The following is a 56649-nucleotide window of genomic DNA, read 5'->3' on the forward strand; positions in this document are numbered from 1 at the left end:
CGCCCTGTCATCCGTCCCGGCGACGACAAGGATCTGGTGATCCAGGTCAAGGGCATCGACGACCTGATGACCTATCGCGCCAAGTGCTGCAATCCCATCCGTGGCGAGCCGATCGTGGGATATATCACGCTGGGGAAAGGCATTTCGGTCCATTCCAGGACCTGCCCCAACGTCCAAAACCTGATGTACGACGCGGAGCGGCGCATCGAGGTCGAATGGACTGGGCCGAAATATACCTTCTACCCAGTCCGGTTGACCCTGGTAACTACGGACCGCCAGGGGATGCTGGCTGAGATCACGGCCGTGATCAGCAGTGATCGCTCCAATATCCAGGACATTGAAGCCAGAACGGGGGATAACCAGGCTTCCATCGATGTCACCGTGGACATCGTTGACAAGGCGCACCTGGAAAAGATCGTGTCATCGCTACGAAAAATAGAGGGCGTCTACCGGGTTGAGCGCGTTCAAAAGAAATGAGGCGGGCGAGCTCAGGCCGCGCTGCCGGGGCAGAGTTCGGCGGCAGCCCGTTGAAGGACTTGTTGGGGAATTCTGGCAGGATGGATTTGCTGCTCAGGGACCGGAGTGATGTTCAGGCGGCCTTGGTCACCTTGCCGGCGCGAATACACGCCGTACAGACGCGAAGCGTCTTGCGGGCGCCGTTCACAACGGCGTGGACGCGCTGGAGATTGGGGTTCCACCTCCGGCGGGTGACGTTGTGAGCATGGCTCACGTTATTCCCGTAAGAAGGACTTTTGCCGCAAATTTCACATTGACGCGCCATCAAAAACTCCTCAAGAATGGACAATATCTCAAATATGCAAACTGTAATTCTATCAGATGTACACCGTCTTGCCTATCGCCTCCTGACTGCCCTCACTGGCCGCGGCCGCGAGCTTCGGGGCAAACTTGCAGGGCCATCACGCGCACGGGGCCGCCGGTCTCGGGCGTGGTTAGCTTGGCCGCTGGCGTTTACGGGCGCGATGCTATTGATGCCCGCGTGTAAATCCAAAAACGCGGTTTCGGCAGACGTCTGGGCGCAGGTTGACGGACACGACATCTTCCAGTCCCAGGTGGAAAAGATTTACAGAAGCCGCGCCGGCTCGACGGGCGAGGCCGGAGATCCTGAGGAGGCGCTCAGCTACAAGCTCAATATCCTGAACGAGCTTATCAACAATCAGATCCTGGTGGCGCACGCTGCCCGTTCCGGCATCACTGTGTCCGAGTCAGAAATCGACACCAAGATGGCCCAGCTAAAAAGCCCCTACTCGCAGGAGCAGTTTGAGCAGAAGCTGAAAGAACGCGGCATTTCCGAAGACGACCTCCGCGACGAGGTGCGCACCACTCTCACCGTCAATAAGCTGATCAACCGGGACATCAGCGCCCGGGTTTCGGTGAGCGACGCGGATATTTCCACGTTCTACCAGAACAACCGGGCATCGTTCGATGTCCCGGAAACCGAATATCACCTGGCCCAGATCCAGGTGACTCCGGGCTCGAACAGCGACGTGCACAACCTGAAAAACGACGACGCCAAGACGCCCCAGATGGCGGAGCGGAAAATCCAGGCGCTTTACGCCCAGCTTCGTTCGGGGCAGGACTTTGCCGCCGTCGCCCAGAACTATTCCGAGGACCCTGCAACCGCCATGAGCGGCGGCGACATGGGCTTTGTTCCGGAATCGTCGCTTGCAGCCAATCCCGCCCTCGACCAGGTTGTGAAAAGGCTCAAACCGGGCCAGATTTCCGGAATTATCACTTCCGAGGGAGGTTACCACATCATCAAGCTGCTGGGTGTTGAACAGGCCGGACAACATCCCCTGACAGACCCCAAGGTGCAGAGCCAGATCCGCAAGACCCTCCAGAATGAAAAGGAGCAATTGCTCAAGGCGGCTTACATTGAGACTCTGCGCGACGGCGCCAAGGTGAAAAACCTGTTGGCGGAGCAGATTGTGAAAGCAGCGCAGTAGAAAGCTGCCGGGGCGGCCACTATTCCAATCGCAGCAGCTTCGCTCCTGCCTCAATTCCGACGCCTTCCTTGACGTGCAATTCGGCGATGCGGCCGGGGCGCGGCGCCCGCAGTTCATTCTGCATCTTCATGGCTTCAATCACCACGAGCCCCTGGTCCTGGGCGACTTCTTCGCCGCGGCCCACGAGTACCCGAACAATTTTCCCAGGCATTGGCGCGAGCACTTCGAGCGGTCCATCGTGCGCAAGGGCCTGCCCGGCAAAGCGGCGCGTGCGCGGGTCGCGGACTTCAACATGGAAGTCGTACTCGGCGAGGGTGACAACCCATGCCTCAGCCTGGCCCGGGCGGCTGTCCGGCGCAGGCTGGACACGGACTTCATACGATTGACCACCAATCAGAATCGAATAGTGGCCGGGCCGGATTTCGGCCCAGTCGGCCTCGATCGCTTTCCCGTCGATGAGGTACTGCGGCATTTCCTGCCCGGCAGGTCCGCCGGGCCTGCTCTCCACGGTGAGCTTGTGCTGGCTGGTCCGTGAATCTTCCCGCAACTCGATTTCGAAATTCATGAGTAGCTGTCCCGCTGTTTTCAGCGGCCCGGCCAGCGGTCCAATTCCTCGCTGCGGCCTGCGGCTTTCCAAGCAGACGCGCGGCCGTTCGTCCGAGTTTCGCTGCGGAGATGCTGCCGCCTGCTTTTCATTTCAAGCGCCACCGCCAGAATGGCCACGCGCCCTAGTTCCGGGGGCGGGGGAGTCTTGAGCGTGCCCTCCGCCAGCATCCGGTCAATAAAGCCCGTGTCGAGTTGCCCCTCCACGAATTCCGCATGCGCCAGTAGTTGCCGGAAGAATTGCAGGTTCGTCTGGGGGCCGGCCACTTCATATTCGCTCAGTGCTCGCCGCATGCGCGTCACAGCCTGCCCGCGGTCGGTTCCCCACACCACCAGCTTGGCCAGCAGCGGATCGTATTCGAGCGGCACCCGCCAGCCTTCGTAAACACCGCTGTCACTGCGGACGCCCGGCCCGGACGGTATGGCCAGCCGCGTGATGAGCCCGGGAGAAGGGAAGAAGCCCCGTGCGGGATCTTCCGCATAGATGCGGACTTCGATAGCCGCCCCGCGAAGCTGCACGTCTTCCTGCCGCCACTCGAGGGGCTCGCCGGCTGCGATGTGGAACTGTTCCTTCACCAGGTCGATGCCCACAACCAGTTCGGTGACGGGGTGCTCCACCTGGAGGCGCGCATTCATTTCGAGGAAGTAAAAGTTGCGGTCCTGATCGACGAGGAATTCTGCAGTACCGGCGTTGGTGTAGCCGGCCAGCTTGCCGATGCGCACGGCCGTTTCGCCCATGCGGTCCCGCAAGGCGGGATCGAGCAGGGGTGAGGGGCATTCTTCCAACACTTTCTGATGACGTCGCTGCAAGGAACACTCGCGTTCGCCAAGGTAGATCAGGTTGCCATGCGCGTCGCCTAATAACTGAATCTCCACATGGCGCGGGCGTTCGATCCATTTTTCGAGGTAGACCGACGGATCGCCAAAGGCATTCTGCGCTTCCGAGCGAGCATTGCGCCACGCGGACTGGAGTTGCTCCTCCCTTGCCACCTTCCGCAGTCCCTTGCCGCCGCCTCCCGCTGCGGCCTTCAGCATCACTGGGAAGCTGATCTCACGTGCCACGCGAGCCACTTCCTCGAAGGTGTCGAGATTGGCATCCGTGCCGGGAACTACCGGCAATCCGGCGTTCATCACCAGGCGCCGGGCGGCCGTCTTGGATCCCATCAACTCCATGGCCTCGGGCGTGGGGCCGATAAAAACGATGCCGGCATCGCGGCAGGCGCGGGCGAAATCAGGATTTTCGGCCAGAAATCCGTAGCCGGGATGGATGGCCTCAGCGTCCGAGCGCCGGGCGGCATCAATGATGCGGTCAATGCGCAGGTAGCTCTCGACCGCGGGCGCGGGGCCGATTGGGAGTGCTTCGTCCGCGTAGCGCACGTGCAGCGCCTTGCGGTCCACTTCCGAATAAACCGCGACGCTGCGAATGCCCATCTCGCGGCAGGCGCGCATCACCCGCACCGCGATCTCACCACGATTGGCAATGAGGATCTTTTTGAACAAGCGTTCTCGCGTTTGTTGAAGCGGGGGTGCTCCCACCGCCAGGGTTTTCGGCGCATCCACTGAAAACATGATTATACACGTCCGGAGCGGTCGATAAAGCTCTCGTGCTCCCGGGGTTGTGGAATGTCATTCAATCAGTAAACGAGCGAGGGTTGTGGTTCGTAGTTTCATTTGGGGAGACGAACGGACAAATCGCGGCAGATCTTGCGGGCTAGAAAATCATCGACCTCTCGATGCCGGGGAACGGTGGATGTGAAGTTGTTTTTGGGGTTTACATATACAGAGTGTTTTGCGCCTTCCCGAAGCAGCTTGCAGCCTTGGCCAGTAAGGTGGCGCACCAGATCACGGCGTTTCAAGCGCCCCTAGACCTCAACCGTTATGGGTTCGCGGCGGGCGCCTGATAGCGGTGGTTCCGCTCTTAATTCGCGGTTGGCTTCGAGAATGATCTGCAGGGCCTCACGCAGATTTCCCCTGGCTTCAGCAAGAGTTTTCCCTTGTGTGTTAACACCGGGAATCTCTTCGATATAGGCAATGTACCAACGCCCTCTTTTCTTGATGACCGCCGTAAACTCCCGTTCCATAGACCATTACTCCGGATTGAGTATACCAGATCGTAGGCTGACGCTACAGCGGGATGTTGCCGTGTTTTTTGGGAGGCAGGGTGTCGCGCTTGTTTTCGAGCATGTGCAGGGCCTGAATTAATTGCGGACGGGTGTCGCGCGGAGCGATGACGGCGTCCACGTATCCGCGCTCGGCGGCGATGTAAGGATTGGCGAAGCGGTTGCGGTACTCCTCGGCTTTTTCCTTGCGCACCTGCTCCGGGTCTTTGGCGCGCTGCATCTCGCGCCGGTTGACGATGCTGACGGCGCCCTCCGGCCCCATGACAGCGATTTCGGCCGTGGGATACGCGAGATTTACATCCGTGCGGATGTGCTTGGACGACATCACACAATACGCCCCGCCGTAGGCCTTCCGCGTGATCACCGTGAGCTTGGGGACGGTTGCTTCGGCGAAGGCGAACAGGAGCTTTGCGCCGTGACGGATGATGCCGCCGAATTCCTGCTGGGTGCCGGGAAGGAATCCGGGCACGTCCTCGAAAGTAATCAGCGGAATGTTGAAGGCGTCGCAGAAGCGCACGAATCGGGCGCCTTTGACCGAGGCGTCGATGTCGAGGCATCCGGCGAGCACGGCGGGCTGGTTGGCTACGATGCCCACGCAGTAGCCGCCCAGTCGCGCAAATCCTACCACCAGGTTTTGAGCAAACCTCTCGTGGACTTCCAGGAAATAACCTTCATCCACTACGCGGCGGATAATGTCCTTGATGTCGTAGGGGCGGTCGGATTCGGCGGGAACCAGGCTGTCGAGTTCGGGATCGCGGCGGTCAGCGGGATCGTTCGATTCGGCGAAAGGAGGGTCCTCGCGGTTGTTTTGCGGCATGAAGGAGAGCAACTCGCGCACCAGAGCCAGGCATTCGGGATCGTCACGGGTCACGAAATGGGTCACACCGCTGGTGGAGCTGTGAGTGCGCGGCCCGCCGAGGTCTTCTTTGGTGACGTCCTCGTGCATCACGGTGCGGATGACATCGGGGCCGGTGACAAACATGTAGCTGGAATTTTCAACCATCAGGACGAAGTCGGTGATGGCAGGGGAGTAGACCGCTCCGCCCGCGCAGGGGCCCATGACGGCGGAAATCTGCGGCACCACGCCGGAAGCCAGGGTGTTGCGCAGAAAGATGTCAGCGTAACCCGCCAACGAGGCGACGCCTTCCTGGATGCGGGCGCCGCCGGAATCATTAAGGCCAATGAGCGGCGCTCCAACCTTCAGCGCCAGATCCATAATCTTGCAGATCTTGGCTGCGTTGGCTTCACTGAGCGAACCGCCGAAGACGGTGAAGTCTTGGGCAAAGGCGTAAGCAAGGCGCTTGTTGATCTGGCCGTAGCCGGTGACGACGCCATCGCCCGGAATGCGCTGCGCATCCATTCCGAAATCGCGGCAGTTATGCTCGACGAATTCGCCCATCTCCTCGAACGTTCCCTCGTCAAACAGAAGCTCCAGGCGTTCGCGGGCGGAAAGCTTGCCTTCGGCGTGCTGCCGGGCGCGGCGCTGTTCACCGCCACCGGCTTCGGCCTGAGCGCGCCGCCGATGAAGCTCTTCGAGTTTTTGTTTAAGGTTCACATTCTAACCATTGGAATTGCCGGCCCTTACTGATGCTCTCTGTTCGCCACCCTTCGGTTGAGAAACGAACAACCTCCATCGGCCGCGGAGTTCCTGCTGAAGCCTTTTTCGTCCTCGCACACTAACCCGCAAGCGATAGATGCCCTACGGCTCGACGACGGCGACCCCCCTTATTCCTGACCATACCTCGCACGCCGCGATGGAGTTGCTGGGATGCTTTGTTTCATACTTGACGCTGATGCCTTTGGCGATCAGGTGACGAGCTTCAGCGGCAACGGCGGGCATCGCCGAAATGTCCTGCATCACTTCGTAAGTCACGCCCGCCACATCATAGCGATAGACGAGCATCAGCGCCGAGTCATCGCCTGCCGGCTCAACCAGTCCTGTGACTTCTGCAGCAGCGATGCGGCCCGTCCGGCCCAGCCACAATCGGCGAAGCCGCTCGATTTCAGCAGGACTCTTTCTCCGGCGCAGCCTGACATAAGCGAATGCGCCGCAGCCGAACAGAACTACGACCACGGCGACAGCCGTTCCAATCTCAAGTGGCGACCCGAACCTCACTGCCGATTCGACCTCTTTCATCGCTGGAGTTTCCCGAACCAGCGAATACTTCGTCCCGCAATCCGTCGCGAGCGCGTGGCCGCTCCGAATTCCGGCGGAATTATACCATTTTGCGCCGAGTGGCGCGTCGCGTGCGATCACTGTGCGCCGGCCGAAGGCGTCGTGACGCTGGCAGGCTTTGATTTTTCGCTTTCGTTGCCTGCCAGATCGACGGCCGTAACGGCGTACTCGTAAACCTGGCCGGGCGCCACCGAGGCGTCATGGAACACCGGCGTGGGCGCAAGGTCCTTGCTGATGCGCTGGAACGGGCCACTGCCAGCGCTTCGGTAGACGTTGTAGCCGGCAAGGTCGTTGCCGGAGCTCGCGTTCCATAGCAAATCGACTGCCCCCGCGGTGTTCACCGCCGTAAGTCCCGTGGGAACGGGCGGCGGAAAAATGTCGCGCGGGGTGATGCTGACCGGCGCCGAGGGCTGGCTTTCGGCCGTCTCCTTGGCGACGCTGGTAACGGCGCTGACGCTGAAGTAATATTGCCTGCCGAACTGGAAGCTCCTGTCCTCGAATCGACTTGCGGGAGCCTGGCCCAACAACTTGAAAGAGCCGGGCTTGCCGGTGTCGCTCTGATAGACGCGATAGCCGGAAATGTGCGAGGGTGAAGCATCTGTGAGCGTCTCGGCCGGCGTGTCCCAGGTGAGCAGCAGCGCGTCCTGGGTGGGTTTCACCGCCAGGTTCGATACGGGCATAGTGGCATCGAGCAGAGTGGCGTGTGCAACGTTCGAAGGCGCGCTCTTGCGCGGGCGCCCGCGAAAACCGTGCGTCAGCCCGACCACCAAAAATGTGAAAGTGGAGCCGACCTCCTGCCTGACCTCCTGGGGCGAAAGCTCGAATGGGTAGTCGGCCTTGCCGCCGCGCACGTACGCGGGCAGTTGCTTCGCGGTGAGAGAAATCCACGGCTTGCCGCTGAGATCGGGTGTCGCGGACTGAGCGCCGGCGGGAGAGATGTTGCGAAAAACATCAAGCTGGACCGGCTTGCTGAGCAGTTCGCCGTCGGTAGCGAGGGTAGGCAAGGTGAAAGTAATGTGGAGCGTCGCGCCCACCTGAGTCAGGGCAAGGTCCTTGATTTGTTGCGGAATCTCGATGCGCGGAGGTTCTGGCGGCGCCTGCACGCCACAAGCTGCAACGAGAAAGGTCAACGCGGCGGGCAATAAACCGCGCAGAAGCCTGGCCCACCGGCGTGGCGGAAGCGGTCTGATTGTGCAAATTTCATTCGGGGCGGAGCAGCCGCCGAAGTGGGACGTTCGCAATTGAGCGCTCACAGAATATAGCGGCTGAGGTCCTGGTCCTTCACGATTTCGGCGAGCTGCTTTTTGACATAAGCGCCATCGATCCGCACCGTTTTCTTCTTCAGGTCAGGTCCCTCAAATGAAATCTCGTCCAGTAGCTTTTCCATGATGGTGTGCAGGCGCCGCGCGCCGATGTTTTCCGTCTGCTCGTTAACCCTGGCGGCATAATTAGCGATTTCGTCGAGAGCGTCGTCAGTGAAGGAAAGCTTGATTCCCTCGGTTTCAAGCAGCGCCACATACTGCTTGACCAGCGCGCTTTTCGGCTCCTTGAGGATGCGAACAAAATCATCCACGTTGAGCGACTGCAGCTCGACCCGGATGGGAAAGCGGCCCTGGAGCTCTGGGATCAGGTCTGAGGGCTTGCTGACGTGGAAGGCGCCGGCGGCAATAAAGAGTATGTGGTCTGTACGGACCATGCCGTAACGCGTGTTGACGGTGGTGCCCTCCACGATGGGCAGGATGTCGCGCTGCACACCCTCGCGGCTTACATCAGGACCGGCCCCGCGCTCTCGCCCGGCAATCTTGTCAATTTCATCCAGAAAGATAATGCCGGACTGCTCGGCGCGCTCCACTGCGGTGCGCGTTACCTGGTCCATATCGATCAGTTTGTTCTCCTCTTCCTGGACAAGATAATCCATCGCTTCAGAGACGGGCATGCGGCGCTTCTTGCTGCGCTGGCCAAACAGGCCGGGGAGCATGTCCTTGATGTTGATGTCCATCTCCTCAATGCCCTGCGAGGAGACGATTTCGAAGGCAGGGAAACTGCGTTCGCGTGTTTCGATTTCCACCTGGCGCTCGTCGAGCTTGCCTTCCCGGAGCTGGGCCCGAAGCTTTTCGCGCGTGCGCTTGAACTGCTCGAGCGCCGTCCGATAGCCGTCGTCGGGCTGCGTTTTGTCGGCATGGGGTGGCGCGGGCGCCGGCAGCAGAAGGTCCAGCAGGCGTTCTTCGGCGTTGGTCTCGGCTTTTTCCGCCACCTCCTCGATCTTTTCTTCGCGCACCATATCGATGGAAATTTCTACCAGGTCGCGGACCATGGACTCCACGTCGCGGCCGACGTAGCCAACTTCTGTAAACCGCGACGCCTCCACTTTGATGAACGGTGAATTGGCCAGGCGGGCCAGGCGGCGGGCAATTTCCGTTTTGCCCACGCCCGTGGGCCCGATCATGATGATGTTCTTGGGCAGGATTTCTTCCGCCAGCTCGGCCGAAAGCTTCTGCCGCCGCATGCGGTTGCGCAGGGCAATGGCCACGGCGCGCTTGGCCTCCCGCTGTCCGATCACGTGCTTGTCGAGTTCGGTAACAATCTGGCGCGGCGTCAGTTCGTCCAGCATGGTGGCTGTTTCGATGTTCTCAGGTAAATAGAAAACCATTCCAGATTCCTCAAAGGCCGGGAGCGTTATAGCTCCTCGACGCTGCTTTGCTCATTCGTATAAATGCAGGTCTGCCCTGCGATCTGCATCGCTTCCTCGACGATTTCACGGGCGGTCATTTTGGTGTGCTTGGCGAGGGCGCGCGCCGCGGAAATCGCGTAAGGTGCGCCGGAACCAATGGCTACGATGCCATCATCGGGCTCGATGACATCGCCGTTGCCGCTCACCAGATAGGTGGCTTTCTTATCCGCAACCAGCAGCAGGGCTTCCAGGTGGCGCAGCGCGCGATCGGTCCTCCACTCCTTGGCCAGCTCTACGACGGCCCGGCTGAGGTTCCCGTGAAATTCTTCGAGTTTCTGCTCAAACCGTCCGAAAAGTGAGAGCGCGTCTGCGGTACTGCCGGCAAACCCGGCCACCACCTTGTCGTTATACAGGCGGCGGATTTTTCTGGCTTTGTGCTTGATGATGCTCTCGCCCATCGTGACCTGGCCGTCGCCAGCCATCACCAGGCTGCCATTCCGTCGGACGCAAAGGATTGTGGTTGATCTGATGAACCGTTGGCGCGCCAAATGTCCTCCGCCCGTCATTATAGCAGAAGGGGCTGGGTATCACTGGGACGGCTGGAAATAGTTCGCGGGGACACTCACGTTATAGCTGGCACGGTTCCTGTAGGCAGCGCCGATCCGCTCATCGTTCAGGGTCCGGACGATGTTCATGGGCGTCATGATGCCGTCGAAGCGCTGGTAGTCGCTGTAGTCATCGACGTATTCATCCCGGTCCTGAGTACGAGGGTTCTCGAGACTATAGGTGACGCGCAGCGGCAGGTAGTTGTCCTTGCGAAGATACAGCCGGAGCTGGACATTCTGGGCGTCCGTGATGTCGATTACGTAGGCGGGCTGGTTGGCGACGAAATCGACCCCGTGGTCAAGGACCAGCACTCCGTTCTCTTTGATGATGGAGCGCAGAAGATTATCCAGGCTGTAATGGTTGGAGAGTTTCCATTGCCGGACCTGGTCAGGAAGTTGATGAGTGAGGCCGTACTGGTCCAATTCCCAGCCGTCATCACCATTGTTGATCAGGGTCACGGGCTTGCCCTTGCCATAAGTGAAGCGGCGCTTGTCGGGTGGCGCGTAGATGCTTTTGAAAGGCTGGACCCCGGCCATCTCGCCGTTGGAGAAGCCGAACACCCGCCCCGAGGTTGATATGTTCTTAAAGTTCAGGAATGCCGGACCTCCCAGCGCCTGGATCGCCTGGTCGAGCAGTTGCTGGGCCTTGGGACTGATACGCGAAGGCAACGCTGTTGACGGCGCGGCCGCCGGGGCCTGCTGAGAGCGTAATCCTCTGGCGGCGGTTAAAAAAGCGAACGCGCCCAAGCCAGCCAAGGCAAGGGTTCCGAGCACTGCTTTCCTTTTATCATCCACAGAGGACGCTCCCTCCATTGATATTGATGATTTCTCCGGTCAAATAGGTTGACATGTTCGAGGCCAGAAAAAGGATCGGCATGGCGACTTCCTCGGGCCTGCCGAATCGGCGAAGCGGAATCGAGCTAATCGCCTTTCGCTTCTCCGAGGCGTTGCGCAGGACCGGCTCTGCCATGTCCGTAATGACCCAGCCGGGCGCCACAGCGTTCACCAGAATGTTGTGCGGGGCCAGTTCAGTGGAAAGGCTCTTCACCAGGCTGATCAGGCCGCCCTTGGCCGCTGCGTAATGCGTGTGAAAGGCTTCGCCGCGCTGCCCGGCGGTGGAAGAGACCGCAATGATGCGTCCCCGCCTGTGCCGAACCATGTGTGGGACAGCGCACCGGATGACCGCATAAACGCCCTTCAGATTCACGGCGACCATTCTGTCCCAGTCTCGCTCCGTGATCTGGTCGATGCGCTGTGGCTCGGCATTCCAGATGCCGGCGTTCGCCACCAGGATGTCGATCCGCCGGTAGCGGCGGATTACTGAATCGACCAGCTTTCGCACGTCTCCCTGTTTTGAAACGTCGGCGCGGATAGCCGACGCGGAGCCTGGCGTTTTGCTGCACGACTTCTCGATTCCCTGCGCAGCCTTCGTTGCCCGCTGATAGCTGAATACCACGTTACACCCGGCTTCGGCAAAAAGCTTGACGGTCGCCGCACCAATTCCGCGCGAACCTCCCGTCACTACCGCAACCTGGTTTTCAAGGCTGATTGTCATGATCGGTGGTCCTCGCCACGCGAGGCCTCGCATTGGTCCTAAGGTCTCTGTTTCTGGTCCAGCCCCGAAACAATCACGTCCCGCACGTGGTTTGACAGTTCACTCACGTCGTGGACCGAGAGGCCGGCGGTTGAGATGGCTTTGTGAATCACCACCCGCACGCGGCCAGGCCGGATGTGGAGCGAGTCCGGTGCCAGGACTTCGCGCGAACCGTTCACCGTGATGGGAACGATGGGGACGCCGGAAAGGATGGCCAGGTAGAACGTTCCGCTCTTGAAGGGAAGCATTTCACAGGTCCGACTTCGGCTTCCTTCGGGAAAGACCACCACAGGACGGCCTTCCTTGATCCTTTGGGCGGCCTGGTCAAATCCTTTCAACGCCTCGCGTGGGCGGCCGCGGTCAACCGGGATGTGTCCGGAACGGCGCAAGTGCCAGCCGAGAAATGGGACGCTGAAAAGCCCTCGCTTGGCCAGAAAGCGGAACTGTACCGGAAGGCTGACGAACAGGATGGGAATATCCATGGCGCTGGGGTGGTTGGAGCAGAAGATAACCGTTTGGTTGGGGTCAAAGTTCGCAATGCCTTCTATGCTGAGTCGTATTCTGCTGGTCTTGAGAATCAGCCATGACCATGCGCGGGCGCACCCGTGCTGCCAACGGCCGTGGGCGTCAAAGAATGACCCGCAAATGGAGAAAGTTCCGCAAACTGCGGTGTAGAGATAGATCAGGAGATCGGTGAAAAGCAGCGAGCGGGCATAATCCAGAAAATTCCAAATGCGCGCCATGCTGGATGGCTGGCGAATGGGCGTCGGCAGGGTGGGATTCATGTTAGATCAGCAGAGCTCCGAGAACACTTCCGGCTCCGCCATCGCATCGGGCGCGAGTCGCCCTTCCAAAATCGCCTTCTTGACAGCGCCCACCAGAAACAGTGATCCAGCCACCAGCACGACGTCTTCGGGCAGGGAACAGGAGACGGACTGCTCGAGGGCGCGCACCGGATCAGGTTCGACAAAAGTCTGCGGGGGTAAGGCCACTGCCGCCTCGAGGACCGCTTCTGGCGCGGCGGCACGGTCAAGACCGGGCCGCGTGAGATAAACGGCCTGGGCGAGGGGAAAAAGGATGCTGCTGATTTCGCCGATGGCTTTGTCGCGCATGCTGGCGTAGACAAGGCGGAGCGTTCGTCCACTAAGATGCCGTCGAACAAATTCGGCCACTTCGCGCGCCCCGGCGGGATTGTGAGCGCCGTCCAGCAGGATAAGCGGGCGCCGCCGGATGACCTCCAGCCTGCCCGGCCAGGCCGCGGCCCGCAGGCCGTTGCGGATGGCTTCCAGCGGGACCCGGAAACCCGCGCGGGCCAGTTGCCGCGCCGCTGCTGCCGCCGTAACAGCATTTTTCACCTGGAACATCCCGGCCATCTGGAGCGAGACCCTGGGAAGATTGAGGCCATCCATTTTCAGGTCGAATCCATAGCAACCATCCGAATGGAAAACGTTGACCGCGGACACCATGCTCCCGGTTTCGATCAACTCAACTCCCGCGTCCCGGCACTTCTGCCGGATGACCTCGCGCACTTCTGGATGCTCGCACCCCGAGACCACTGGTCTACCCGGCTTGATGACGCCCGCCTTTTCCGTGGCAATGGCGGTGAGCGTGTTTCCCAGGAATTCCTGGTGATCGAGATCGACGTTGGTGACGACGGCGACGGATGCGTCGGTCACGTTAGTAGCGTCAAGGCGGCCGCCCATTCCAACCTCCAGGACAGCAAAATCCACCCCGGCCCGCGCGAAGTGCTGGAAGGCGACGGCGGTCAGGTATTCAAAGAAGCTGGGGCGCTGGGGAAGCACAGCGGCCTCAACCAGCTTTTCCACCGCGTCGTGGACCGTAGTGAAGGCAGCTGCGAATTCGCTATCCGAAATTTCCTGCCCGCTGACGCGAATTCGCTCATTGACGCGAATGAGATGCGGAGAACTGTAGAGGCCCGTGCGATAGCCGGCGCTTTCCAATATGGACGCCAGCATGGCGCAAGTCGACCCTTTGCCGTTGGTTCCCGCAATGATAGCCGTGGGATAGCGGCGCTCCGGGCGCCCCAGGGTTGAGAGGATAGCTCTGATCGCATCGAGATCAAACTTCCTGCCGTGCAGTTCGTGCCCGAGGTCCCAGAGAATCCTGAGGCATTCGTCAAAAGGAATGGCACCCTGAGGTGGAATCGGTTCGATCATTTGAGGGGTGTGGGGGAATTCCATGCTCCCATAAAATCCAATGTCTTTGCCATGTAGACCTTTAACTCGGTTCGAGGGACGATGGCATCGAGCATCCCGTGCTCCAGCAAAAACTCCGCAGTCTGGAAGCCGTCGGGCAGCTTCTGTCGGATGGTCTGCTCGATCACGCGAGGGCCGGCAAACCCGATCAGCGCGCCGGGTTCGGCAATGTTCAGGTCGCCGAGCATCGCGAAGCTTGCTGTGGTGCCGCCGGTGGTGGGATTGGTCAGGACCGATATGTACGGCTTCCGCACCTCGTCAAAGCGGGCCAGCGCGGCGCTGATTTTTGCCAGTTGCATCAGGCTGATGGTGCCCTCCATCATGCGCGCTCCGCCGGAGCACGATACGATCACCAGCGGCAGCTTTTTTTCTATGCACCGGTCAATCGCCCGCGTGATTTTTTCTCCCACCACCGCGCCCATGCTCCCGCCGATAAAGCGGAACTCCATGGCGCAGGCGATGAGCGGCCTGCCCTCCAGCCTGCCCTCTGCCACGCGAACGGCATCTTTGGCGCCCGTCACAATTTCGGCAGCCGTCAGGCGGTCGCGATAGCTTTTCCGGTCCACAAACTGCAAGGGGTCGGGCGAGGTCATGCCCGCGTCGTACTCGACATACTTGCCGTCGTCAAACAGCATGGCCAGACGGGCCTCAGAGGTCATCTTGAAATGGAAATTACACTTGGGACAGCAGAAGAGGTTCTGTTCGATGTCTTTTTTCCAGAGGATGCGCTTGCACGATTCGCATTTGGTCCACAAGCCTTCCGTCTGGGCGCCACCCTTTTTCGAAGGCGTCGTTTCCAAGGGCTTCTTTTCTTTACGAAACCAGGTCATGGATTGTTCGATTCCCCGGGCAGCGGTCGCCGGCTGTTGTTCGGCGGGCGCGAAGTTCAGTACTCGATGCCGCGCTGGGCGAGGATGCCTTTCTGATAAGGGTGCTTTACCTCGCGCATTTCCGTCACCAGGTCAGCGCATTCAACCACGGCAGCATGGGCGTTGCGTCCGGTAAGCACCACATGGACCCTCTCAGGCTTTCGCTTTAGCGTTTCCACAACTTTTGCCGGGTCAAGCATCCTGTAACTGATCGCGTAATTCACTTCATCCAGAATCACCAGGTCGTATTCCCCGCCGCTAATGGCGTGGCTTGCATATTGCCATGCTTCATCCACCATGCGGACATCTTCCGGGTCTGGTTTTTCCACCCCGACTTTGACGAACCCTCGCCCCATGGGCAGAATCTTGATATTGTCTTCACCCAGCATTCTGCAAGTGTCCAGCTCTCCGTAGTGCCAGGAACCTTTGATGAATTGTACCATCAATACCTTCATTCCCTGGCCTATAGCTCGAAAAGCCGTGCCCAGGGCCGCGGTGGTCTTGCCCTTGCCGGGGCCAGTGAAGACGATGATTAATCCCTTTTTGGCTTCAGACAACGCGAGTCCTTTTCCTGATGGTGGAGTAGCGGCGGTCCCGCCGGGGCGGGACCGCCCTGTGGCGGCGTGACGGCGCCCTAACTGGCCGCCCTAACTGACCTCTGCTCAGCGGGCGTAGGGAAAGCCCCGCAGGATGGTGAACGCCCGGTAAATCTGCTCCAGCAACATGGCCCGCGTCCAGTCGTGGGTCAGCGTCATCCGGGAAAGGGACAGCAGGATGTTGGCGTGGCCCCGGAAGGACGGGGAAAATCCATCTGCGTCGCCCACCACAAAAGCTATCTCGCGCGTCCCGTGCACTCCCTGGTCGCCCAGCCACAGGGCAAATTCCTTTGACGTCCACTCGGCGCCCTCCGGGTCCAGAAAAACCCGGGTGCTCCTGGCCGTTTTATCCAGCATGCTTGCTTCGGCAGGTGATTCCCTTTTCGCACTCTGCCTCCTGGACTTTCGCGCTTCGGGCAATTCTTCGATGACGATTTCAGTAAATTTGGCAATCCGACTGGCGTAATCGGCCGCCAGCGCGCGCAGATGCGCGTCCTTTGTTTTGCCTTCCCAGAATACTCGAATGCGCATGGCGCCTGCCTGCTACCGTGCTGTATACTCCAACGGCGATGGCCGCTAATCGGTCGGCCCGCTGGGGACGAGGACGCGCGGAGCGGCCTTCCAGAGCCTTTCAAGATTGTAAAACTCGCGTGCCCGCTCCGAAAATATGTGGACCACGAAATCGAAGTAGTCCATCAGAATCCATTCGGACTGCGTGTAGCCTTCCAGGTGGGCGGGATTAAGGTTCCATTGCTTTTTCAACTCTTCCTGAATGGCGTCAGAAATGGCGCGAGTGTGGCGGGTTGAAGTGCCGCTGCAAATCACAAAATAGTCCGCAAAAGAACAGATTTTGCCAACGTCCAGCACGGTCAGGTTCACCGCCTTACGGTCCTGGGCGGCCCGGATGGCCTCACGCAAGTTCGCCGTCATTTTCCTCCGCGGAGCTTGATGGCTGCCCGGTACAGCCCTTCTTTCAGTATATATTGTTCGACCAGGGGGGGCGCCAGGCCCGAAATGTCCTGACGTTGCTGGACGGCCCGGCGCAGACCGGTGGACGCCAGGGGAACCTCGACGTTCGGTAGAATGTATACGGTGCTATGCCGCAAACGGACTTGTTGCGAACCTCTCCGTGGCCGGGATCCCAGCATCTCGCGCGGCAGGGCCTTTTCAACCTCACTGATTTCAAAGCCCGGCCGTGACACGACAATAAAATCTGTGAAGTCGAGAAGCTGCCGAAATTTCTTCCAGTGGCGAAGGTCGAGCAATGCGTCAAGGCCAATCAGGAAGTAAAGCTTATCGCTGGGCTTCAGCATTCGCTTAACGCGCCGCACGGTGTCAATCGAGTAATGCGGTCCGGGGTGCAAATCGGGACTTTCCAGCGTGGAAGGAACAAAACGCGCATCTTCCGCGCAGGCCAGTGCCACCATGGCAAAGCGGTGATGGTAATCGGTGAGGGAGTTGCAAGTCTTATGGGGCGGGCATCCCGTAGGGACAAACAATATTTTATTCAGATGGAGCCGCCGGGCGGCAGCCTTTGCCGCCTGCATGTGGCCGGAGTGAATCGGGTCGAAGGTTCCACCAAAGATGGCAATTTTCACGCGGTCGTCAGTCCTGCCTGCCGTCGGGCCGAATTCTCACTTCCAAATCACAGACCTCACATTTCAGAGACAGCGTTTTCGGGAAGACCGGGCCGCGGAATCTCCTGGAGTCTGGCCCATGCCGCGCGTTTCAACTCTTCCAGGCCTTCTCCAGTCACGGAGGAAATCTCATACAGAGGACGCTTCTGCCCCCGGCAAAACTCCCTGAGCGCGAACAGGCGATTGCTGTCGCCCGCGGCGTCAATCCGAGACGCTACCATCATCATCGGCTTTCCCGCAACCACCGGGCTGAAGCTTTCCAGCTCTTTGACAATGACGTGATAGTCCTCGACGGGATCGCGGCTTGAAATCTCCGCCACGTCGATCAGGTGGAGCAGCAAGCGGGTCCGCTCCACGTGCTTCAGGAAGCGGTCACCCAGGCCCCGGCCTTCATGCGCGCCGGCGATCAGCCCAGGTATGTCGGCCATCACGAAGGACTCTTCCTCATCCACGCCCACGACGCCTAGGGAAGGTTCGAGAGTCGTAAATGGATAATCAGCGATGCGCGGCCGGGCGGCGCTGAGCCTCGAAATCAGCGTGGACTTGCCGACATTAGGAAAACCCACCAGGCCAACATCTGCCAGAAGCTTCAGTTCCAGCCGCAGATCTCGTTCCTCGCCGGGATTCCCGGGATCAGCCCGTCGGGGCGCCTGGTTCGTCGAAGTGGCAAACCGGGCATTGCCGCGTCCGCCGCGCCCGCCTTTGGCCACCAGGAAGCGCATGCGTTCGGCCTCAAAATCAACCAGCTTGTCGCCGGTAGCGTCGTCATAGATCACAGTTCCCACGGGGACCTCGATCACCAAATCTTCACTGTTTTTGCCGTGCCGGTTTGAACCCTCGCCGTGGCCGGCGCGCCGGGCGCGGAACTCTTTATTGAAGCGGAATTTCAGCAAGGTATTGAGGTGGGCCGTGGATTCCAGGTAGACGCTGCCGCCGTTGCCGCCATCGCCGCCGCTGGGACCGCCGCGCGGCACGTACTTCTCCCTGCGGAAGGCGACACAGCCGTTTCCGCCACCCCCGGCCGCAACATGGATTCGGGCTTCGTCAACAAACATCAGAAAACCTTCTGTGGCTATAAAAACAAGAATACGCCGCACGCGGCTGTCAGACCAGCATGAAATTTACAGTTGCTTGTTGATGCCTGAAACTGAAAATCGGCAAGGAAGCCCCCTGTGCGGACTTCGCCCGCCGCGTGCAGGATTCAATTTGCTGACGGGATCAGGATGCTGACATATCGGCCTGCGCGGCCCTTGTCTTCAAACTTGACGATGCCGGAGACCTTGGCAAACAGCGTATCGTCCTTGCCGACTCCCACGTTGTCTCCGGGCTTCAACCGAGTACCGCGCTGGCGAACCAGGATCGATCCTCCTGTGACCATCTGCCCGTCAAAGCGCTTGACGCCAAGCCGCTGTGCGTTCGAATCCCGGCCATTCCTCGAGCTGCCTAAACCTTTTTTATGTGCCATTCCAAATGCCTCGTGTGTGTTCTTGCCCAGGGCCCGATTAAGGGATGACGATTTCGTTGATCCGGACTTCGCTGTAATTCTGGCGGTGGCCAATCGTCCGGCGGTATTGCTTCTTCCGCTTGTACTTCAGCACGCGGACCTTTCGCGCGCGATCATTGGCCAGGATGGTTGCCGTCACTTTGGCGTTTTCCACCAGCGGCGTACCCACCACCAATTCCTTCTTGCGCACGGCAAAAACATGGTTGAATTCCACGCCCGCACCCGGCTCGCCCGGAAGCCTTTCGACCCGCACCACGTCTCCCGGCGAAACTTTGAACTGCTTGCCGCCGGTCCGAATGATCGCATACATGTACAGTCACCTCAGCTTTATTGACAGAAATCAAGTTATTCTAGCGTTGATGGCTGCGTGGTGTCAACGCGCCCAGCCCGTTGCACACCGCTTTGATGGACAAGTCCTAACGCGAAGGGCCTTTGGGATCGGCGGCCTTCACCGGCCTTTTGGATTTGATCGGCGGCTGAGCCTTCAGCCGCGCTTTGAGCAGCTCAGACTTCCGGTCCGTCCGCTTGCCGAGCTTTTGATTAACAAATCTGCCCTTGCTCATGCTTCTACCGTCAGTTCATTTTACACCGTGAACTCGGCTGACTGTCGCGGTCCTCGCTTTCCAGTGCCTGCCTGGCCGTTGTGTTCGGCGTGTTTGTACGTCTGCCCTGCCTCGTCCCATGAAACTTGATATCCTGAAAGAGAAGCAGGTTGGTACGGTGGCTGCCCGGCATTTAGGGAACAAGTCTGTTGGTCGAGAGGGGGTGGCGCTTGGAGACGAAGGACAATCGGTTGGAGGCGCTGAAAGCAGTAATTCGCAAAACCACGATTGTTGAATCCAGCCGGCTTTCGAAAGCCCTGGGAGCAAGGATCATTCTGGCCAATGAGTCCTTCCAGCACACCGGCAGCTTTAAGTTTCGCGCGGCGTACAACGTGGTGATGCATGCCGAGGCAGACCTGTTCCTCACAGCGTCGTCAGGAAATTTTGGGCAGGCGCTGGCCTTTGCGTGCCAGTTGCTGGGGAAGTCCTGCGTCGTGGTGATGCCCTCGAATTCGTCCCAGGTAAAAGTGAATGCCGTGCGAGGTTATGGGGGTAAGGTGGAACTGGTTGACGTAACAGCCCAGCCACGCTGGGACCGGGTTTGGGAACTGGCGAAGGAACATCCGGACGCCTATGTCGCCAGTCCGTATGACGATCCGTACGTGATTGAAGGGAACAGCAGCCTGGGAAGGGAACTGGCCGCCCTGGAATACAACCTAGACGGCATCGTCGTTCCGATCGGTGGCGGCGGGCTGGCGTCAGGGGTCGTGGCAGGACTCCGGGAAGCGAAGCACTCCGTTCCGGTGATCGGAGCGGAGCCGCTTCTGGCAAACGATGCCGCACTCTCGCTCAAAGAGGGTCAGATTGTTTCCAACGAAAGCGAGCCGCAGACGATCGCTGACGGTGCGCGGACTATTTCCCTCGGCGACCGCAACTGGGAGATCCTAAGTACCGGCCTGCAGAAGATTGTAGAAGTTCCCGAGGAAAAGATCGCGGAAGGATTGCGCGTGCTCTTCAGTCTGGCCAATTTGAAGGTGGAACCGACGGGAGCGCTTGCCGTCGGGGCAATCCTGACGGAGCCCAAAAGCTTTGCGGACCAGACTGTCTGCTGCGTGGTGAGTGGCGGGAACGTTGACCCGCAGGTCTATTCGCGGCTGTTGCTGGAGTAGAGGGAGCGTCGCCAACAACCCTGCGTGGCCACGGCGCGGCAACCCATGGTCAGAGGACCAATTGACTGGCGTTTTAATATCGGTTGCTGGGAACAACGAAAGTCCGGGACATCCGATCATGCCAGGTGAGCCCCTCGGCATCCACGGCTGCCCATATAAATCCCAACATCAGGGCAGACATTGAAACCAGATACCCGAAGCCCCGCCAGACGCAGTCGGAAAACCGCGGTGGATTGCCGTCGAAAGTTATCACCTCGAGCCCGGTCCACATCAGCCCAGGCGTGGCCGAGGCCATCGCCGTACAGCCGGTGAAGTACACGAAGACAAAAAAACCGGCAGCCAGAGCGGTTATGCCTGTCGATAGTGGCCCGAAAGAAAATTTCCCGCCCACTTTCCAGACGATCAACCCGTATACAACTGCTCCCGCCAGGAGAATAAGGGCGTCAATCAGCCCGGCATAAAATCGAGTTTTCATTTGGGCGATGGACACCCCTGACGGCTCAGGTTCTTCCACGGCTGAGGAGGAATCCACGAACGGCCCGAGTTCAATTTCCAAAGGAGCTGTCTCGGAGCGAAGGACTGGAGGCGGCGCGGGCGGAGCGGCGGGGGCCTCAACTTCTTCCTCCATAAAAGCTGACTCAAAGCTGCGCATTCCAAAGGAAGGGGGCGCCGATCCTATTCTGGGCCTCAGCCGGTCATCCGAGCCGCCCCCGCGGAAGTCCAGAATGTGAGGCCGGACGTCTTCCGGCTTGGAAACTGTCGGCCCAAAATCCAGATTGAGCGCGTTACTCCGGCTTTCCTCTTCCTTTTGAAGCCGGGCGCGCCGCTGACGATACTCCTGTACGCGGTCCGCGAGATCGGAGTGCCAGGGAGACGCCCCCTGGTCTGGTGGAGGCGGCTCGATCGGTTTTTCAGGTTCAGGTTTAATCGGGTCAGGAGGCAGGGCTTGGGGTTGCAGTTCTACATCCAGGCTCCCGGGTTCCTCTCCCCTCAGATCGGTCTGGTCCAGGGGAGACTCGGATTCCGGCGTCTCCGGCGGTCTTGATCCATTGCCCGCGCGGTGGAACAGCGGCGGAATTCCCTCAGTCTGGCCGTTGACCTGGGTGAACTCGTGCCCGCATTTCTTGCACTGTTCATTACCGGGAAAACTGATAAACCCACACGTAGGACATTTCACTGCGACCGGACACCCCTTTCGAGCATCCAACTAAAGTTCCCACAACATCTTAACAAATTCATGCGCGTCAAGAAAGCTTTTGCGGGTAGAATACGAGCTTTGATAAACGTGATGGGACCTATTGGCCGTTTTCCCAACCGACAAACATCTCACCAAATCAGGCCGCTAATCCTCGCCGTCTGGCTCCTGTTTTCACTTTCCTCCAATCTGTTGGGTCAATCGCTGCCGGCCGTCCCTTCCACGCTGTCGGACCAGTCGCCTACGGTCACCGTGCATGCAGACTCCCAGGAAATACAGGGGAACATCTATCTGTTGCACGGTCACGTAATTGTGACTTACCAGGACATGCAGGTCACATCTGACCAGGCTTCGTATGACCAGTCAACCGGCCAGGTGACTGCCACCGGTCATGTGGTTTACAACGACTCGACGGCCCACCTGGAAGCGGCCGAACTTCACTACAACGTCCCAACCGGAAAGGGCTGGTTCCTGAACGGCAAAGGTTACATCCGCCGCCCGCATCTGAAGCATCGCCCGGGCGTCATAGAGACAGAAAACCCATTTTTTGTGCAGGCCAGGATTGTTGAGAAACTGAACCAGGCCGCCTACAAGATTTCCGATGGCCGTGTCACCACCTGCCCGTGCGAGAACACGGGATGGTCCATCAGCACCGGCAGCGCGTCGATCAAGGCCGGGGACAAAGTGATTGCCCACAACAATGTGTTTCGTTTTCTTCGCGTGCCGGTGCTTTATTTTCCCGTGCTGGTAGACTCCATCGCCCCCCGGCCCCGGCAAAGCGGTTTCTTGCTGCCGACCGTCGGCAACTCCTCGCAGAAGGGATTCACTTTTGGCGACGGTTTTTATTGGGCCATGAATCGCAGTGCGGACCTGACGCTGGGCGTGGTGAATTACAGCACGCGAGGCCTGGGAGGAAGCGGAGAATTCCGCGCGCGCCCAAGCGCCGACAGCAGCTTTGACGTCAGCGCTTTCGGCGTAAGCGATCGAGGGCCGGCGGGTTCCCCGGAACTGGCGGCGCCGGGGGAGAGCATCAGGGCCATCGGCCAGGCGGACCACGTCTGGGCGGGATTTCGCGGCGTGGTCAACGTGGATTACGCCAGTTCGCTGGCCTTCCGGGAAGCCTTTGCCAACAACTTTACGCAGGCCGTCACTTCAGAGGCGCGGCAAACGGGGTTCCTGACGAAGAACTTTGATGCCTACAGCGTCAATTTCTATCTCTCACGCTACCAGAACTTTCTGTCCACCACCGGCGGCGGCGCGAACTCCATCACCATCCGCCACACGCCCAGCTTTTCTTTGTCCGGCATGGACAGGCAGGTCGGCCACACACCCCTGTTTTTCTCTTTCGACACATCCGCCGGAGCGGTATCCCGGACCCAGCCCGATTTCGAAACTCCTAATTTTTCCGAACGGTTCAATTTTCATCCTGAGCTGACTTTGCGGATGAAACCCTTCCTGCATTTTCATGTGACGCCCTCGGGTGGTGTTTGGCTCACGCGATATGGCACCAGCCGAAAGCCGGGCGCCGCGGCCGTAGACCGCTTCATGGGCGATTTCTCGCTCGATGTCCGGCCGCCATCCCTGGAAAAAGTATTTGCCCATCCCATCGGCGGCTACCTGGTAAAACATCTGATCGAGCCGGACATTCAATATCACCTGGTACAGGCCACTGATCCGCAGGACATCATGGACGTTGTGCGGTTCGACGCTCTGGACACCATGGCCGAAACGAATGAGATTGAGTATTCACTGACGAACTCGATTCTGGTCCGCAAAGATGTCGCCCCCGGCCAGCCGATTCCCCAGGCGCATGAACTGGTCTCCCTGCGGCTTTCGCAAATCTATTATTTTGATCCTACCTTCGGCGGCGCTCTCCAGCCGGGCAAGGACATCGTGTGGCAGCCCACCACGGGATTGACGGGCTTTGCTTTTGCGCAGGGCCGCAATCTTTCACCGCTGGTTTCAGTGCTCAAGCTGGCGCCTTCGTCGAGCTATGACACCGAACTGCGCGCGGACTTCAGCCCCAATGGCGGCGGCGTATTGAACGCCGGGATCACGTCCAACATGCACCGGGGACTCCTGGGACTGTCGCTGACGGATTTTTTCATCAGCCGCACGGCGGCGCAGTTGACTCCCGTTCTGCCGACCGTACCGCTATCTCAGATTCCGTCGGTCAACCTGCTGCGAACGCTGGTGACTTACGGGAACGTAGACCATAATGGTTTCAGCGGCGCGGCCGGAGTTGACTACAACTTCGTGGAGCGTATCGCACATCAGACCGTTGGACAGGCAGGTTACCGTTTCTCCTGCTTTGCCGTGAATGTCGAGTATCGAAGGTTCTCGCTGGGTCCGCTGCGGCGCGAAAACGAATTCCGCGTGGCCATTTCACTGGCGAATGTCGGGACCTTCGGAAATCTTCGCCAAAACGAGCGCTTGTATTAGTCTCGTCGATCCGATATAGGTGGTAATGATTCGGCGGCGGGATTTCCAATCGCCGTGGCGTCTGGGTCGAAGAAATTCGCATAACCGTAGCGAGGGTAGGCACCATGGCATTTCCAATTCATCGGCCCCGGCGGCTGCGGCGGACAGCGCCCATCCGCGAACTGGTGAAAGAGAACCGGCTGTCTCCGCGCTCGCTGGTCTATCCGCTTTTTGCCTGCCCCGGTTCACAGGTGAAGGAAGAGATCCATTCCATGCCGGGCAACTACCGCTGGTCCGTTGACCTCCTGCTGGAAGAGTGCAAGTCTGTTTTTGATCTCGGAATTCCCGCCGTGATTCTCTTTGGAATTCCCGAGACTAAAGATGACGTCGGTTCCGGCGCCTGGGACCCGGACGGGATTGTGCAGCGCGCCGTCCGCGCCATCAAGAAGGGCTTGCCCGATTTGCTGGTGATCTGTGATACGTGCCTCGACGAGTACACCAGCCACGGCCATTGCGGGGTGGTCAAAGATGGGGAAGTGGACAACGACTCAACGCTGGAGTTGCTGGCCAAAACTGCGCTGACCCAGGCGCAGGCCGGGGCCGACATGGTGGCGCCGTCCGACATGATGGACGGACGTGTAGGCCACATCCGGGACGAACTGGACTCGCAAGGGTTCAGCGCCATTCCCATCATGGCTTATTCCGCCAAGTATGCTTCTGCGCTCTACGGGCCCTTTCGCGAGGCAGTCGATTCATCTCCGAAGTTTGGCGACCGCCGTTCTTACCAGATGGACCCGGCCAACCAGCGGGAAGCGATGCGCGAAATCGCGCTCGACATCGAAGAGGGCGCCGACATCATCATGGTGAAACCCGCGCTCGCCTACCTGGACATTCTTGCGCTTGCTCGCCAGGCCTTCGATGTTCCCTTTGCGGCCTACCAGGTGAGCGGAGAATTCTCCCTGGTCGAGGCCGCCGCCCGCGCCGGCTGGATTGACCGGAAGCGCACCGCCCTCGAGATGCTGCTGTCCATCCACAGGGCAGGCGCGGACATGATTCTCACTTACTTTGCCAAGGATGTCGCTCGATGGCTGGCAAGCTGATTCGGCCTTCCGTCCATCTGATTCCACACTTCAAGGACTGCCGCTGATGGCGCCTCTGCGATGCGTGCCTGGCGGGCGGTCTTCACACGCCCTGCTGCATCATTCAACCTTGCGCCTGTTCCGCGTTGCTCTCGCGATCACCGTTGTAGTTTGCGCGCTGCTCGTTCCGCTCCAGGCCGCTGCACAGTCCGACACCTTAGCTGGAAAGATCGAGTCCATTCTTGAATCTTCGCCTGCCGGCCGGGGATTCTGGGGGATTGAAGTCGTGCGGCTTTCCGATGGCGAAATTCTCTACATGCGGAACCCGCAGCACCTCTTCCAGCCGGCCTCCAATATGAAGATGTTCACCACCTCGGCGGCGCTCAGCACGCTGGGGCCGGATTTCATTTTTCGAACCACGGTGGAGAGTTCAGCACCGCCGGACCCCCAAGGCCGCGTGCCAGACCTCATCCTCGTGGGGCGAGGCGATCCGAACCTTGGCAGCCGCGTTGTGCCTTATCAGTACAACTCACCGGAGCGCCTTCCGGCTGACCTCGACTTTGAAAAACTTGCTGACCAGATTGCGGCCAGTGGCATTCGCGAAGTCAGCGGCAATCTTTACGCGGATGACACTTATTTCGTCCATGAGCCCTACGGGACCGATTGGGCCGTGGATGACCTTGCCTGGGATTACGGAGCGCCGATCACTGCCCTGGCGTTCAATGACAATTCCTTGAGGCTCAAAATCCGTCCGGCAGCCTTCCCTGGCCCCAGGGCGCAAATCGTGATGGATGCGGGCGATGGCTACTACAAAATCGCTAGTGATGTGACGACCACGGCTTCAGGAATTCCGGCCAAAATTGAGATCAGCCGGTTTCCAGGCTCCATGGAACTTGACATCTGGGGCCACATTCCCGTGGGTTCACACGACGTGGACGAATACATATCCATTGAGGGCCCGCCGCTGTTCATCGGTGAAATGTTCCGCAAGCTTCTGGAGCAGCGCGGCGTGAAGGTGGACGGCAAAGTGGTGGTCAGGGAGGTCATGCCTGAGGAAGCCGCCCACCGACCAGAAGCCCGAGCCCCGGAGCAGCGCGTAGTTCTGGCTGAGCATGATTCCCTCCCGCTGAGCCAGGATGTGAAGGTCACACTCAAGGTCAGCCAGAACCTGCACGCTGAAATGCTGCTGCGGACCATGTCGCAGGTTGAGCATCATCAGGGAAGCGCTGAAGACGGACTGAAGATTCTCGGTGGATTTCTGCAGAAGGTTGGGATTGCCCCCGAAGAAGTCCAGTTTGAGGACGGGTCAGGCCTGTCACGCGGAACGCTGGTGACTCCCGACGCAGTGATGAAACTCCTGCAGTTTGACGCGCGCCAACCCTGGTTTCAGGCATTTTATGATGCGCTGCCGGTGGCCGGGGTTGATGGCACCCTGGCGGACCGGTTTCGCGGCACTCCGTTGCAAGGCCGCGTCCACGCCAAAACCGGCTCGCTCGAACACGTGAACGCGCTTTCCGGCTATATGAATTTGCCGGGAGACCGCCGTCTGGCTTTCGTAATCATCGGAAATCAATATGCCGTCAACTGGACCGAGGCGACGAAAGTGCTTGACCAGATCGCGCTGGAGATTTACCGCCGGTACGCAGATACGCGATAACGATCATTGAGATTGCGCCGCAGTTCGCTTTCCCTTTCCGCAGATGCGCATCAGAATTTTATTTATGAAAACGGTCACTATCTTTGGCAGTTCGCTTCCCGGAGAAGGCACGGAGATGTACCAGCAAGCGCGACAACTGGGAGGACGTCTGGCGCAGGCGGGCTTCGCCATCTGTAACGGCGGTTACGGCGGACTGATGGAAGCGTCGGCCCGCGGAGCGCGAGAGTCCGGCGGACACACCATCGGCGTCACCTGCGACGTGTGGACCACCACGGCAAACCGCTGGATTGTGGAAGAAGTCCGCACCGCGACGTTCATGGAGCGCCTGCTCACGCTGATTGAGCGAGGTGATTCTTACGTTGTGCTGCCCGGCGGCACGGGAACGCTGGCGGAATTAGCGCTGGTGTGGGAGATGATGAACAAGTCGGCCCTCTGCCGGGCCGTGGGCGGGCCAAAGCCGCTGCTGGTGATGCTCCCGTACTGGCGGCCAGTGATCGATTGCCTGAATCAGGAAGCCGAACTTGCCGGGCAATCAAACAGGGCAAGAGGCCCCGCCATTGAAATGATCACCACCGTCCATACGGTGGATGAAGCTGTCGCGCGCGTGATAAAAGAGATTTAGGAGCCCTTCTCGATGGGTGGGGTTGCATCGCTGACATGAACGATTCTGGCTCTTCTTCCGCAACGCTCGATCGCTATTCCTGCCGCGTTCTCGAATTCGACGCGGTCAAGGAGCTTCTGCGCGAATATCTTTCCGGTCCCATCAGCCACCCTCTGATTGCGGCGCTCGCTCCCGATGACGATCTCGATAACATCAGGGTTGCGCTTGAGCGCGTGCGCGAGGCCGGGAATTATCTCCGCCAGGGGACGCGGCCGTCGCTCGGAGGGCTGGAGGACCCGGGCCCGATTCTTGGCCGCCTCCGCGTGGAGGGAATTGCCTGCACCGCGCGCGAAATCCTGACCGTCCTGGCCGTGATGGGGAAAGGCCAGGAACTGAGAAAGAATTTCGCCGCGGATTCTTTTCCTCATCTGGCGAGTCTGGCGGGCGCGCTGCCGGATTTTCGCTCGCTGCTTTCGGCGCTTGATGGCAAGATCCACCCGGACGGCTCCGTCGATTCTTCCGCCAGCCCGGAGCTTGCGCGGCTGCGCCGATCCATTGAACGCCTGCGGCATGAAATCGAGAAGACGCTGGAAACCCTGATGCGGCGGCTCAGCCGCGACAAGGTGCTGCAGGATGCCGTGGTCACGCTGCGCAATGAGCGGCTTGTGGTCCCCATCCGCGCGGAAGAAAAGCGGCATGTGCCCGGTGTGATCCACGGCGCCAGCTCTTCAGGAGCTACGGTTTTCCTTGAACCGATGGAGACAGTGCCGCTGAATAATGAGCTGGTTGAGCTCGAAGACCACGAGTATGCTGAAACGCAGCGAATCCTGGGTGAATATACGGAAAAGCTTCGCCAGCGCCTGGCTGACCTGCTGACCACTGCTTCCACCCTCGCTGAGTTGGACCTGGTTTTTGCGAAGGCTGATTTTGCGGCGGCTTACGATTGCTGCATACCTCAGCTTGGCGGCGGGCAGGGCATTGCGCTTGGGGACGTTCGGCATCCGCTGCTTGAAAAATCGCTCCGTCGGGCCGGCCGGAAGTCTGTTCCGCTGCGGATCACCTTGCAGGGTCCCAAGAACATGATGGTGATCAGCGGGCCGAACGCCGGTGGCAAGACGGTGGCGCTGAAGACCGTGGGAATTGCCGTGCTGATGGCCCAGGCCGGGCTGCCGGTAGCCGCCAGCGATGCGCAATTGCCGCTGTTCCATCGCGTGCTGGCGGACATTGGTGATCAGCAATCCATCCAGGCGAACCTCAGCACCTTTTCGGCGCACATCACCAGCATCCGCAACATGGTTGAGGTTGTGGGGCCGAGTGACCTGGTCCTGCTGGACGAGCTGGGATCGAGCACAGAGCCTGGCGAAGGCGCCGCGCTGGCGATAGCGGTCCTTGAGCATTTCAGGAAGTCGCGCGCGCTCACCTTTGTAACCACCCACCACGGCCGGCTGAAAGCCTACGGCAGCGAAACTGCGGAAGCCGAAAACGCTGCGATGGAGTTCGACGAGGAAACGCTTCAACCCGCTTACAGGCTGCTGGTGGGCCTGCCGGGGAAATCGAGCGCTCTGGATATCGCTGCGCGCCTCGGATTGCAGGAAGAAATTGTGGCGAAGGCCCGCGAACTGATCGGGACGGAGGAGGCAGATGCCTCGGCGCTTCTGGCCGCTCTGCACGAACAGCGCTCGCTGGTGGAGTCGCAGTTGGCGAACCTCCAGGCGGAAGAGAACAGGTTGCTGGCACGTGCCGTCGAACTGGAAACCAAAGCCGAGCAGGAACGCCGCGCAAAGCTGAAAGATCTCGACGCGCGCCTTGAACAAACGCTGCGGGCGATGGAAAAACGCTGGGACGAAGCTCTGGCGGACCTGCGCGCCCGCGTTGAAAAGCCCCGGCTGCCCAGGGGAGTTGAGCGCAAGGTCCTGGCGCTGAAGCAGGAGGCGCGCGAGGAATGGAACGCGGAGGTGCTGAACGCTCTGTCGGAGCCCTCCCGCGGTCAGCAAATCACTCCTGAGACGCCGGTTGCCGTGGGCGACCAGGTGCGCGTGCCGAACCTTGCCACGATGGGGACGGTTACAGAGGTTATGGATGGCCATCTTCAGGTCCAGGCAGGGAACCTGCGGGTGCGAATTGCCAGGGCTGAGGCGGAGATCGTGGCCAGGAAATCGGCGCCGCCAGAGAACACCCCGCTCCCCCGAGGCCGCCTGGGTATGAAGATTGAGAATGCTCCCTCGGAGGTGCCGGACGAAATCAATGTGATCGGCAACACGGCGGAGGAAGCGCGCGACCGGGTGGATGAGTTTCTGGACCGGGCCTATACTGCTGGCCGAACCCGACTGCGGATCATCCACGGATTTGGGAAGGGCATCCTGCGCAGGAGCCTCCATGAAATGTTCGCCTCGCATCCGCACGTGGAAAGGTTTTACCCTGCGCCACAGGGCGAAGGCGGCGGGGGCGCCACCATCGTCGAGCTAAGGAATTGAAGGAGCTTCGCGAATCTTCTGGCTTCTGTGCGGCATCAAATGTGTGTTGGCGCAAGTTGTAGCTGGTGGGCGCGGCGCCGTACCTTACGGGAAACCATCGCGTGGGATTGCCGCATCGTGTCGAGCGCGCAGGGAGGGGATTTTTATGGGATTACTCAGTGACGAAGACGCTGTAGAAATCCGCCGACGGCTGAGCACAATGACGGCTCCCGTCAAAATCATCCATTTTACGCAGGAATTGAACCTGGAATATGGGCCTGAAACTCGCCAGGTTATCGAGGATCTGGCCGCACTGTCCGACAAGCTATCGCTCGAAGTCTACGACTTTATTCTCGACAAAGAGAAGGTGGCCGAGTACGGCGTAGATAAGGCCCCTGCTACAGTGATCCGCAACGGGAAGGACTACGGTATCCGCTATTACGGCATGCCGGCCGGCTATGAATTTTCCACCGTGCTGGATGCGATTCTCGACGTTTCACAGGGTGATTCCGGCCTGGGCCCGGAGAGCAAAGAAAGGCTTGCTCAGCTTGACCAGCCAGTCCATCTGGAGGTCTTTGTAACGCCTACCTGACCGCACTGCCCGCGGGCGGTCCGCCTGGCGCACCAGTTTGCAATGGAAAGCGAGCACATCACGGCCGACTGCATCGAGGCCACGGAATTTCCCGATCTGGTTTCGCAGTATCGCGTCTACGCCGTACCCAAGACGGTGATCAACCAGACGCAGACGTTTGAAGGCGCGCTGCCGGAAAGCCACTTTCTGGACGCAATCATGACAGTCTTGCAGCCTGATCAGGGCGCGAAACCATAAAGGGCGTGCGGGCCGAGGCGGCTTGGCGCCGCGCGGTCGATCAATACTTCAGCACCGAGTGCAAATCGTACTTCGTGAGTTTTTCCTTCCCGTTCAGGAATTCGAGTTCAATCAGGAAGCCGGCGCCTGCCACGTTGCCGCCGAGTTGCTCCACGAGTTCGGCGACTGCCGCCGCGGTGCCGCCTGTGGCCAGCAGATCGTCAATGATCAGCACTCGCTGGCCTTGGCTGATCGCGTCCCGGTGGACTTCCAGACTGTCCTTGCCATACTCCAGGCTGTATTCCACACGCGCCGTTTCGGCGGGAAGCTTTTTCGGCTTGCGCACGGGAACGAATCCAGCATTCAGCCGATAGGCCACCATGGGCGCAAAGATGAAGCCGCGCGCCTCAATTCCCACCACGCGATCGATCACCTGGCCAACGTAATGGTCGGCCAGAGAGTCCACAGCCGCGTGCAGGCCCACCGGGTCCTTCAGCAGCGTTGTGATGTCGTAAAACAGTATTCCTGGTTTGGGAAAGTCTGGAACTTCACGGATCAGCGCCTTGAGATTGTCCACGCAACGTCTCCTCTTTCTTGTCGATGTAGCGCCGATCCCGCAGGAGCGGGACCGGCGCCTGCCCACCCCGTCCTGGCGGGGTGGGCGCTACGTCTGCTACGCTACCAGTCGCTTTCAATGACAAAGCGTTTGTAGTCGCGGTGCACCTGCTCTTCAAATTCCTGGATCTGGTCCACGCGCGCGCCGCGCGGGCCTTCCGCCAGACGGGCCTTGAATTCCTCGAGCGCAGCCGCATCGCCGATCGCGTAAGCTTCCACGGAACCGTCCGCGCAATTCTTAACGTGCCCCGAAAGCCCCAGGCGATTGGCCCAGTTCTCTGCGAAAAACCGAAAACCGACACCCTGCACGCGCCCGTTAACCACGTATTTTCTGGCCGTCTTTTTCAAGCGGGCCTCGATATCCGCAGGCGGTTTAACTCACGCCTTCAAAGCTGAAATGGCCGGCACGATGAAAATCTCGAACGGCGGTCTCGCGCCGCGCCGAGTCCCATCCGAGTCGATCGGCAAAAATCTCCGCCACGGCCGGCACGGCTTCGCGAAGCGCGTCAGCAGCGTACCAGCTCAGCCCGGAGCGGCGCAGGAGAAAGTCATCAATCTCGCGGGCCATCTCCTGCTCAACTGCAAATGCGGCCTCCGCGCCCAGGCAATCCGCGGCGCCGGGAAGCGGGTCGGCCAGCTTGCGGTCTGAGCGGACAGGCTCCAGCACCTGCTGCCAGCGCGTGCCATAGGTCCTCACGATGCGCTCAGCCGCGGCCTGCGGAATATCAAAAAGTTGCACTGCATCCTTCGCAGCATCCCTCGAATACTTTTCGAAATTATCCGTGTGGCCGCCGGGCAGTGGTGTGCTGCGCGTCGGGTGCGCTGTCCATCCGGACGGTGCATCGCCCGGCAGGCTGGCCGCCACGTGATCGACAAGTTTTTCTGCCAGCGAACGCGAAGTGGTCAGTTTACCTCCGCAAACAGTGATCAGATTGTCGGCCCAAGGGTCCTGGTGCAGGCGATACTCGCGGGTGTTTTCCGACGGGCTTGCGCCAGGCTGGATGGCCAGCGCCCGCAGGCCCGCATACGCGCCGATCACGTCGGTTTCGTGCAGCGGCTGGCGCAGCACCCGATTCACCGCTCCGAGAAGATATTCAACGTCGCCAATATCCGGACGCACCTGGGCTGGATCTCGATCATAGTCGGTGTCCGTGGTTCCCAGCAGGCCATGGCGGTGCCATGGCATCATCAAAAAAATGCGCTTGCCCGGCAGGATGGCCGCGAACAGGGCAAAGTCGCCCGCGACGGGCGGGACCACAATGTGTGTACCCTTGGTCAGCCGCACCGTTTTTGACCCGTCATAGCCCGGCAGCATTGCCCTCACACCGTCCACCCAGGGGCCGGTTGCGTTTACCCAGAATCGCGAGGAGATTTCAAACCGGCGGCCGGCCCGGCGGTCTTCCACCTCGGCAGTGGTCACGGTGGGACAACCGTTTCCTTTTCGCGTACCCAGCATGAAACCGCGGACTTCCGCATAGTTGGCGACCGCCGCCCCGTGTGCTGCGGCGTCCACAATGTTTTCAATGGTCAGCCGCGCGTCATCCGTCAACGAGTCGTGATAGAGCGCGCCCTCGCGCAGGCCCTCCGGCTCGAGCCTTGGGATGCGCCGCAGCATCTCCTCCTTGCTCAGCGTCTGGTGGCGGTCGGCCGCTCCAAGATTGCCCAGCAGATCGTAAATGCTCAGCCCCAGCCGGACCTTCAGCGGGGAATACGGATCCCCGCGGTAGATGGGAAACAGAAACGGCACCGGCCACGCCAGATGGGGCGCGAGTTTGCAGAGCAGCCGCCGTTCGCGCCGGGCTTCGTGCACCAGCCGGAATTCGAACTGGTCGAGGTATCGCAGCCCGCCGTGGATCAGTTTCGAAGACCGGCTGGAGGTGCCGGCCGCGAAATCGCCCGCGTCCACCAGCGCGACTTTCATGCCGCGCAAGGCCGCTTCACGCGCTGTAGACGCTCCGTTGATGCCGCCCCCGATGATGGCCAGGTCGAATTGCGTCTCCGACAGCGCATCCACATTGCGTTTCATGGCTTCATGTCCCGCAGTCATTTGTCCATCAGCAAACGTGAAGAAGGTCCCAACAGGCCAAGGATTTTACATCATAGCGCAAACAGGCGGGTCCGCACCGGCTGCGGTTGCCGGATTCTGTCGCGGCTGTCGGGCGCATCCACCTGGAAGGCATGCAACTCAAAACATTACGAGGGGGAACTGCTGGCTGGGCAGAGCTGCCTGCAATCCTGACCGGAACCTGCCAACCGACACCTGCACTCTGACCTGGCCCGCGCAGGCCTGTCGTGTCGATGAGGCCCTTTCTGCCTGGCAGCCCCTTGAGGCTAACGCCTGCCCACGATGTAATCTTCCAGACTTTCGGCAAGCGCCTTGTTTTGAAACGCAATGATCTTCAGCAAGTCCTGGATCGAAATCATGCCGCGGTACGCGCCGTTTTCGGCAATCACCAGCAGATGGTAAATGCCATACATTTCCATCAACTCAAAGCATTGCTCGATCGATTCTTGCGGAGAGACCGTAACCAGGCGTGTGCTCATGATCTCTGATGCGCGGACCCATTCAGGACATTTATTCTCAGCAGCAACTTTGTCAGAGATGTCGCTCTGCGATACAACGCCGACTACTTTCCCCTGGCTGTCGCACACGGCAACGGCGCGGACCTGCTTTTCCCGGAGGTAGCGAGCTGCTGCATAAACTGTGGTAGCTTCAGCAATCGAAAAAACTTCCCCCCGCGACTCGGTCAAGGTTGAAACCGTCATGGTCTTCACCTCGGAAAGGGATTTTAGCTTTAACCCCATGCTAAGCCGGGGTCCGACGCATTTCAAGCGGTTTCGAGAAGAAATGCTCCGCTGGGGATTTGCCTGAATCTTTGCGGTTGGGTCCTATATGGAATGCGCCTGTGGCCGCCTGTTCTGCTGCTGCGGGAATGCGGCGGCCAGCGGCTCAATCAGGACCACAGCGTCGGCGCGGATGGCCTCGCCCCTGCCGACGGCGTCAACGCCTTCGCCAGTTTTCGCCTTGATGCTTACCTGCTGCGGCTCGATGCCAAGCGCTTCGGCGATTTTTTCCTTCATCTGCGGGATAAAAGGCGCCAGCTTGGGGCGCTCCAGGCTGATGGTGGAATCGACGTTGACAATCCGGTATCCTTCCTGGTCGAGCAATTCCTGCGCGCGACGCAGAAACATCAGGCTCGAGGCATTGTGCCACTCGGGCGAAGTATCGGGAAAGTGCCGGCCGATGTCGCCGAGCGCGGCCGCCCCCAGCAGGGCATCACACACGGCGTGGGCCAGCGCATCGCCATCGGAATGGCCCACGGGACCCATCTCGAAGGGAACGTGGACTCCGCCGAGAATGAGCTTCCTGCCCGCGGCCAGCCGGTGGACGTCGTTGCCAAAACCGATCCGGTGCGCGCATCTCGAGTTCACAGTCTTGTCTCACAGCCTTCGCGGCCCATGGGGGCCGGGTGATTGATGTCCATTGCAATGAGGCTTGCTCTTACATGAGCAATTTCTCGCGGCGTTCGGCCTGTTCGTGCTCCTGCGCAAGAAAGAGGCGGGCCAGCGGCAGGTCCGAAGGCTTGGTGATTTTGATGTTCCGGTCCGAGCCCATCAGAACGGTGACCGCGCCACCCAGCCTTTCCACCAGACTGGCCTCATCCGTCCCATCGTAGCCGTCTGCTTCCGCGCGGTCGCAGGCTTCTTTAATGATGTTGAAGCGAAAGGCCTGGGGTGTCTGCGCCAGCACAATCCGTTCGCGCGGAATGGTTCCCAGAATGGTTTGCCGCTCCACCTGCTTTACCGTGTCCACACTGGGAACGCCAAAAATTGCCGCGCCCGACTTGCGCGCCGCCTCGACCGAGAGATGGATCATCTCCGGGCTCACAAAAGGGCGTACGGCATCGTGTACCACGACGATGTCGGTGTCCGGAGAGGCTTTCTGAAGGGCCAAGGAAACGGTCTGCTGGCGCGTTGAGCCGCCGGCAACCAGGCGAACGGGTTTTTGGAATTGTTCCCGTTGAAGCTCGACGTGGGCGCGCTCCATATCCTCAGGCCGCAAGCCCAAATAGATTTCGTCAATTGATTCGGCGTCGTTGAATTTCCGCAGAGTGTGCACCACGATCGGCACGCCGTCGATGGAAAGAAACTGTTTGGGCGTTTCACTGCCCATGCGCACGCCCGCGCCCGCAGCGGGAATAATGGCTAACACTCTCATCGCAGAAATGTGCCCCGTTCAACCGGGCGGACACGCCGCGGCGGTCCTATGACCCCGCCGAGCCCTGAGGCTGGACGACCTCGGCCCTCTGTTTGCTGTTCTCGTACTTCCCGAAGATCATCTTGCCCGCAGTCGTCTGCAGGACGCTAGTCACGGAGATATCGATGGTCTTTGAGATCATCTTCTTGGCGTTGTCTACGACGACCATCGTGCCGTCGTCAAGGTAGGCAACCCCCTGGTTAAATTCCTTGCCTTCCTTGAGGATGAACACCCGCATGATCTCGCCGGGAAGAACCACCGGCTTCAAGGCATTGGCCAGTTCGTTGATATTCAGCACCGGCACGCGCTGAAGCTGGGCAACCTTGTTCAGGTTGAAGTCGTTGGTCAGGATTTTTCCTTCAAGTTTCTTGGCCAGTTCGATCAGCTTCAGGTCCACCTCACGGATGTGAGGAAAGTCTTCTTCTACAATCTGCACCTGGACGGTAGCTATTTTCTGAATGCGATGCATGACGTCCAGGCCCCGCCGGCCGCGATTGCGCTTCATGGGGTCCGTCGAGTCGGCCACCAGTTGCAATTCGCGCAGCACGAACTGCGGCAGGATTAGCGGGCCCTCGATAAATCCCGTTTCGCAGATGTCGGCAATCCGGCCGTCGATGATCACGCTGGTATCCAGAATCTTGCTGCTCTTCCTGCCTTGCCGCTCCGCAGCGAATATTCCGCCCATCGCCGCCAGGTTCAGCAGATCGCCCTTCGACGCGCCCACGACGATGCCCACGTAACCCAGCAGCAGCAGGAGAATGATCTGGACGTACGAAATCGACATTCTCTCCAGCGAAGTGAGGTTCAACAGATGGCTGATGATGAGCGCGCCCACGACGCCCAGGGTTCCGCCCACCGCAGCGCCAATCAGGCGCTTAAGGCTGGCCTGCCTCAGGCGCATCTCGATAAACACGAAGGCAAATGCCAATACCGCGCCAACCAAAGAAGAAACCAATGAAGACCAATGAAAGGGCCGCAGGTGGTAGCCGGCGGCAATGACTGAAATGATAAAGATTACTCGAATCGCCATTTCCCAGGCCATGTAATTCGAGCTCCCTTCCACTTACATTTTGAGACGAAGTGACAAGCATGTTGCCTCGTTCACGCGGGGCATCCATACCTTTGCGCGAGGTAAAGTATAGCATTTCTCAGGCTATGGCTGCCAACTAAGAAACGCCTGTTTTTACAGCGAATTAACGGCCTTGGCCGCGTATCCTGGCAAGTCCTGAATTTGCTCGATGTTCACTTGTGGGGGCGCGACCGGATGACGATCGGGCTGCCCATGAACCCAAACTCTTCCCGGATGCGGTTTTCGAGATAGCGCTCAACGGAAAAGTGCAGCTTGCCGGTGCGGTTGGTGAAGGCAACGAAGGTAGGCGGGGATACGGCTGCCTGGGTCAGATAATAGATGCGCAACGGTCGTCCGCGCTGGCTGGGAAGCCTTCGCAGATCGAGTCCTTTCAGGAAGACGTTTATACGGGCGGTGGGCACGCGGACCTTCCGGGCCGAGGCAACCTCGGCGATCAAGCTCCACAGGCTGGGAAGGCGCTGGCCCCTCAGCGCCGAAATAAAGGCAATCGGCGCATAGTCCAGGAATTTCATTCGCTGCCGCAACTCCTGCGTGTAGTCGCGCGTAACGGTGGGGCCCTTCTGGATGGCGTCCCACTTGTTGACCACCAGGATGACGGACCGGCGGCTTTCATGCGCGTAGCCGGCAATGTGGGTGTCGAGCGCCGTCACACCTTCTTCAGCGTCAACAATAAACAGGGCGATGTCCGCCTGTTCGAGGTGCTTGCGCGCCTGGATCACGCTCAGCTTTTCGGCCAGCAGTTTGGTTTTCCCTTTGCGCCGGATGCCCGCCGTGTCAATAAAAACGTATTTTGCGCCGTCACGCTCCACCTCCGCATCCACAGCATCGCGGGTGGTGCCGGGGATGGGAGTCACGATGGAACGTTCCTCTCCGGCCAGCCGGTTGAGCAGCGTCGATTTGCCCACGTTGGGCCGCCCGATGATCGCAATCCTGACGGGCGCTTCCGGGCTGGCAGGAACCTCTTCTGGCGCCTCGAAGCCCGCCGTGACGTGGTTGAGAAGCTGATCGACTCCGAGGCCGTGTTCAGCCGAGACGGCGAAAGTGTGTTCCACGCCCAGCCTCGCGAACTCCGCGGCCAGCGGGTCGTGCATGGGCAGGTCGATCTTGTTCACGGCCACTGAAAAGGGCTTGCCGGTTTTCCGCAGCAAATTCGAGAGTTCCTGGTCAAGCGGCAGCACCCCGTCGCGCCCGTCAACCACCAGAATCAGATGCGCAGCCCGGTCGATGGCCATCCGCGCGTGCCGAAAGATTTCGGTGGCCATCAGGTCGCGGTCCTGCGGAACGATGCCGCCTGTGTCCACCAGCTTAAAGCGCGCGCCCGCCCACTCGGCCGTCCCTTCGATGCGGTCGCGCGTCATGCCGGGCTCATTGCCCACCAGCGCACGGCGGCTTCCCACAATGCGGTTGAACAACGTGGATTTGCCCACGTTGGGGCGTCCGAGAATTACGATGAGCGGCAACTGCGGCATAGGTTGCTCAATTACGACGGTTGCGGCATTCGGCCTGAAAGCCATCTGTGCTATCCTTGCCAATGAGCATTCAGTTTGGATTTCCAGTCTAACGGAGGTTGCGGATTCCCGCCAGACTGGTCCTCAAGCGATAATGACCCGTTAGGGTTCTGTAGCGCCGGGCTTCAGCCTGGCATAATTCCCAAATGCCGACCTGAAGGTCGGCGCCACGTTGCAGCATACACATGGGTGGCAAGAGTCAGAAAACAACGGAAAAGGCGCCGCTCGAACGGATCTTCGGGGCCTCGGGCTGGCTGGCCCGCCATCATCCCAGCTTTGAGTACCGCCCGGGCCAGTTGGAAATGGCCGAGGCGATCGAGTCCGCTGTCGAGAACGGCCAGCACCTGATTGTCGAAGCGGGTACCGGGACCGGGAAGACGCTGGCTTACCTGGCGCCGCTCGTCCGCAGCGGACAGCGGGTGGTTATTTCCACCGGGACAAAGAACCTGCAGGAGCAGCTTTTCTACAAGGACATTCCTTTCATCCGCAAGCTGTTTCCAACCCTCCGCGCCACTCTGATGAAGGGCCGGCAGAACTACCTTTGCCGGCAGAAATTGTACGACATTGAACGGCAGCCGGTGCTGAGCGGCTTGGAAGAAGTGGACCTTTACGCGCGCCTGCGGGACTGGGAATCGCACACCGAAACCGGAGACCGCACGGAAGTGGAGGGACTCCAGGACTCGAGCGAACTCTGGTCGCGCGTGGACGCCCGGCGGGAAACCTGCACGGGACAGAAATGCCCGCAGTTCGAGCGATGCTTCATCACCTGGATGCACCAGCGCGCCGCCGAGTCGGACCTGATCATCGTGAACCACCACCTGTTTTTCGCGGACCTGGCCCTGAAGCAATCCGATTACGCCGGCCTGCTGCCGGATTACACAGCCGTGGTGTTTGACGAGGCCCATGAGATCGAGGATGTCGCCACGCAGTATTTCGGCCTGAAGGTTTCCAATTACCAGATGGAAGAGCTGGCGCGCGACACTGAAGCCACCCTGAAAGCGAAGTCCATTGAGAACTCCGAAGTGCCGAGCGCCGTCCGCGAGCTTCGCCGGCGAAGCGAACTTTTCTTTGAGCTCTTCCCGGCAGGCGATGGCCGGACGAATTTCGACAACCGCGAGAGTTTTCTGGATGTTCGCCGCGGCACATACTCGGCGCTTGTCAACGCTCTCATCCGGCTGGAGACGGACTTGCTGGGCGTCAAGGATCGGCCCGAAGAGATCAACAACCTGGCGCGGCGGGCGGCAGAAATCCGCCAGGCGCTCGAGGTGGTGATGGAAAGCCGCGACCGCACTCTGGTTTACTGGTGGGAAAGGCGCGGGCGCGGAGTGTTTGTTGAAGCCTCGCCCATCGACGTTTCGCCCATCCTGCGGGAGCGCCTCTTCGGGCAGGTGCGGACCGTCATCCTCACTTCCGCCACGCTTGCCGTCAGCGGAAAGTTTGATTTTCTAAAGCGCCGCCTGGGACTAGAGACGGCGCGCGAAAAAATCCTGGAATCGCATTTTGATTTCGCCCGCCAGGCGATCCTTTACACGCCGCTGCATCTGCCGGATCCGCGCAGTGCGGAGTTTGCCTCGCGCGCGGCCGCTGAAATTGTGAATCTGCTGAAGGCTACGGAGGGCAGGGCTTTCGTGCTGTTTACGTCCCATCAGCAGATGCGGACCGTTTACGAGCTGGTTCGCCGCCGCCTTCGCTATCCCCTGATGATGCAGGGCTCGTCGCCGCGCACCGCGTTGCTCGACAGGTTCCGCTCAACCCCGCACGCCGTGCTGTTTGCCACCAGCTCGTTCTGGCAGGGCGTGGATGTCCAGGGCCAGCAACTGAGCGCCGTTATCGTTGACCGGCTGCCCTTCGCCGTGCCGACGGACCCGGTGGTGGCCGCCCGCATCCGGCAGATCAATGAAGAGGGCGGCAACGCCTTTGTCGAGTACCAGATTCCCGAAGCCGTCATCGCCCTCAAGCAGGGCTTCGGGCGGCTGATTCGCAGTGAGACCGACCGCGGAGTGCTGGGCATCCTCGACCACCGCATTGTCAAGAAGCCGTACGGAAAGATTTTTTTTGAAAGCCTTCCGCCCTACCGCCGCGCTGGCCGGCTGGATGAGGTCAGCGAATTTATGCAAGAATGTTCGTAGTGCGTTTTTAAAAAGATTTAGGCGGTAGCGGTAGCGCAGACCGTCCCGCCTCGCGGGATCTGCGGGTTTTCGGTTTTTGCCCGGGCGACAGGGAGGGGCCGCGAATCTCAGGACCTGAGGCGCGCTACTCGCTGACGGGCCAGGCGGATTAGAGAGCGAGAGGACCCATGTTTGAGGTTTCGGTTGAATATTCCTTTGCCGCCGGCCACGCGCTGCGCGGTTATAAAGGGAAGTGCGAGAACGTCCACGGGCACAACTACAAGGTGCGGGTGACGGTCGGGGGCGAAAAGCTGAACTCGATTGGGCTGCTGATCGATTTTTCCGAGCTGCGGGCCGCACTCAAAGGTTTGGCGGAGCGCTTCGACCACCAGTTCCTGAACGAGCTTGACCCCTTCACCGAAACCAATCCGTCCGCCGAAAATCTGGCGTGCTATCTGGGGGCCGAACTCCAACGGAAATTGAAGGACCAGGGACTGAGGGTGAGCAACGTCACCGTGTGGGAAACCGATACAACTTCGGCCAGCTATCGGCCGTCTGAGAATTCTTCCTCAGCGGAGAATGGGGAAGGAAAACTGAGCAAGGGTGGCCGGCTCAGTGCGACCAGAAGGAAACGGTAGGGTGCAGATGCGAGTTGTGCTCGTGCATACACTCACCCGGGCACAGGTAGACATCCTCACACCACGGGCAGCGCAGAAGGAGGTTCCTCTCGCGCACCGTGCTGCAGGCCGAGCAGCCTTCAAGAAGGTCAGCAACCACATGGCGTGAAACTTTTCGCCACGTATCCATCACTTCCTGTTCTTCCTGCAACCGGTGAAGGTCGTCCTGATCCATCATGGCAGATCCCCCTTCGCAACCCGTATAGAGCAACCGGCGTGCCAATTAGGCATTGAAATCGAACACTTTACCGTCGCCATTAAGCCCTTTTAATTCAATGCAAACCCTTTTCAGAAAAAATCATTCGTTTCCACGCACCGGAAAATCCTTTCGGGTCTGTCACTTCACCGGCCGATAAGAGTCACATTTTGGTGTCAGGACCCGGCATCAAGGGTTGGAGCAAGAGATTGAAATAGCAAGGCCTTCAGGGTCCTTGGGGCCATTCGGCCCCAGATCTCGCAGGAAACGGTTCTGCGAATCAGGGTGCCGGTTTCCGGTGCCTGCTTCGAAACCGCTGCCGAAATTTCTTGGCTGCATCAGGCGAATTTTACCTGGACGTCCTGCCGGTCTTCTTCCGTGGCCTTAAAGAAATCCCGCGGCAGCAGGTGCATGAGCCCTGCCAGAATCATGTCGGGGAATTGCTGGATGCGAATGTTATAGGTGTTGACGCTGTCATTCAGGAACTCGCGCCGGTCGGCAATCCTTTCTTCGATCTCGGTGATTCGTCCCTGAAGCTGCATAAAGTCGTTATTGGCTTTTAATTCCGGGTAATTTTCCGCCACAGCAAACAGGGTTTTCAGGGCGCCCGTCATCATGTTGTCGGCCTGGGCTTTTTCCGGACCCGTGCTGGCTTTCTGATAGGCGCTGCGGGCTTCGGTGACTGCCTCGAAGGTCTTCTGTTCGTACTGCATGTAACCCTTGCAGGTGTCAATCAGCTTCGGCAGCTCGTCGTGCCGCTGCTTCAGCAGGACGTCGATATTGGCCCAGGCCTTGTCGATATCGTTCTTCAGCCGCACAAGGCTGTTGTAGATGCTGATCGTGTAGACCACAATGGCAATGATAATCAGCAGCAAAATCAGCAGAACCAGAATCGCCACTCCCACCATTGTCATCCTCCTGATCCAGATTTATAGAAAGCCATGCCGGGTCATAAATAGCGCGGCGCAAAAAACGGCCAGGGCCGCCCCGCCGATCACCATCATCGTCGAGCGCCATCCCATGCCGCGCTTGAGTTCGTCCACCGATTTGGAAGAAATCAGGAAAGTTGGGTTGTGAGTTCCCTTGGTAATCAGGTTTCTGTCGAGTTCGTCCTCGGGCCGGGCATTTTCCACGCAGGTGCCCAGCACGTCATACTCGTGGTCCGGCTTGATGCAGTATTCGGTAAAGCGGAAGGGATCGGTGCAGCCATAACCAACGCCCGAATATTCCAGCAGTTCATCCTCGGTCTTGGCGTTGACGGAGAGGCCGGAGCCGTCTGAGGCGTCCGCCTCCATAGGCCGGAAAAGGTTCATCAGCGAGAAGCCGGGAGCGCCGTCCCCAATCTGGCGGCGGCAATTCACCGGCAGGTCAAACTCGGCTTCGCGCGGCTCCACATGGATGCGGCCCGAGTCATCAGAAAGATAGAAGCGGCTGCCGTTCTGGTCGGTCCGGTGGTGTTGCCAGCCTTTCTGGTTGACATAGCGGTCAATCACCACTCGAAAGGCATAGCAGGGAGATCCGCTCACGGGGCTGGGAAACGGCGTGTCCCCGCCCGCGTGGCCGTGCACCTGAACGATACCCATGGGAACGCTCCGGATGGGCATAATCGGCGTGTCGGCTACCACCAGGCCCTTCCGAAAAGTCCGCAGCCCCCTGAAAAACAGGAACAGCCCCAGTCCGAACCCTGCCGCTAGCCATGCGTCAATGTTTCCGTTGGGCTGCATCGCCGAAAGAGCCAAAAATCGCCCAATCGTAGCTCGGAGCCCTGCAAAAGGCAAGTCAAAACGGAGGGCCCTCGTGTCTCGCATCGACTTGTGGCACGGGTGTGCTCGTTCCCACCTGAGTGGGACTATGATGCCGATGCCACGGCATGGGAACCAAACCGGGTCATCAGCCGGAGGACTGACCAGCCGGGGAGGAATATTCCTTAGCCAGGGCTAGGGCGTTTTCTGAAGCCGATGCGTATTTCTGCCCGCGGACGCTCAGGTTTCCAGGGACTCGCACTCTTCTGCTGCCTGCTTTTCGTCGCGCAATCCGATGCGCAACCGCGAACCGTTTTGCAGGGCGCTTGTAGCACAGGCACTCTTGCCTGTGTTGCAGTTCTTTCCCTCACAGCCACGAGCGGCTGTGCTACTTTCGCCGGTGGCGTCCCGTAAATCGGGATTCCGCAGTTTGGAATCTATGCGTCGGCAGCGAACTCCTTGCCCCCTGCTCACGGCTCTACGTTGCGAGGTAACTGCCCGTCCTCAGTTCAGGAGTTTTCTATTTGCGGTGATGACGCTCAACCCAAACCCTTTGAAGTCACCATCGTCAGTAACAAAACTGAGATCTTGGCTCCTACAAAGCTCGGCAAGGATCTGGTCATTGAAGTCTGATTCGCCCTTCCCATACTCGTTGATGAGGGATCCAATATCGACCGATGCGAAGCCCGATTCCGTACGAGAGCAGGTCCTCAAGACGCGTCTTACCATTTCTGCAATCTCTTGTGCAACTGGCTTGAAATCCGCGCCGTTTCGAAAGGTTTTGAAGTTGTCGGGCACCCGTCCGCTGCCGCGCGCGATATTGTATCTCAGGCGAGCGTAGCGGTTGATGAACTCCGAGAGGATCACCACATCAATGTATATGATACTCCCCGCCGCGATAATGTCTGCAAGGGCCCTGGAATAAGTCGCGGCACGCGTGTCTCCCGGTTTGTTCGGCCCGTAAACAAACAGCCACACATTTGCGTCGAATAGAAGCCGGTCGTTACCAGAAAAAGCATATGATGTGATGTCTTGAGCGTTACTTGGCATCGGCTTCGTCACCTAGCACTTCGTTGACCGCGCGATTGAAGCCTTCGCGGTCCTTGAAATAAGTTTTGGCGGTTTCTACCACCCGCTTCAACAGTGCTAGGTCGTCTTGGGCCATATCCGCGACTTGTAAGCCAGCGCGTATGGCATCTTCGGAGAATTCCCCGTATAGCTGGCCAATGGCGGCGTTTAGGAAGGCGGAAGTTACGCTTGTAATGTTGAGAAACGAGAGAATCACTTTCCGTTTATCTTTCAGAGCGGCTGCGATGCGGTCGTGCACACGCTGCCCGTCATCGGACGCGACGCAGAGAGGGGTTCCGACAATTTCGAAAACCGACAGACTCAGGTCTTGGGTCATGCTGACTTCCTCTCGCGCCGTCCTAGAAGATGTCGGATTCGGATACTTCAGACTTCAGTATGTATGAATGTTTGTCCGATGTGTTGATCTCTATATTTACCACAGTTCCCGGAAATGGATTGTCAAAAAGCGCGGTCTGGACTGCGCCGTTTGAAAGCATCCAATGGCCAGCGTCAGAGACAATCCGTAGGACGCCTTCATTAAGTTTAATAAATTCTCGCAACAATTTCAGTCCCAATCCCCCTGGGATGCTCCCGTTTTTGGTCGTATTCGTTCCTTCCGTGGCCCACGATATCGCCTCGTCTGGGGCCATGGCGAGGCCTCTACTTTCCTCAACATTTCTGCGAATTCCGATTCCGAGGTCTGCCACCGTGAAGACGAGTTGCTGCTTCTTGGGAAAGAACTGCCCGCAACTAAAAATCCCCATCTTCGTCTGAGAGTGGATTACGGCATTGCTGAAAATCTCGAAAACACTTTCCCTGAATTTTTTTTCCAGGGCGGTCGACATGGCTGGCATCTCAGATCGCCCAATGAACTGGTTCTCGATGTACGTGGCAAAGTAACGGTCGTCTTTGACCTCGAACCTTTGGTAAGGGATGGTCGTCCCGTAGCGATCCGGCATTTTTTCCCTTCCGTAATGGCTTAAGAAACCATTTCGGCAGAGGATTCCTTCCACGGATGGCTTGATATTCGTTAGCTTAATCTCATTCAGATTGGCACCCAGCTTATACAGGACTGCTCCAAGCGCGGCGCACATATCGGCGTCCAGCCATCCTACGGATCCCATTTCAAGTTCTATTTCTTCGAAGAAAAAATCGTCGGCATTTGAATTGAGATCGACCAGACAGCGAAAACCGTTTAAGTCGTGCCTTATCTCGGCTGGCAATCGAAATTTCAAGCTCTCTTCTCCAAGATTCTCTTGTTGCGGTTCACAGGAGCACCGACAACAGCGATTTGCCGGATGTCGCCCCTATGCGTCCTACGGTATGCTCCGCTGGTTGCAGAGTGCTGCTCGATATAAAGAATACAAGCTATAACACCGGATCAACAACCAAATGATGAACTCGGGTCATGTTAGTGCGGTGAAATTGTCCGATGCCCCGGCAGAAGCATTACTGATTTTCTGATCGGGAACATCCCGCAAAGCGGGACCGGGCGCGGCTGTTTGATTCAGAAAAATTCCGCTAGCGCTAGGTCGAAACACTGGGCGAACTGCCGCGCGGACTGGCTTTCAAGATCATCGGCTCCTCCGAATGCCCCGTCGCGTCGCGGGCCTTGCGCATTTGAAGTATGATATTCGGTGCCATCGAGCCAGCACGATGAACTCGACCGGCGGGCAGGAGATTGGCCTGCCCTGCCAGGGTCAGTCAGCCCATGATCAACGAGCGGGGAGGACGCATGAGTTGGAGAAGAGGAATTTTCGGAATTTTATGTATCCTGGTCGTTAGCGGGGCCCGTGTTGATGCGGCGGGCCCGCAACCGCCTGCAAAGCTCCAGCAGGCGCGGGAGGCCATCCGGCACGTTGTGGTGCTATTTCAAGAGAACGTCTCCTTTGATCATTACTTCGGGACGTATCCGCGCGCGCTTAATCCCAAAGGCGAGCCTTCGTTCACTGCGCTGCCCGGCACTCCCAAGGTGGATGGCTACACCAGACGGCTGCTTCATCACAATCCCAACATGCGCAATCCATTGAACGGAGCAGGGCGCTCCAATCCCTTCCGGCTTGACCGCAGCCAGGCGGCCACCGCCGACCAGAGTCATGAGTACACCGCCGAGCAGCAGGCTTATAACCACGGCAAGATGGACCTGTTTCCCGCATCGGTTGGCCATCCGGACGGTCCACGTGTTCCGGGCGAGCATCCGGGCGTACTCGCCACCAGCGGACTCACCATGGGGTACTTTGACGGCAACACCGTCACGGCTTACTGGAATTACGCGCAGCATTACGCCATGAGCGACCATCAGTTTGACGTCGTCTTCGGGCCTTCCACGCCCGGCGCCATCAATCTCGCGTCCGGCCAGACCAATGGCGTGGTGAATGACCAGAATGCGCAAGGACACATGGTGCCCGACGGCCACGGCGGCTTCACGCTGATTGCCGATCCCAACCCGGTTGGCGACCTCTGCTCCAGCACTTCGGATTCTCTGGTCCACATGACCGGGCGAAATATTGGCGACCTGCTGACCGCCGCCAACGTCTCCTGGGGATTTTTCCAGGGAGGTTTCGACCTCAGCATTGTGAACCCGAACGGCAGCAGCGGCTGCCGCCGCAGTTCAATGTCGCCATGGACCAAGGTGCTTTCGCGCGATTACGTCCCGCACCACGAGCCTTTCCAATACTACAAATCGACGGCAAACCTCCGGCACCTGCGCCCATCGTCGCCCCAGGTGGTGGGCAGCAATCAGGACGGCGGGGCAAACCATCAGTACGATACGCACGATTTCTTCGACGCCATCAAGGCGGGAAATTTTCCCACCGTCAGCTACATCAAGGCCCCCGGCTATGAGAATGGGCACGCCGGCAATTCCAGTCCGCTCGATGAGCAGAAGTGGATCGTCAAGGTAGTCAATTTCCTTGAACGGCAGCCGGAATGGGAGCATACAGCGGTCATCATTGACTACGACGATTCCGATGGCTGGTATGACCATGTCATGGGGAAAATCGCGAACGGTTCTGCAACGCCAAAGGATGCGCTTGACGGTCTCGGTAAATGCGGCGACGGAGCCACAGCCCTACCCGGCGTCAATCCGGGCACAGCGCACGCGCAAGGGCGCTGCGGACCCGGGCCGCGGCTGCCGCTCCTGGTCATCTCGCCCTGGGCCAAGGCAAATTATGTTGATCACACGAAAACGGACCAGACCTCGATCTTGCGCCTCATCGAAGACCTTTATCTGAATGGCGAGCGTATTGGCGGAGGGTCGTTTGACGCGCAGTCCGGGTCGCTGCTCGGCATGTTTGACTTCAGCGACGGCAAGCCGCAGAACACCGCCCGGCTGATTCTTGATCCCAATACGGGCCAGGTGGTCCAGGACCAGAAGTAGGGTGCCGCCGTGGGGCGATGGACGCGAAGAAAATTCCTCTGGCAGGGCGGCCTGGCGTGCGCCGGGCTGCTCGGCGCGCCCGGATGGGCGCAGGCTGGCCCGCCGCAAAATTGCCCTCCCGGCAATCGCGGTCCGCGGGCAAAGACCCTCGATGCCATGAAGCTGGCGTCGTTTGTCGATCCCCTGCCGCTGCCGGTGCTGCAAACCCCGCAGGGCCGAAGGTCCTCAGTGGCGCTCGGGGCAAGCGGCGCGCCTTATTATCCGGTCCACGTCCGCGCCATCGAGGGCTGCCTTCATCGCGATCTTCCACCTTCGCGCCTTTGGGGCTACGGGGCGACTTCGGCCCCGGTGCTGTTCGAAGCGTCGAGCGGCCAGGGCGTTCTGATCGACTGGATCAATGAACTGCCGCCGCAGCACATCTTTAAGTTGAACCCGCCCCGGCCCGGCATGGAGAACGCACCGCCCACGCGGCTCGCCACGCACCTGCACGGCGCGCGGGTGCCCTCGGTGAGCGACGGCTATCCCGACAATTGGTACGGCCCGGGCGAACACCGGCTGTGCTATTACCCCAACCCCCAGGAAGCGATGGCGCTCTGGTGCCACGATCACGCGATGGGCGCCAGCCTCTTCAACATTTTCGCCGGCCTCATGGGCTGGTACCTCATCCGCGACCAGGTGGAGCAGGCGCTCAACCTTCCCTCCGGCAAGTATGAGCTGCCCATGCTCATCTACGACCGCAGCTTTACCCCGGAAGGCCAGTTGTACTATCCGAATCCGCCGGACGAGGGCGTATGGGCGCAGGAATTTCTCGGCGACGCGATGGTGGTGAACGGCAAAGTGCGGCCTTACCATGAGGTCGAGCCGCGCAAATATCGATTGCGTATTGCCAACACCGCCAACTCGCGCTTCTTTTCTCTCTCGTTTTCGAATGGCCAAAGCTTTCACGTCATCGGCTCAGACCAGGGGTTCCTTGCCGCGCCCGTCGAGATGACCAGGCTCGTCCTCGCTCCCGCTGAGCGCGCGGACGTGGTGGTCGATTTCAGCGGCGCCCGCGGCGAGCGCCTGGTCCTGGCCAGTGATGAACTCGAGTTGATGCAGTTCCGCGTCGGCAAAAATCCGGTAAGCGACGACAGCGTGCTGCCCCGGACGCTGCGGCCCATCCAGCGCATGCCTGAATCCCAGGCCACGCGCACGCGCCTCATGACCCTGAATGAATTTGACTACGACAACGGAATGCCGATGGTGATGCTGCTGGACCGTAAACACTGGAGCGATCCCGTCTCGGAGCGCGTCAAGCTAAACTCGGTGGAGATCTGGAGCCTCGCCAATCTCACCCAGGATACCCACCCCATCCATCTGCACATGGTCCGCTTCCAGGTGCTCGACCGCAGAAACTTCGCCGTGGATGATTACCTTGCCACGAACTCGCTGCCGCTGCGCTACACCGGGCCGGCCCTGCCTCCGGGGCCGCATGAAATGGGCTGGAAGGACGTCGTCGAGTGCCCGCCCGGAACAGTGACCCGCATCATCATTCCCTTCGCCGGCTATGCAGGCCGCTACGTGTGGCACTGCCACATCCTCGAGCACCAGGCCAACGATATGATGCGCCCCTACGACGTGCTTTTGTAGGGACAGGGCTTGCCCTGTCCTCCGAGGGCGCAGCAAGCCGCGCCCCTACACCGGAACAGGCAAGCCTGTGTCCGCAGATATGGTTTATAATGTGGTATAGCAAGAAAGTGAACGGGCATGATCTTCTCCACGAAATTCTTTGTGGCGGCTGCCGTTCTTGGCATTGCGCTTGCAGGCATTTCTATCGATCCTGCATTGCTGGATCTTGTGTCTCAGTTTGAGTATGCCAGGCTTCTCGGTCCACACTACCGGGCCGTTTCTGTTTCCGTCGTGTTGGTGGTTGGACTCTTGGGACTGCGGCAATACAGGAAGGGAAGAAATCGCAGGCGGGGCCAGGGTCCGGAGGATGATTTGTACCGCTCCTCACACCCTTTCAACAAGTAATCTATCGCCCCGGCTGTGCGGGGAACAGCCGGGTCACGTAGCGCCGATCCCGCCGCAGCGGGATCGGCAAAATGCCCACCCCGCCCTGGCGGGGTAGGCGCTAAAAGAGCACTTGCCGGGTATGGTGGATGCGAGGACCAAGGCCATCGGCAACGGGCCGGAAACATTGCGCGCGGAAAGCAGTCGCGCAGAACAACAAGCGGGCGATTCATTAACTCTATAGTTAAGTGAGCGACTATGAATATCCTGGGCGCCGTCGCAGCCGCGGGCGTTGGATCGTCATGTATTTTCCTGCTCACCATCGTCACCGCAATGGTCCATGAAGCCGGCCATGCGATTGCCTGGACTTTGGCGGGGGCCCGGGTCCGGGAGGTTGGGTTCGCCCGGCCCCATGGACCTGCCCTGCGGGTCAAGATCGGCAAGTTGACCATAGCTTTCAATCCGTTCACTGTTTTTGCCTACACGCTGATTGAGGGTTCAAACGAACAACTAACTCCGTCCAGATCCCAGCGGCTTCTCCTGCACGGAGCAGGCATCGGCGCCAACCTGCTGGCAGCCGCGCTGGGACTGGCTTTCAACGATCCCATGGTGCACCTTTTCGCCGTGTCCTCCGCTGTCCTGGCTTTTCAGAACATGTTTTTCAAGGATGGGGAAAGGATGCTGGCAGCCCTTTCCAACTCCTGAAAGTAGCACAGCCACTCCTGGCTGTGGGTTATGGAATTCACACAGCGGCAAGACACAGGCAAGAGTGCCTGTGCTACGGATACCGAAGTAGCACAGCCACTCCTGGCTGTGGGTTATGGAATTCACACAGTGCCAAGACACAGGCAAGAGTGCCTGAGTAGCACAGCCACTCCTGGCTGTGCAGGTGGGGAAAGTAGCACAGCCACTCCTGGCTGTGGAGGCTGTGGAGAAAGCGGCCAAGACACAGGCAAGAGTGCCTGTGCTACGGGAAGAATGTAAGCTTCAATCCCATTAACCATTTTGTAATAGCTTTTTTTCGTGTAATTTGGCCCATTTCGTGCGACACTAAATCTCGAACAGGGCCCAATCGAAGAAAATTCACCTTGAGTGTCACCTCCTTGTGACAAAACACAGGAGCAGGGAGGCAACTAATGTGAACAAGGAACTTGCCAGCGAGCTGGCGAGCCTGGCGAATTGAATCTCGGAGGGGAGCTTGAATTCGTGCAGCGCTGAAACGCAGCGGCGGAGCCCGGTCCGCAAGCGCAGTGAACGCCCCGGATTGCACATCCATTCCCGCCTCGGCCGCCTGCGTGAAATTGCCGTTGCTGAGTTGGGCGCGGAGGTGTTCGAGTTCGCGATAGTCGCGCCCATTTTGCTGATGCTTCTCATCGGCATTTTCTGGCTTGGGCGCGCCTTCAATGTCTACGAAACCATAACCCGCGCGGCCCGCGAGGGCGCCCGCTATGCCGTGCTGCCGAGTTCCGCTGCGGCGGGCAACGTTGAAGCGGACACGCCCAACTCTTCCTGCTCGACCAATACTAACGCCTACAACAACTACATTGTGCCGGCGTTGAAGGCTGACAACCTCGATCCGAAAAACGTCAAAAATTACTGCCAGAAGGCGGACTGGCTGGAAAACACCTACCCGAAGCAGTGCGGCATTTCCATCAGCTTCAAATACCAGGTGCAGATGACGATTCCATTTACGTCGGTCAATGCCACCACCATCAATATTCCTGCCAACGCCCAGATGCGGCTCGAAAACCAGCCGACAGGAGCAAAATGCCCACAATGAGCAGCCTAACGTCTGAAACCAGAAAAAATTTGCGCATCGTGCTGCAACGGCGTTCGTCCGCGCAAACATCTGCACGCATGCGGATCTGGCGCGCCGCCGCTGGAACGGAAGGATCGCAACTCCTGGAGTTGGCTCTAGCGCTGCCGCTGCTGCTGGTCTTCGTGGTCGGCATCATCCAGTTTGGCGGGGCTTTCAATCTGAAACAGAAAGAGGCCAATGCCGCGCGCGAGGGCGCGCGCGTGATGGTCTCAACGAATCTCAGCGACACCAATTGCGCGTCCGGTTACTGCTCCGTACAGGCCGCCGCCGCGGCGATCGCCAACTACATGACCAACGCCGGGGTTGACTCCTCGTGCCTCAGTTCGGCTTCGCCTTCACCCACGGGGCCTCCCACGTGGACATATTCGTGCAAAGGCATCACCGTGACCATCAATAATCAATTCGGGTATACCGCCGGAGGAAGTCCGGTCACAGGCACCCAGGTCACGGTGACCTATCCTTTCAACTGGTTTTTTAACGACATCATCAAGCTGCTGGTTCCGGGCGCCAGGCTCAGCATTCCGAACAGCTTAACCGAGACCGCAGTCATGCAAAATATTGCCACCGGAAGTTGAGGAGGAAACGTATGTTGAACCGGGGAACGGCCCGCCGCTCATTCGGCGCAGAAGAGGGTTCGGTGCTGGTGATGGTTGCTGCTGCCTTGGTGATGCTGCTTGGAGTGTGTGCTATCGCGATTGACATGGCCAATCTCTATCTGGCGCGTGCCCAGGCCCAGCGGGCCGCAGACGCTGCGGCCATGGCCGGCGCCAAGTCCTTCCTTACGACGGGGTGTGCAACGAGCGGCTGCACGGCGGGTGGAGTGCAGGAGACAGGTGGTCGCCAGCAGGCCGAGGCTGCGGGCGCCCAGAACTACATTGCCGGCCGGCCTGCCAGCATTGCGGACAGCGACATCACTTTCAGTTATCCCAACGCCCTGGAACCCCAGATTACCGTCGTCGCCAAGGCCACCGTCTCGACCTTCTTCGCCAAAATTTTTGGGATTAGAACGTCCAACGTACGCGCCACGGCCACCGCAGAGGCTTACAATCCGGCAGGTGGAGGTGGCGCCCCTCTTGCGGCCGCATGCTTGAAGCCCTTCCTGGTGCCAAATTGTGACCCGACAAACGCGTCGCCGGTCAATTCTTCTTGCCAGTCGGGTTCAGGCAAAGGCAAGGGCGGGGGCGGAACCAGCAGCGCAGGTTACTTTTTTGACCCCACCACCGGCGCGATTGCGCACCCAGGGACGTACCCATCCGGTGTCATCGGCATGCCCTGGACTCTCCACAGCGTGGCCGGCCCCAGCCAGTGGTATCTGGTGGGTTTCGGCGGTGCGCCTCCCTCGAGCGGCTCCGCGCTGAGGAACCATATTAAGGAATGTACTCCCGCTCCGCTTTCCTGTGGCGATACGCTGCAAACCGCCAACGGGAAAATCCTGGGTCCGACGAACCAGGGAACCAATGCTCTGATCAATGCCAATGGCGACCGGCTGAATCAAGGTCAGGATTCGATTGATACAACCATCGGCCCGCCTTTTGCCATCACCGGAGGAGCAAACAACCCCAATCCCGCCCTGGTCGGCAAGACATTTTTCGATTACAGCCAAAGCCCCTCGGTGGTCACCGTTCCTGTCTATACAGGAAACAGCTTGCCGCCGGGAGGAACCACCGTCAGCATTATTGGCTATATGCAGGTCTTCATCAAAGACGCGAATCATAATACCAACAGTGATGACATTGATGTGGTCATTCTGAACATCAGTAGCTGCGGCGGGGCGCCCCCCGGCGGCGGCCCTAGCGGTACGCCTCCGATCATTGCAGCAGCAGGATCGCCGGTCCCCATCCGGCTGATTCGAACAAATTAGCCAGCGGCTGCCCTCTGTTATTTACCTTCGCTCCTCCGGGGCTTTGTTGGGTTTTGATGGTGCGCTTTCCCATCCCGCAAGGCGGAATGGGCTAAAGTCTTCCGCCCCAGTCCGGGGGCTGGTTTGGCGAGTAGCCACCGTCGGGGCTTTTCGGACTATCGGCCTTTCGTGTGAGTAAGAACCGCAGACCTCAAGGCCGGGGGCCACGCTACTTGTTCTCTCCTGACTCCTGATTTCTGCCTACTGCCCACTGCCGCCTGCCTACTGCCTTCTAAGGCCCGGAGGGCCGAAAGACTTTAGCCCACAGCGTGAGCCTTGGGATTCGAATCGCGTTACCATCCTCCCCAGCCCCGAACAATCGGTTCTCCAAATGGCTCGAAGGCTTCGATCAGTGTACGCTGATAATCTTTCACATCATACCCACGCCAGCCTTCCCAAAGTGGCCAGGCGCGCACGCGGTAGTCAGGCAGCTTGGCATCCGCGTCGGTGATGATGTACTGAACATTTTCGCCGGGCCGAAGGTCCACCCCGCTCCCGTAGAGCTGTTGCGCCGCAATTGCTGTCTGGGCTGCTTTCTGGTAATCGCAAGGGGCGCGTGTAAGCCGCTTGTTGATGACCAGCTCTTCAGGGCGCACCTTGCCGTCTTCAAGCCGTTCGAGATAGCCAGCCAGGATGGCACGAGCTTCTTCCAGCTTCCGGCAGTAGCTCTCCCAGTCCCAAGCTTCAGATAACACGGTCAGCACTTCCTTTTGCATTCGGGACACAAGAGGTGGTGTGTCATGCTTGCGACATTCCAGACCGCGCACTTTTAGCTTGCCTGATTCCGAGACAGCAAAGAACCTGTTGGGAACGGGAATCCCTTCAAATCGCTTCGAGGGCAGGAACACGATGTAGCGATGAATGGTATCCAGGGAAATTGTCAGACCCGTTACTTGTCCGATCATTTCTGCCAGGCGCTCAAAATCCAGGCGTGTTGCTCCTTCTTTTTGCACATACATCGAATCCACGATAGCGTGCAGGATGCGAAAACCAGCAGACTCAGCAACCTCTTTCGCTCTCAGCAGACTTTCGCGGGCAATGGCATTGATGGCTTCGTGTGCCTCAATCTTTCCCATTCTGGCATTTTTGTAGCCGAGATAACCGAAGCAACATACCAGCATCCACTTGGCGGCATCGCAGCGGCGCTCATAGGTTTCTTGCAGGTTAGCCGGGCAACCAGCCTGAATTCGTTGTTTGTATTGCTGTCTTTTCGCAATCAGCGGGGCAACCGTCCGGCCCGCAATTCCAGCGCGGCGCTTGCAAATCCGATAGCCCAATTCAGGAATCAGGGGGCCCTCTGAGCAGCAACGGCAATTGACAGTTTCGGAAGACACGTTGAATTTCGCCATGATGGTCGGAAACATGGAAGGCCAGTCAAGCTCGGCAACGTTTTCATGGAAGCCCACGATAGGCGGGAAAATCAGCCCGCCACGGTCCGAGAGTAATAGCTGGTCCGGGCGCTTGAAATCTTCCGGCTCGCTTTTCTGTTCGGGAATCAGGATGCCATCGCGGTACATCACTTCCATTTGCATATAGCTGATTCCTGTCCCCGTGGTGGTACGTGCGGCATATTGAATTGGCAGCTTAGTGAGACGCACCAATTCCCAAAGTCCAGCCAGATCGCACTTATCCGCAACGAAGGAGTTGTGGGTGTCCACATGCAGCCTGCCGAAGAGCGTTGTCGCGCTATCCTTGAAGAGAACCCGGCCATAGGATGTATAACTGCGCGATTGGGAGCGATGGAAAGATTGGGCGGGGTCGCGGCTCAAAGGGAGCGGGATGTCGCATTGACGCGCCTGTCGAAGAAGTCCGGGCAGGATGACAGAATCACCCCGCTCCGAAACCAGCACGTCAGGATCGTAACGCTTGAGCAATCGGCTGAAAGTTTCCGCCGCAGGCTCGTCATGCCCGAAAATTTCACAACACTCGCCTTCAATTTCAACTTCCAAATGCGCTCGCTCTGGGCAGGTCGAGTTTCCGTTGTTCGGTTGCCGCAGTTTCAACCACATAATCTGGAACGGTGGCAATTCGTAGTCGAGCGCCCATTCATCATCCCGGCCCTGGATAGCCAGCACACGGCCTTCGGGGTCCGCTTCAATCCAACATTTGGCGAGCGGAAATAGCCGCTTCTCGAAGCAGTAAAGGGTCGCAAGGATGAAGTCGCTATTGAACAGCCGCAACATGGGATTAGTTTTCCGCACGAACCTGCACACCGACGCAAAAATAGTGGGCCGGTGTACTGACACCTGTAGCACTTTCCACGCATTTCCATCCCACAGGTTAACGCGTTCCGTAAACTGACAAGCGAGTGGCCAATGGCGACCCTCAAGGACCTGTTTAAGATGGCGGAGAGGCGCTTCCGGACCGTGAACGTAGAAGGCGGGGGAAAAGGAATCAATCAACCGATGCCTTGTGAGGTTTGGCTCAATCACCCACAGCGTCATCCCCTGGGGGCAGGGGTAAAGGTCGAACAGCCATCCCGTAATTTGCATCGAGGATTCCCTTCTGCCGCAGTTGCCGTTCGATGGTGTCGAGGCGCTTTTCCTGGTCAACCGCCAGGGCAAGCAAAATGGCTTCCAGCGGGTTGTCTTGAACCTGGTAAGTTGCGGCCTGGGTGTAGATGCGAACACGTTGGAAGATGCGGTCGAAATAAATCTGGTCTTCATGGCGAAGGGCACGCCGGAACTTTGACCAATGCTGGATGGTCTCTTCAATAAGCTGGCGAAACGTAGGAATAGTTCGGCCCATAGGTTGTCCTCAGTTAAGAAGCCAGCCGTGTTTGCTCCGGTTTCTCAATAGCAAACGCAAGCTCGTGGTCCTCTTTGACGCTGAATCTCCACACGCAATCGGCCTGGCGCGCAAGTTGCGGCAGGAAGTTCCGTCGCGGTGTGAGCGAAGGGGATGCGCCGGAGAAAACAGCCACAGGTAATAGCTGCGCGAGCCTTTTCAGGTCCAGCAGGGCACAACGAAATGAAGCAAAGGCGTCGCCGTCCCGCACGTCCTCGTCGAAATACAAATCCGGCAAAGCTGTGACGATCAAGAAATCAGCCGGAAAGCTCTCAAGCAGGCGTGGCGCGCGCACTAGCAGTTCTGTAAGCTGAAAACAGGTGAAGGCGCGGGCACAGCGCAGGCGCTCGTTGAATGCGGAAGGCTCGCACCCCCGTTGCCGGGCAAATCGGGCAATCAGTAATGAGTCAAACCGATTGGCCCCGTCCAGGCATACAATGTTTTTCCCTTGTATGAGAGCATGAGGAAGGAAATAGTGCGACAGCCGGGGCATCTCCGCGCAACCATAAAACACCGTCAGGCCCCGTGTGGGAAGTATCCACGGTTTCGGTGGCGACGGCACTGCCACGTGTGCTGGAATAGCATTTATACTCATGGGTTGACAGCCCTCAAAGGCAGAGGATAGCATAGGCGAATAAAAAGCGAAAGTAATAGTATCGAAAGGTCTGAGATGGCGCCTGCTCATCAAGGGGGATTGCTAGAAACAATACCCAAGCCGGCTATCCGAATTGGGCCTGCCGGTTGGTCTTATCCTGATTGGAGAGGCATCGTGTATCCGCAACGGCAGCCACACGATTTCCATGCCGCCGCGTACCTGGCTGACTACTTTGATACCATCGAGATCAACGTTACTTTCTACCGTCCAGTAACCGCGTCAACTGCACACGGGTGGATCGAGCATGTAGCTCATAATCCCCGCTTCATTTTCACGGCGAAGCTCTGGCAGAAGTTGACGCATGAAAGAGAACTGAGCGCGGCTAACGAACGGGAGTTCCGACCGGCGCTAGAAGCATTGCGCGACGCCGGGAAG

The 56649-nt window shown here is 59.1% G+C and carries 60 protein-coding genes and 1 pseudogene (1 of these 61 only partly in view); 20 read left to right on the plus strand and 41 right to left on the minus strand.

Translation table 11 applies throughout. The annotated features are described in order from the left end of the window. The coding region (locus VFQ24_05360; GenBank protein HET9177769.1) for an ACT domain-containing protein at positions 1 to 477 on the plus strand (477 nt) is incomplete at its 5' end. A gap of 112 nt (positions 478 to 589) precedes the next feature. On the opposite strand, the gene rpmB is transcribed toward VFQ24_05360, so the two are convergent. Further along, entirely contained in the window at positions 590 to 781 is a 192-nt protein-coding gene (gene rpmB, locus VFQ24_05365; protein HET9177770.1) for a 50S ribosomal protein L28, read from the minus strand. Between the two features lie 208 nt (positions 782 to 989). Here rpmB and VFQ24_05370 point away from each other — a divergent pair, with 208 nt between their 5' ends. After that, entirely contained in the window at positions 990 to 1964 is a 975-nt protein-coding gene (locus VFQ24_05370) for a peptidylprolyl isomerase (GenBank protein ID HET9177771.1), read from the plus strand. 19 nt (positions 1965 to 1983) lie between these two features. On the opposite strand, the gene VFQ24_05375 is transcribed toward VFQ24_05370, so the two are convergent. From VFQ24_05375 to VFQ24_05480, 22 genes are all read right to left on the minus strand, one after another. Continuing rightward, a complete protein-coding gene (locus VFQ24_05375) occupies positions 1984 to 2529 on the minus strand; it encodes a biotin/lipoyl-containing protein (GenBank protein HET9177772.1) in 546 nt (181 codons plus the stop codon). Positions 2530 to 2549: 20 nt separating this feature from the next. After that, positions 2550 to 4067: an acetyl-CoA carboxylase biotin carboxylase subunit gene (gene accC, locus VFQ24_05380; protein ID HET9177773.1), complete on the minus strand. Its 1518-nt coding sequence runs from the start codon at positions 4065 to 4067 to the stop codon at positions 2550 to 2552. A 167-nt stretch (positions 4068 to 4234) separates the two neighbouring features. Then, positions 4235 to 4423, minus strand: coding sequence for a type II toxin-antitoxin system HicA family toxin (locus VFQ24_05385; GenBank protein ID HET9177774.1), 189 nt, complete (start codon positions 4421 to 4423; stop codon positions 4235 to 4237). A gap of 6 nt (positions 4424 to 4429) precedes the next feature. Beyond that, positions 4430 to 4648, minus strand: coding sequence for a type II toxin-antitoxin system HicB family antitoxin (locus VFQ24_05390; protein HET9177775.1), 219 nt, complete (start codon positions 4646 to 4648; stop codon positions 4430 to 4432). Positions 4649 to 4691: 43 nt separating this feature from the next. After that, complete coding sequence (locus tag VFQ24_05395; protein HET9177776.1) at positions 4692 to 6242, minus strand: carboxyl transferase domain-containing protein; 1551 nt, start codon at positions 6240 to 6242, stop codon at positions 4692 to 4694. 144 nt (positions 6243 to 6386) lie between these two features. Continuing rightward, positions 6387 to 6944, minus strand: a complete 558-nt coding sequence (locus VFQ24_05400) for a hypothetical protein (protein ID HET9177777.1) — start codon at positions 6942 to 6944, stop codon at positions 6387 to 6389. Next, positions 6941 to 7966, minus strand: a complete 1026-nt coding sequence (locus VFQ24_05405) for a hypothetical protein (GenBank protein ID HET9177778.1) — start codon at positions 7964 to 7966, stop codon at positions 6941 to 6943. The genes VFQ24_05400 and VFQ24_05405 overlap by 4 nt, the downstream gene beginning before the upstream one ends. Before the next feature lie 146 nt (positions 7967 to 8112). Further along, a complete protein-coding gene (gene hslU / locus VFQ24_05410; GenBank protein ID HET9177779.1) occupies positions 8113 to 9513 on the minus strand; it encodes an ATP-dependent protease ATPase subunit HslU in 1401 nt (466 codons plus the stop codon). A gap of 26 nt (positions 9514 to 9539) precedes the next feature. Next, entirely contained in the window at positions 9540 to 10082 is a 543-nt protein-coding gene (gene hslV / locus VFQ24_05415) for an ATP-dependent protease subunit HslV (GenBank protein ID HET9177780.1), read from the minus strand. Positions 10083 to 10121: 39 nt separating this feature from the next. Then, a complete protein-coding gene (locus tag VFQ24_05420; GenBank protein HET9177781.1) occupies positions 10122 to 10808 on the minus strand; it encodes a hypothetical protein in 687 nt (228 codons plus the stop codon). A 118-nt stretch (positions 10809 to 10926) separates the two neighbouring features. Beyond that, the gene (locus tag VFQ24_05425; protein ID HET9177782.1) at positions 10927 to 11694 is read right to left on the minus strand and encodes an SDR family NAD(P)-dependent oxidoreductase; all 768 of its coding nucleotides are present in this window, start codon (positions 11692 to 11694) and stop codon (positions 10927 to 10929) included. 38 nt (positions 11695 to 11732) lie between these two features. Continuing rightward, complete coding sequence (locus VFQ24_05430; protein ID HET9177783.1) at positions 11733 to 12518, minus strand: lysophospholipid acyltransferase family protein; 786 nt, start codon at positions 12516 to 12518, stop codon at positions 11733 to 11735. Between the two features lie 6 nt (positions 12519 to 12524). Continuing rightward, the gene (locus tag VFQ24_05435) at positions 12525 to 13934 is read right to left on the minus strand and encodes a folylpolyglutamate synthase/dihydrofolate synthase family protein (GenBank protein HET9177784.1); all 1410 of its coding nucleotides are present in this window, start codon (positions 13932 to 13934) and stop codon (positions 12525 to 12527) included. Beyond that, complete coding sequence (accD, locus tag VFQ24_05440; GenBank protein ID HET9177785.1) at positions 13907 to 14779, minus strand: acetyl-CoA carboxylase, carboxyltransferase subunit beta; 873 nt, start codon at positions 14777 to 14779, stop codon at positions 13907 to 13909. Before accD ends, VFQ24_05435 begins: the two co-directional genes overlap by 28 nt. Positions 14780 to 14835: 56 nt before the next feature. After that, positions 14836 to 15375, minus strand: coding sequence for a cob(I)yrinic acid a,c-diamide adenosyltransferase (gene cobO / locus VFQ24_05445; GenBank protein HET9177786.1), 540 nt, complete (start codon positions 15373 to 15375; stop codon positions 14836 to 14838). 105 nt (positions 15376 to 15480) lie between these two features. Beyond that, complete coding sequence (locus tag VFQ24_05450; GenBank protein ID HET9177787.1) at positions 15481 to 15945, minus strand: 23S rRNA (pseudouridine(1915)-N(3))-methyltransferase RlmH; 465 nt, start codon at positions 15943 to 15945, stop codon at positions 15481 to 15483. 45 nt (positions 15946 to 15990) lie between these two features. Beyond that, the gene (rsfS, locus tag VFQ24_05455; GenBank protein HET9177788.1) at positions 15991 to 16344 is read right to left on the minus strand and encodes a ribosome silencing factor; all 354 of its coding nucleotides are present in this window, start codon (positions 16342 to 16344) and stop codon (positions 15991 to 15993) included. Beyond that, positions 16341 to 17012 carry a nicotinate-nucleotide adenylyltransferase gene (gene nadD / locus VFQ24_05460; GenBank protein ID HET9177789.1) on the minus strand — a complete coding sequence of 224 codons (672 nt, stop codon included), beginning with the start codon at positions 17010 to 17012 and terminating at the stop codon, positions 16341 to 16343. The genes rsfS and nadD overlap by 4 nt, the downstream gene beginning before the upstream one ends. Before the next feature lie 56 nt (positions 17013 to 17068). Next, a complete protein-coding gene (gene obgE, locus VFQ24_05465) occupies positions 17069 to 18106 on the minus strand; it encodes a GTPase ObgE (protein ID HET9177790.1) in 1038 nt (345 codons plus the stop codon). Positions 18107 to 18252: 146 nt separating this feature from the next. Next, the gene (rpmA, locus tag VFQ24_05470) at positions 18253 to 18516 is read right to left on the minus strand and encodes a 50S ribosomal protein L27 (GenBank protein ID HET9177791.1); all 264 of its coding nucleotides are present in this window, start codon (positions 18514 to 18516) and stop codon (positions 18253 to 18255) included. Positions 18517 to 18553: 37 nt separating this feature from the next. Further along, positions 18554 to 18865, minus strand: a complete 312-nt coding sequence (gene rplU, locus VFQ24_05475) for a 50S ribosomal protein L21 (protein HET9177792.1) — start codon at positions 18863 to 18865, stop codon at positions 18554 to 18556. A 106-nt stretch (positions 18866 to 18971) separates the two neighbouring features. Next, positions 18972 to 19118, minus strand: a complete 147-nt coding sequence (locus VFQ24_05480) for a hypothetical protein (GenBank protein ID HET9177793.1) — start codon at positions 19116 to 19118, stop codon at positions 18972 to 18974. 209 nt (positions 19119 to 19327) lie between these two features. Here VFQ24_05480 and VFQ24_05485 point away from each other — a divergent pair, with 209 nt between their 5' ends. Beyond that, positions 19328 to 20266, plus strand: a complete 939-nt coding sequence (locus VFQ24_05485; protein ID HET9177794.1) for a threonine/serine dehydratase — start codon at positions 19328 to 19330, stop codon at positions 20264 to 20266. 73 nt (positions 20267 to 20339) lie between these two features. On the opposite strand, the gene VFQ24_05490 is transcribed toward VFQ24_05485, so the two are convergent. Continuing rightward, positions 20340 to 21443 carry an RDD family protein gene (locus VFQ24_05490; protein HET9177795.1) on the minus strand — a complete coding sequence of 368 codons (1104 nt, stop codon included), beginning with the start codon at positions 21441 to 21443 and terminating at the stop codon, positions 20340 to 20342. 111 nt (positions 21444 to 21554) lie between these two features. Here VFQ24_05490 and lptD point away from each other — a divergent pair, with 111 nt between their 5' ends. From lptD to VFQ24_05525, 7 genes and pseudogenes are all read left to right on the plus strand, one after another. Then, positions 21555 to 23903, plus strand: coding sequence for an LPS assembly protein LptD (gene lptD, locus VFQ24_05495; protein ID HET9177796.1), 2349 nt, complete (start codon positions 21555 to 21557; stop codon positions 23901 to 23903). Positions 23904 to 24007: 104 nt separating this feature from the next. Beyond that, positions 24008 to 24982, plus strand: coding sequence for a porphobilinogen synthase (gene hemB / locus VFQ24_05500; protein HET9177797.1), 975 nt, complete (start codon positions 24008 to 24010; stop codon positions 24980 to 24982). Positions 24983 to 25028: 46 nt separating this feature from the next. Next, positions 25029 to 26618: a D-alanyl-D-alanine carboxypeptidase/D-alanyl-D-alanine-endopeptidase gene (gene dacB / locus VFQ24_05505; GenBank protein HET9177798.1), complete on the plus strand. Its 1590-nt coding sequence runs from the start codon at positions 25029 to 25031 to the stop codon at positions 26616 to 26618. A 64-nt stretch (positions 26619 to 26682) separates the two neighbouring features. Further along, positions 26683 to 27240: an LOG family protein gene (locus VFQ24_05510; GenBank protein ID HET9177799.1), complete on the plus strand. Its 558-nt coding sequence runs from the start codon at positions 26683 to 26685 to the stop codon at positions 27238 to 27240. Positions 27241 to 27275: 35 nt separating this feature from the next. After that, positions 27276 to 29693: an endonuclease MutS2 gene (locus tag VFQ24_05515; GenBank protein ID HET9177800.1), complete on the plus strand. Its 2418-nt coding sequence runs from the start codon at positions 27276 to 27278 to the stop codon at positions 29691 to 29693. Between the two features lie 145 nt (positions 29694 to 29838). After that, the gene (locus VFQ24_05520) at positions 29839 to 30264 is read left to right on the plus strand and encodes a hypothetical protein (protein ID HET9177801.1); all 426 of its coding nucleotides are present in this window, start codon (positions 29839 to 29841) and stop codon (positions 30262 to 30264) included. 12 nt (positions 30265 to 30276) lie between these two features. Then, a pseudogene (locus VFQ24_05525) lies at positions 30277 to 30501 on the plus strand (thioredoxin family protein). 40 nt (positions 30502 to 30541) lie between these two features. On the opposite strand, the gene VFQ24_05530 reads toward VFQ24_05525, so the two are convergent. The 8 genes from VFQ24_05530 to der all read right to left on the minus strand — a co-directional run bounded on the left by VFQ24_05530 (position 30542) and on the right by der (position 37957). Next, the gene (locus tag VFQ24_05530; GenBank protein ID HET9177802.1) at positions 30542 to 31057 is read right to left on the minus strand and encodes an adenine phosphoribosyltransferase; all 516 of its coding nucleotides are present in this window, start codon (positions 31055 to 31057) and stop codon (positions 30542 to 30544) included. Between the two features lie 101 nt (positions 31058 to 31158). Next, on the minus strand, positions 31159 to 31443 hold the full coding sequence (locus tag VFQ24_05535; GenBank protein HET9177803.1) for an acylphosphatase: 285 nt from the start codon (positions 31441 to 31443) through the stop codon (positions 31159 to 31161). A 25-nt stretch (positions 31444 to 31468) separates the two neighbouring features. Then, positions 31469 to 33121 carry a glycerol-3-phosphate dehydrogenase gene (glpD, locus tag VFQ24_05540; GenBank protein HET9177804.1) on the minus strand — a complete coding sequence of 551 codons (1653 nt, stop codon included), beginning with the start codon at positions 33119 to 33121 and terminating at the stop codon, positions 31469 to 31471. Positions 33122 to 33426: 305 nt separating this feature from the next. After that, a complete protein-coding gene (locus VFQ24_05545) occupies positions 33427 to 33861 on the minus strand; it encodes a CBS domain-containing protein (protein HET9177805.1) in 435 nt (144 codons plus the stop codon). Between the two features lie 123 nt (positions 33862 to 33984). Further along, positions 33985 to 34527, minus strand: a complete 543-nt coding sequence (gene ispF, locus VFQ24_05550; GenBank protein ID HET9177806.1) for a 2-C-methyl-D-erythritol 2,4-cyclodiphosphate synthase — start codon at positions 34525 to 34527, stop codon at positions 33985 to 33987. 70 nt (positions 34528 to 34597) lie between these two features. Next, positions 34598 to 35314 carry a 2-C-methyl-D-erythritol 4-phosphate cytidylyltransferase gene (ispD, locus tag VFQ24_05555; protein HET9177807.1) on the minus strand — a complete coding sequence of 239 codons (717 nt, stop codon included), beginning with the start codon at positions 35312 to 35314 and terminating at the stop codon, positions 34598 to 34600. Between the two features lie 46 nt (positions 35315 to 35360). Beyond that, positions 35361 to 36395 (minus strand): PIN domain-containing protein, encoded by a 1035-nt coding sequence (locus tag VFQ24_05560; protein ID HET9177808.1) that lies wholly within the window; start codon positions 36393 to 36395, stop codon positions 35361 to 35363. A gap of 200 nt (positions 36396 to 36595) precedes the next feature. Continuing rightward, on the minus strand, positions 36596 to 37957 hold the full coding sequence (gene der / locus VFQ24_05565) for a ribosome biogenesis GTPase Der (protein ID HET9177809.1): 1362 nt from the start codon (positions 37955 to 37957) through the stop codon (positions 36596 to 36598). A 179-nt stretch (positions 37958 to 38136) separates the two neighbouring features. On the opposite strand from der, the gene VFQ24_05570 reads away from it, so the two are divergent. Together VFQ24_05570 and queD are read left to right on the plus strand one after the other, a co-directional pair. Then, positions 38137 to 40080 carry a helicase C-terminal domain-containing protein gene (locus tag VFQ24_05570; GenBank protein HET9177810.1) on the plus strand — a complete coding sequence of 648 codons (1944 nt, stop codon included), beginning with the start codon at positions 38137 to 38139 and terminating at the stop codon, positions 40078 to 40080. A 167-nt stretch (positions 40081 to 40247) separates the two neighbouring features. Beyond that, positions 40248 to 40697 carry a 6-carboxytetrahydropterin synthase QueD gene (queD, locus tag VFQ24_05575; GenBank protein ID HET9177811.1) on the plus strand — a complete coding sequence of 150 codons (450 nt, stop codon included), beginning with the start codon at positions 40248 to 40250 and terminating at the stop codon, positions 40695 to 40697. On the opposite strand, the gene VFQ24_05580 is transcribed toward queD, so the two are convergent. From VFQ24_05580 to VFQ24_05605, 6 genes are all read right to left on the minus strand, one after another. Further along, the gene (locus VFQ24_05580) at positions 40672 to 40914 is read right to left on the minus strand and encodes a hypothetical protein (protein HET9177812.1); all 243 of its coding nucleotides are present in this window, start codon (positions 40912 to 40914) and stop codon (positions 40672 to 40674) included. The two genes, queD and VFQ24_05580, sit on opposite strands and share 26 nt — an antisense overlap. A gap of 356 nt (positions 40915 to 41270) precedes the next feature. Beyond that, the gene (locus VFQ24_05585) at positions 41271 to 41840 is read right to left on the minus strand and encodes a LemA family protein (protein HET9177813.1); all 570 of its coding nucleotides are present in this window, start codon (positions 41838 to 41840) and stop codon (positions 41271 to 41273) included. 21 nt (positions 41841 to 41861) lie between these two features. Then, entirely contained in the window at positions 41862 to 42671 is an 810-nt protein-coding gene (locus VFQ24_05590) for a GIDE domain-containing protein (protein ID HET9177814.1), read from the minus strand. Positions 42672 to 43178: 507 nt separating this feature from the next. Beyond that, the gene (locus VFQ24_05595; protein ID HET9177815.1) at positions 43179 to 43724 is read right to left on the minus strand and encodes a PIN domain-containing protein; all 546 of its coding nucleotides are present in this window, start codon (positions 43722 to 43724) and stop codon (positions 43179 to 43181) included. Beyond that, complete coding sequence (locus VFQ24_05600) at positions 43714 to 44079, minus strand: STAS-like domain-containing protein (protein ID HET9177816.1); 366 nt, start codon at positions 44077 to 44079, stop codon at positions 43714 to 43716. Before VFQ24_05600 ends, VFQ24_05595 begins: the two co-directional genes overlap by 11 nt. Before the next feature lie 22 nt (positions 44080 to 44101). Continuing rightward, entirely contained in the window at positions 44102 to 44977 is an 876-nt protein-coding gene (locus VFQ24_05605) for an ATP-binding protein (protein ID HET9177817.1), read from the minus strand. Between the two features lie 500 nt (positions 44978 to 45477). Here VFQ24_05605 and VFQ24_05610 point away from each other — a divergent pair, with 500 nt between their 5' ends. From VFQ24_05610 to VFQ24_05640, 7 genes are all read left to right on the plus strand, one after another. Further along, complete coding sequence (locus VFQ24_05610) at positions 45478 to 47121, plus strand: alkaline phosphatase family protein (GenBank protein HET9177818.1); 1644 nt, start codon at positions 45478 to 45480, stop codon at positions 47119 to 47121. 9 nt (positions 47122 to 47130) lie between these two features. Beyond that, positions 47131 to 48750, plus strand: coding sequence for a multicopper oxidase domain-containing protein (locus tag VFQ24_05615; protein HET9177819.1), 1620 nt, complete (start codon positions 47131 to 47133; stop codon positions 48748 to 48750). 117 nt (positions 48751 to 48867) lie between these two features. After that, the gene (locus VFQ24_05620) at positions 48868 to 49134 is read left to right on the plus strand and encodes a hypothetical protein (GenBank protein ID HET9177820.1); all 267 of its coding nucleotides are present in this window, start codon (positions 48868 to 48870) and stop codon (positions 49132 to 49134) included. A gap of 237 nt (positions 49135 to 49371) precedes the next feature. Continuing rightward, the gene (locus tag VFQ24_05625; protein HET9177821.1) at positions 49372 to 49818 is read left to right on the plus strand and encodes a site-2 protease family protein; all 447 of its coding nucleotides are present in this window, start codon (positions 49372 to 49374) and stop codon (positions 49816 to 49818) included. A gap of 493 nt (positions 49819 to 50311) precedes the next feature. Further along, complete coding sequence (locus VFQ24_05630; protein ID HET9177822.1) at positions 50312 to 50893, plus strand: TadE/TadG family type IV pilus assembly protein; 582 nt, start codon at positions 50312 to 50314, stop codon at positions 50891 to 50893. Beyond that, on the plus strand, positions 50890 to 51507 hold the full coding sequence (locus VFQ24_05635) for a TadE/TadG family type IV pilus assembly protein (GenBank protein ID HET9177823.1): 618 nt from the start codon (positions 50890 to 50892) through the stop codon (positions 51505 to 51507). Before VFQ24_05630 ends, VFQ24_05635 begins: the two co-directional genes overlap by 4 nt. An 11-nt stretch (positions 51508 to 51518) precedes the next feature. Continuing rightward, positions 51519 to 52793: a pilus assembly protein TadG-related protein gene (locus VFQ24_05640; GenBank protein HET9177824.1), complete on the plus strand. Its 1275-nt coding sequence runs from the start codon at positions 51519 to 51521 to the stop codon at positions 52791 to 52793. A gap of 332 nt (positions 52794 to 53125) precedes the next feature. Here VFQ24_05640 and VFQ24_05645 read toward each other — a convergent pair whose 3' ends face one another. The 3 genes from VFQ24_05645 to VFQ24_05655 all read right to left on the minus strand — a co-directional run bounded on the left by VFQ24_05645 (position 53126) and on the right by VFQ24_05655 (position 56214). Further along, positions 53126 to 55033 (minus strand): DNA polymerase domain-containing protein, encoded by a 1908-nt coding sequence (locus VFQ24_05645; protein ID HET9177825.1) that lies wholly within the window; start codon positions 55031 to 55033, stop codon positions 53126 to 53128. A gap of 223 nt (positions 55034 to 55256) precedes the next feature. Then, positions 55257 to 55580: a hypothetical protein gene (locus VFQ24_05650; protein ID HET9177826.1), complete on the minus strand. Its 324-nt coding sequence runs from the start codon at positions 55578 to 55580 to the stop codon at positions 55257 to 55259. A 13-nt stretch (positions 55581 to 55593) separates the two neighbouring features. Next, on the minus strand, positions 55594 to 56214 hold the full coding sequence (locus tag VFQ24_05655) for a hypothetical protein (GenBank protein ID HET9177827.1): 621 nt from the start codon (positions 56212 to 56214) through the stop codon (positions 55594 to 55596). 174 nt (positions 56215 to 56388) lie between these two features. Here VFQ24_05655 and VFQ24_05660 point away from each other — a divergent pair, with 174 nt between their 5' ends. Beyond that, positions 56389 to 56649: the 5' portion of a DUF72 domain-containing protein gene (locus VFQ24_05660; GenBank protein HET9177828.1), read on the plus strand. It continues 585 nt past the right edge of the window; only the first 261 of its 846 coding nucleotides appear in the window; it begins with the start codon at positions 56389 to 56391; the stop codon falls past the right edge of the window.

The organism is Terriglobia bacterium (assembly GCA_035712365.1).
In the GTDB taxonomy this organism is placed as follows: Bacteria; Acidobacteriota; Terriglobia; order UBA7540; family UBA7540; genus SCRD01.

What these genes read in the sequence shown, in the direction of transcription:
- VFQ24_05520 (HET9177801.1), top strand. Translation starts at nt 29,839, where the DNA reads ATGGGATTACTCAGTGACGAAGACGCTGTAGAAATCCGCCGACGGCTG.
- VFQ24_05430 (HET9177783.1), bottom strand. Translation starts at nt 12,518, where the DNA reads ATGAATCCCACCCTGCCGACGCCCATTCGCCAGCCATCCAGCATGGCG.
- hslU (HET9177779.1), bottom strand. Translation starts at nt 9,513, where the DNA reads ATGGTTTTCTATTTACCTGAGAACATCGAAACAGCCACCATGCTGGAC.
- obgE (HET9177790.1), bottom strand. Translation starts at nt 18,106, where the DNA reads ATGTTTGTTGACGAAGCCCGAATCCATGTTGCGGCCGGGGGTGGCGGA.
- VFQ24_05640 (HET9177824.1), top strand. Translation starts at nt 51,519, where the DNA reads ATGTTGAACCGGGGAACGGCCCGCCGCTCATTCGGCGCAGAAGAGGGT.
- VFQ24_05635 (HET9177823.1), top strand. Translation starts at nt 50,890, where the DNA reads ATGAGCAGCCTAACGTCTGAAACCAGAAAAAATTTGCGCATCGTGCTG.
- VFQ24_05620 (HET9177820.1), top strand. Translation starts at nt 48,868, where the DNA reads ATGATCTTCTCCACGAAATTCTTTGTGGCGGCTGCCGTTCTTGGCATT.
- VFQ24_05625 (HET9177821.1), top strand. Translation starts at nt 49,372, where the DNA reads ATGAATATCCTGGGCGCCGTCGCAGCCGCGGGCGTTGGATCGTCATGT.
- der (HET9177809.1), bottom strand. Translation starts at nt 37,957, where the DNA reads ATGGCTTTCAGGCCGAATGCCGCAACCGTCGTAATTGAGCAACCTATG.
- rsfS (HET9177788.1), bottom strand. Translation starts at nt 16,344, where the DNA reads ATGACGGCGAACTTGCGTGAGGCCATCCGGGCCGCCCAGGACCGTAAG.
- VFQ24_05370 (HET9177771.1), top strand. Translation starts at nt 990, where the DNA reads ATGCCCGCGTGTAAATCCAAAAACGCGGTTTCGGCAGACGTCTGGGCG.
- VFQ24_05450 (HET9177787.1), bottom strand. Translation starts at nt 15,945, where the DNA reads ATGCGCATTCGAGTATTCTGGGAAGGCAAAACAAAGGACGCGCATCTG.
- VFQ24_05570 (HET9177810.1), top strand. Translation starts at nt 38,137, where the DNA reads ATGGGTGGCAAGAGTCAGAAAACAACGGAAAAGGCGCCGCTCGAACGG.
- VFQ24_05585 (HET9177813.1), bottom strand. Translation starts at nt 41,840, where the DNA reads ATGGTGGGAGTGGCGATTCTGGTTCTGCTGATTTTGCTGCTGATTATC.
- VFQ24_05425 (HET9177782.1), bottom strand. Translation starts at nt 11,694, where the DNA reads ATGACAATCAGCCTTGAAAACCAGGTTGCGGTAGTGACGGGAGGTTCG.
- VFQ24_05650 (HET9177826.1), bottom strand. Translation starts at nt 55,580, where the DNA reads ATGGGCCGAACTATTCCTACGTTTCGCCAGCTTATTGAAGAGACCATC.
- rpmB (HET9177770.1), bottom strand. Translation starts at nt 781, where the DNA reads ATGGCGCGTCAATGTGAAATTTGCGGCAAAAGTCCTTCTTACGGGAAT.
- ispD (HET9177807.1), bottom strand. Translation starts at nt 35,314, where the DNA reads ATGAGAGTGTTAGCCATTATTCCCGCTGCGGGCGCGGGCGTGCGCATG.
- dacB (HET9177798.1), top strand. Translation starts at nt 25,029, where the DNA reads ATGGCGCCTCTGCGATGCGTGCCTGGCGGGCGGTCTTCACACGCCCTG.
- VFQ24_05610 (HET9177818.1), top strand. Translation starts at nt 45,478, where the DNA reads ATGAGTTGGAGAAGAGGAATTTTCGGAATTTTATGTATCCTGGTCGTT.
- VFQ24_05390 (HET9177775.1), bottom strand. Translation starts at nt 4,648, where the DNA reads ATGGAACGGGAGTTTACGGCGGTCATCAAGAAAAGAGGGCGTTGGTAC.
- VFQ24_05510 (HET9177799.1), top strand. Translation starts at nt 26,683, where the DNA reads ATGAAAACGGTCACTATCTTTGGCAGTTCGCTTCCCGGAGAAGGCACG.
- VFQ24_05655 (HET9177827.1), bottom strand. Translation starts at nt 56,214, where the DNA reads ATGAGTATAAATGCTATTCCAGCACACGTGGCAGTGCCGTCGCCACCG.
- accD (HET9177785.1), bottom strand. Translation starts at nt 14,779, where the DNA reads ATGACCTGGTTTCGTAAAGAAAAGAAGCCCTTGGAAACGACGCCTTCG.
- VFQ24_05580 (HET9177812.1), bottom strand. Translation starts at nt 40,914, where the DNA reads ATGATGGATCAGGACGACCTTCACCGGTTGCAGGAAGAACAGGAAGTG.
- queD (HET9177811.1), top strand. Translation starts at nt 40,248, where the DNA reads ATGTTTGAGGTTTCGGTTGAATATTCCTTTGCCGCCGGCCACGCGCTG.
- VFQ24_05595 (HET9177815.1), bottom strand. Translation starts at nt 43,724, where the DNA reads ATGCCAAGTAACGCTCAAGACATCACATCATATGCTTTTTCTGGTAAC.
- rplU (HET9177792.1), bottom strand. Translation starts at nt 18,865, where the DNA reads ATGTATGCGATCATTCGGACCGGCGGCAAGCAGTTCAAAGTTTCGCCG.
- VFQ24_05600 (HET9177816.1), bottom strand. Translation starts at nt 44,079, where the DNA reads ATGACCCAAGACCTGAGTCTGTCGGTTTTCGAAATTGTCGGAACCCCT.
- VFQ24_05375 (HET9177772.1), bottom strand. Translation starts at nt 2,529, where the DNA reads ATGAATTTCGAAATCGAGTTGCGGGAAGATTCACGGACCAGCCAGCAC.
- VFQ24_05480 (HET9177793.1), bottom strand. Translation starts at nt 19,118, where the DNA reads ATGAGCAAGGGCAGATTTGTTAATCAAAAGCTCGGCAAGCGGACGGAC.
- VFQ24_05515 (HET9177800.1), top strand. Translation starts at nt 27,276, where the DNA reads ATGAACGATTCTGGCTCTTCTTCCGCAACGCTCGATCGCTATTCCTGC.
- hemB (HET9177797.1), top strand. Translation starts at nt 24,008, where the DNA reads ATGGCATTTCCAATTCATCGGCCCCGGCGGCTGCGGCGGACAGCGCCC.
- glpD (HET9177804.1), bottom strand. Translation starts at nt 33,121, where the DNA reads ATGAAACGCAATGTGGATGCGCTGTCGGAGACGCAATTCGACCTGGCC.
- VFQ24_05545 (HET9177805.1), bottom strand. Translation starts at nt 33,861, where the DNA reads ATGACGGTTTCAACCTTGACCGAGTCGCGGGGGGAAGTTTTTTCGATT.
- VFQ24_05560 (HET9177808.1), bottom strand. Translation starts at nt 36,395, where the DNA reads ATGGCCTGGGAAATGGCGATTCGAGTAATCTTTATCATTTCAGTCATT.
- VFQ24_05435 (HET9177784.1), bottom strand. Translation starts at nt 13,934, where the DNA reads ATGGAATTCCCCCACACCCCTCAAATGATCGAACCGATTCCACCTCAG.
- rpmA (HET9177791.1), bottom strand. Translation starts at nt 18,516, where the DNA reads ATGGCACATAAAAAAGGTTTAGGCAGCTCGAGGAATGGCCGGGATTCG.
- lptD (HET9177796.1), top strand. Translation starts at nt 21,555, where the DNA reads ATGGGACCTATTGGCCGTTTTCCCAACCGACAAACATCTCACCAAATC.